Here is a 43,561-nt window from a genome sequence, read left to right as displayed (position 1 = left end):
GGTCTGGAAAGGCCCGCCAAAGAAGGTAACAGCCCTGTAACTGAAATGTTGTTCTCTCCAGAGTGGATCCTGAGTACGGCGGAACACGTGAAATTCCGTCGGAATCCGGGAGGACCATCTCCCAAGGCTAAATACTCCCTAGTGACCGATAGTGAACCAGTACCGTGAGGGAAAGGTGAAAAGCACCCCGGAAGGGGAGTGAAATAGATCCTGAAACCGTGTGCCTACAAGTAGTCAGAGCCCGTTAACGGGTGATGGCGTGCCTTTTGTAGAATGAACCGGCGAGTTACGATCCCGTGCAAGGTTAAGCAGAAGATGCGGAGCCGCAGCGAAAGCGAGTCTGAATAGGGCGCATGAGTACGTGGTCGTAGACCCGAAACCAGGTGATCTACCCATGTCCAGGGTGAAGTTCAGGTAACACTGAATGGAGGCCCGAACCCACGCACGTTGAAAAGTGCGGGGATGAGGTGTGGGTAGGGGTGAAATGCCAATCGAACCTGGAGATAGCTGGTTCTCTCCGAAATAGCTTTAGGGCTAGCCTCAAGGTAAGAGTCTCGGAGGTAGAGCACTGATTGGACTAGGGGCCCCTACCGGGTTACCGAATTCAGTCAAACTCCGAATGCCGATGACTTATCCTTGGGAGTCAGACTGCGAGTGATAAGATCCGTAGTCGAAAGGGAAACAGCCCAGACCGCCAGCTAAGGTCCCAAAGTATACGTTAAGTGGAAAAGGATGTGGAGTTGCTTAGACAACCAGGATGTTGGCTTAGAAGCAGCCACCATTTAAAGAGTGCGTAATAGCTCACTGGTCGAGTGACTCTGCGCCGAAAATGTACCGGGGCTAAACGTATCACCGAAGCTGCGGACTGTTCTTACGAACAGTGGTAGGAGAGCGTTCTAAGTGCAGTGAAGTCAGACCGGAAGGACTGGTGGAGCGCTTAGAAGTGAGAATGCCGGTATGAGTAGCGAAAGACGGGTGAGAATCCCGTCCACCGAATGCCTAAGGTTTCCTGAGGAAGGCTCGTCCGCTCAGGGTTAGTCGGGACCTAAGCCGAGGCCGAAAGGCGTAGGCGATGGACAACAGGTTGATATTCCTGTACCACCTCCTCACCATTTGAGCAATGGGGGGACGCAGGAGGATAGGGTAAGCGCGGTATTGGATATCCGCGTCCAAGCAGTTAGGCTGGGAAATAGGCAAATCCGTTTCCCGTGAAGGCTGAGCTGTGATGGCGAGCGAAATTTAGTAGCGAAGTTCCTGATTCCACACTGCCAAGAAAAGCCTCTAGCGAGGTGAGAGGTGCCCGTACCGCAAACCGACACAGGTAGGCGAGGAGAGAATCCTAAGGTGATCGAGAGAACTCTCGTTAAGGAACTCGGCAAAATGACCCCGTAACTTCGGGAGAAGGGGTGCTTCTTAGGGTGTTAAAGCCCCGAGAAGCCGCAGTGAATAGGCCCAGGCGACTGTTTAGCAAAAACACAGGTCTCTGCGAAGCCGTAAGGCGAAGTATAGGGGCTGACGCCTGCCCGGTGCTGGAAGGTTAAGAGGAGCGCTTAGCGTAAGCGAAGGTGCGAATTGAAGCCCCAGTAAACGGCGGCCGTAACTATAACGGTCCTAAGGTAGCGAAATTCCTTGTCGGGTAAGTTCCGACCCGCACGAAAGGCGCAACGATCTGGGCACTGTCTCAACGAGAGACTCGGTGAAATTATAGTACCTGTGAAGATGCAGGTTACCCGCGACAGGACGGAAAGACCCCGTGGAGCTTTACTGCAGCCTGATATTGAATGTTGGTACAGCTTGTACAGGATAGGTAGGAGCCTTAGAAACCGGAGCGCTAGCTTCGGTGGAGGCATCGGTGGGATACTACCCTGGCTGTATTGACCTTCTAACCCGCTGCCCTTATCGGGCAGGGAGACAGTGTCAGGTGGGCAGTTTGACTGGGGCGGTCGCCTCCTAAAATGTAACGGAGGCGCCCAAAGGTTCCCTCAGAATGGTTGGAAATCATTCGCAGAGTGTAAAGGCACAAGGGAGCTTGACTGCGAGACCTACAAGTCGAGCAGGGACGAAAGTCGGGCTTAGTGATCCGGTGGTTCCGCATGGAAGGGCCATCGCTCAACGGATAAAAGCTACCCCGGGGATAACAGGCTTATCTCCCCCAAGAGTCCACATCGACGGGGAGGTTTGGCACCTCGATGTCGGCTCATCGCATCCTGGGGCTGTAGTCGGTCCCAAGGGTTGGGCTGTTCGCCCATTAAAGCGGTACGCGAGCTGGGTTCAGAACGTCGTGAGACAGTTCGGTCCCTATCCGTCGCGGGCGCAGGAAATTTGAGAGGAGCTGTCCTTAGTACGAGAGGACCGGGATGGACGCACCGCTGGTGTACCAGTTGTTCTGCCAAGGGCATCGCTGGGTAGCTATGTGCGGACGGGATAAGTGCTGAAAGCATCTAAGCATGAAGCCCCCCTCAAGATGAGATTTCCCATTCCGCAAGGAAGTAAGATCCCTGAAAGATGATCAGGTTGATAGGTCTGAGGTGGAAGCGTGGTGACACGTGGAGCTGACAGATACTAATAGATCGAGGACTTAACCTATATTCTAATGTGAAAAATGAACATTGTTATCTAGTTTTGAGAGAACATTCTCTCCATCAGGTTTGGTGGCGATAGCGAAGAGGTCACACCCGTTCCCATACGAACTCAGTAGTGAAACGATGCATCGCCGATGGTAGTGTGGGGTTTCCCCATGTGAGAGTAGGTCATCGTCAAGCACCTATACCAAAACCCCCGATCAGGAAACTGGTCGGGGGTTTTACTTTGCGCCGTGAAAACAAACCAGGCGCAGGTGCGCCTCTGATAGGCAACTAAACGGCGCGTCGTTATTATGCGTGCCTTATTGCTAGGCGGGGCTCACATGCTTGCATTGTTAAGGCTTCTTCAGGACGGGCGCTTCCACTCCGGTGAGGCGCTCGGGGCTGCGCTGGGCGTCAGTCGCTCTGCTGTGTGGAAGCAACTGCAGGCTCTGCAGGCAGAGCTGTCGTTGCCGTTGCACAAGGTGCGCGGGCGAGGGTACCGACTGGCGACGCCACTGCAGTTGTTGGATGCGGATTGGCTGACTGCTCAAGTGGATGCGCCGCGCTGGCGTGCGTGTGTTATGCCCAGTGTGGACTCGACCAACGCAGAGGCGTTGCGGCTTTTGCCTGCGGCGCAATCGTTGCCGTACTACGTGCTTGCTGAGCGACAAACCAGTGGTCGGGGGCGGCGGGGGCGTAGCTGGGTAAGTCCTTTCGGCGAGAATCTGTATTACAGCCTGGTTGTTCGTGTTGAAGGCGGTATGCGTCAGCTTGAGGGCATGAGTCTTGCTGTCGGCTTGGCGCTGCTGCAGGTTATTCGCGGTTTTGGCGTGGTTGAAGCCGGGTTGAAGTGGCCTAATGATGTTCTGGTTGGCGAGCGCAAGTTGGCAGGCATCCTGTTAGAACTGTCTGGTGATCCCGCTGACGTGTGTCATGTGGTCATCGGGATTGGCTTGAATGTAAATATGCTCGCAGCAGAGCCTGGCGCTATCGGTCAGCCTTGGACTTCTATGCGTGCGGAGCTGGGTCGTCTGTTGAATCGCAATGAGCTGGCTGGTGAGTTGAACCGCCAGTTATCACGCTATCTGGATATACAGCTGCGTGAGGGGTTCGCTGCTTTGCAGGATGAGTGGCAGGCTTGTCACCTTTGGCAGGGGCGATCGGTTGCGTTAACGGCTGGCGGTGAGCCTATCGAGGGGGAGGTTTTAGGGGTGGATCATTCTGGCGCCATTCGTCTTCGTATGAATGGGCTTGAGCGAAGCTTTAGCGGTGGTGAGCTTAGTCTGAGGTTGCGTGATGATTCTTGAGCTCGACTGCGGTAATACCTTTATCAAGTGGCGTTTACTCAGTGATGACCAATCCTCCTCGAGCGTAGGTGGCGTCGTTGAATCGGATCAAGTGCTTATAGATGTTGTCCGCGAGCAAGCGGTGCAGTTGCGCGCCTGTCGGTTGGTGAGTGTGCGTAGTGATGATGAGACTGCGCAGCTGATTTCGCTGATTGAGCAGATGTTTGCTGTCCGGTGTCGTGTTGCTCGTCCTGCTGTGTCCTTGCTCGGCGTGCGTAACGGCTATGGGGAGTATGAGCGTCTTGGGCTTGATCGCTGGCTCGCAGTGGTGGCGGCTTACCAGCTATCGCGCAAGGCAGTGTTAGTTATCGACCTTGGCACTGCGGTAACTTCGGATTTCGTGATGGTGGATGGTGCGCATTTGGGCGGGTTTATCTGTCCTGGTGTGCCGTTGATGCGCACGCAGTTGCGAACCCATACGCGAAGAACGCGCTATGACCGGGATGAGGCGGCCAAGGCGTTGGAGAGCTTGGTGCCGGGGCGCGCTACTGCTGAGGCGGTTGAGCGGGGATGCTTGTTGATGCTGCGAGGGTTTGTCACCGCTCAGGTGGCCATGGCGGCTGAGCTGCTGGGGGGCGATATTGATGTTTTTCTCACGGGTGGGGATGCCCCTTTAGTGATGGATGTTATTCCGGGGGCGAGGGTTGTGCCGGATCTGGTATTCATCGGCTTGGCGATCGCTTGCCCCATAGATTGAGGTCATGCATGCGCTGGATGTTCTTGTGGTTGGTTGTGCTGAATCTGTTCTATTACGTCTGGCATCAGCAGCAGGCGCCGTTGCGGGTTACTGAAATTGCACCGCTGAATATGGCGCAAGATAGTAAGCGCGATATTCGCCTGCTCAGTGAGTCAAGTGCGCCGCCGCGGCGAGAGGCAGCAGAGGTTCAGTCTGTTGAAGCGGTTTGCCTGTTTCTTGGTAGTTTTGAGTTGAGGGCAGATGCGTCTGCCGTCGAGCAGCGTTTGCTGAGCCTGGATATTCAGTCGCGGGTGCAAAGTATGGACGCGGCGGCTGGGGTCGATTACTGGGTATACCTGCCGCCTTTGGCTTCTCGGCAAGCGTCGTTGCGCCAATTGCGTGAGCTGCAGGCGAGAAAAATTGATAGCTACATCATTACCCAGGGAGATTTGGCCAATGGGATTTCTTTGGGGATATTTCCGCGTAGTGATTCGGCGCAGAGTGTCATGCAGCGCTTGCGCGATGCTGGGTATGAGCCGTCTTTGCGTGAGCTAACGCGCGCACACCGCAGTTTCTGGGTGCGTATTTCGCCGCAAAGCCGACGTCTGGCAGATGATTCCTTGCTGCAGCGTTTGGCTTTTGACTTCAAAGGCTTACAACATCAATTAATGCCTTGTGAGGGGGTTGCAAGCCCTCAATAGAATGCATAGAATGGCGCCCGCTTCGCAGGCTGGCGCTAACAAGTGATCTGCGAAGTTGCTGTCAAAGTAGCTAACCTCAGGTTTTTTAATGAGAAATTGCTTGACAGTAGGTCGGCATAGAATGAGAATGCCGCCCCGTTTGGAGGGATTCCCGAGTGGCCAAAGGGATCAGACTGTAAATCTGACGTCATCGACTTCGAAGGTTCGAATCCTTCTCCCTCCACCAGATTTAGCGAGAGCTGCAGGCTCCGCGGGTATAGTTCAGTGGTAGAACCTCAGCCTTCCAAGCTGATGATGCGGGTTCGATTCCCGCTACCCGCTCCAGCATTGTTGTTCTTGCAGTGTGTTTCGCTCATGTAGCTCAGTTGGTAGAGCACACCCTTGGTAAGGGTGAGGTCAGCGGTTCAAGTCCGCTCATGAGCTCCATTTGATAAAGGCAGATATGCGAGTATCTGCCTTTGTTTTATGGCGGTGATACCTGGTCAATTCTTCTCTGGGAGGCAGTCAAAATGGCTAAAGAAAAGTTTGAGCGTAGCAAGCCGCACGTCAACGTAGGCACCATCGGTCACGTTGACCACGGTAAAACCACTCTGACCGCTGCTCTGACCCGCGTCTGCTCCGAAGTATTCGGTTCGGCCAAGGTTGACTTCGACAAGATCGACAGCGCCCCAGAAGAAAAAGCACGTGGTATCACCATCAACACCGCTCACGTTGAATACGATTCGTCCGTGCGTCACTACGCACACGTTGACTGCCCAGGTCACGCCGACTACGTAAAAAACATGATCACCGGTGCTGCGCAGATGGACGGCGCTATCCTGGTTTGCTCGGCCGCTGATGGTCCGATGCCGCAAACCCGTGAGCACATCCTGCTGTCCCGTCAGGTAGGTGTTCCGTACATCGTCGTGTTCCTGAACAAGGCTGACATGGTTGACGACGCCGAGCTGCTGGAGCTGGTGGAAATGGAAGTGCGTGACCTGCTCAGCACTTACGATTTCCCAGGTGACGACACTCCGATCATCATCGGTTCCGCTCTGATGGCGCTGAACGGCCAAGACGACAACGAAATGGGCACTAGCGCTGTTAAGAAGCTGGTTGAAACTCTGGATAGCTATATCCCAGAGCCGGTTCGTGCGATCGACAAGCCGTTCCTGATGCCAATCGAAGACGTATTCTCGATCTCCGGTCGTGGCACCGTGGTAACTGGCCGTATCGAGCGCGGTATCGTCAAGATCCAGGAAGAAATCGAGATCGTTGGTCTGCGTGACACCACCAAGACCACTTGTACTGGTGTTGAAATGTTCCGCAAGCTGCTCGACGAAGGTCGCGCTGGCGAGAACTGCGGCGTTCTGCTGCGTGGCACCAAGCGTGACGACGTAGAGCGTGGCCAGGTTCTGGTCAAGCCGGGTTCGGTTAAGCCGCACACTACTTTCACTGCAGAAGTGTACGTGCTGAGCAAAGAAGAAGGCGGTCGTCACACTCCGTTCTTCAAGGGCTACCGTCCTCAGTTCTACTTCCGTACGACTGACGTAACTGGTAACTGCGAACTGCCGGAAGGCGTTGAGATGGTAATGCCAGGTGACAACATCCAGATGACTGTCACTCTGATCAAGACCATTGCAATGGAGGAAGGCCTGCGTTTCGCCATTCGTGAAGGCGGTCGTACCGTCGGTGCCGGCGTCGTAGCCAAGATCATCGCGTAATCGATTGATCTGTTTTAATCGGGCCGGCATAATGGTCGGCCTGATTCTGTTTTTAGGTCAGTAGCTCAATTGGCAGAGCGACGGTCTCCAAAACCGTAGGTTGGGGGTTCGATTCCCTCCTGACCTGCCATTTTCCCTAGAATTTGGCGCGTCTTTTTACAGGATACTAGTAGATGAATGTTAAGGCTGAAGCCAAAGACTCTCGCTTCGATCTGCTTAAGTGGCTCGTAGTTGCTGCTCTGGTAATCGCAGGCGTAGTCGGTAATCAGTATTTCTCTGCTGAGCCTATTCTGTATCGCGTTCTGGCTTTGCTGGTTGTTGCAGCATTGGCAGGTGCGGTTGCCCTGCAAACCTCAAAAGGTCAGGCCTTTTGGGTGTTGGCAAAAGAAGCTCGCGTTGAAATTCGCAAGGTCGTTTGGCCAACTCGCCAGGAAACCACGCAGACAACGCTGATCGTTGTGGCTGTTGTTCTGGTTATGGCGCTGTTGTTGTGGGGTTTAGATTCCCTGCTTGGTTGGCTTGTTTCGTTGATTGTCGGCTAAGGGTGTCCCGTGGCTAAGCGTTGGTACGTTGTGCATGCTTACTCGGGTTACGAGAAGCATGTTATGCGCTCGTTGATAGAGCGCGTAAAGCTCGCAGGTATGGAAGATGTTTTTGGTGAGATTCTGGTTCCTACTGAAGAAGTAGTAGAGATGCGGAATGGCCAGAAGCGCAAGAGCGAGCGCAAGTTCTTCCCTGGCTATGTGCTGGTGCAGATGGAGATGAGCGAGGCGACTTGGCACTTGATCAAGAATACCCCGCGTGTCATGGGTTTCATTGGTGGTACTGCAGATAAGCCTGCGCCGATCACCGAGAAAGAAGCTGATGCCATTCTGCGTCGCGTTGCCGATAGTGGCGACAAGCCTAAGCCGAAGACATTGTTTGAGCCGGGCGAGATGGTGCGCGTGATCGATGGTCCGTTTGCCGATTTCAGCGGTGTTGTTGAAGAAGTGAATTACGAAAAGAGCCGCATTCAGGTTGCAGTGACTATCTTTGGTCGCTCTACACCGGTCGAGCTGGAGTTCAGTCAGGTCGAAAAGGCATAACTGACATAAGCATCCCTTACCCCGCAGCCTTGGGCTGCGGGGTTTTGTCGTCACTGGGATAAATAGGCAATAACTGGGGAGCCGCAAGGCGCTAGAACCCAAAACTGGAGTAGCTCATGGCTAAGAAAATTACGGCTTATATCAAGCTGCAAGTAAAGGCTGCACAAGCCAACCCGTCGCCACCCGTCGGCCCTGCTCTGGGTCAGCACGGCGTGAATATCATGGAATTCTGCAAGGCGTTCAACGCCAAGACTCAGGGCATGGAACCTGGTCTGCCGACTCCAGTGATCATCACTGTTTACAGCGACCGTAGCTTCACCTTCGAAACCAAAAGCACCCCTGCCTCGGTTCTGCTGAAGAAGGCTGCTGGCCTGACCAGCGGTTCGGCTCGTCCGAACACCGTTAAGGTCGGTACTGTGACTCGCGCTCAGCTTGAAGAGATCGCCAAAACCAAACAGGCTGATCTGACTGCCGCTGATCTGGATGCCGCTGTGCGCACCATCGCCGGCTCTGCTCGTAGCATGGGCCTCAACGTGGAGGGTGTGTAATGGCTAAGTTGACTAAGCGTCAAAAGGCAATCGCTGAGAAAGTTGAGGCTGGTAAGGCTTACAACTTTGTTGAAGCGGCCGCTCTGCTGGCTGAGCTGTCGGCAGTTAAGTTCTCTGAGTCGGTAGATATCGCCGTCAACCTCGGTGTTGATCCGCGTAAATCCGACCAGGTTGTACGTGGCGCCACCGTTCTGCCGAACGGCTCGGGCAAAAGCGTTCGCGTTGCCGTGTTCACTCAGGGGCCAGCTGCTGAAGCTGCTCTGGCTGCCGGCGCTGATCGCGTAGGTATGGACGATCTGGCTGCCGAAATGAAAGGCGGCGACCTGAACTATGACGTAGTTATTGCCTCCCCGGATGCAATGCGCGTTGTCGGTCAGCTGGGTCAAGTGCTCGGCCCGCGTGGCCTGATGCCTAACCCGAAAGTCGGTACCGTTACCCCTGACGTGGCTACTGCGGTGAAGAATGCCAAAGCTGGTCAGGTGCGTTTCCGTACTGACAAGAACGGCATCATCCACGGTTCTGTTGGCAAGGTTGGTTTTGACGCCGAGAAGCTGAAGCAGAACGTTGAAGCGCTGATTTCTGACCTAAAGCGTCTGAAGCCATCGACTTCGAAAGGTATCTACGTCAAGCGCGTAACCCTGAGCACCACTATGGGCCCAGGTCTGGTCATCGATCAAAGCTCGCTCGACGCGTAATACATAGAGGCAGCGCAAGCGATTGCGTTGTCTCGATACTTTGGGGTCCCTGCTTTGCGGGGGCTATCCAAGACCGTAGGTGGTGCAAGCCTTAAACCAACAGCCTACGCAGATGGTGCTCCCGGTTCCTTACCGAATCAGACACCAAAACGACATCCGGCTTCGGCCAGATGAAACGGTAACAAGCAGGAGTTAAACCCGTGGCAATTAAACTCGAAGACAAGAAGGCCATCGTCGCTGAAGTCAACGAGGCTGCCAAAGTCGCCCTGTCCGCTGTTGTGGCTGATGCCCGTGGCGTGACTGTAGGCGCTATGACCGGACTCCGTAAAGAGGCCCGCGAAGCTGGCGTATACGTACGTGTTGTACGTAATACCCTGCTCAAGCGCGCCGTTGAAGGCACCGAGTACTCGGTCCTCAATGACGTGTTCAAAGGCCCGACCCTGATTGCATTCTCCAAGGAACATCCGGGCGCTGCTGCTCGTATTTTCAAAGAGTTCGCCAAGGGTCAGGACAAGTTCGAGATCAAGGCAGCTGCGTTCGAGGGCAAGTTCCTCGCAGCAAACGAGATCGACGTGTTGGCTTCGCTGCCAACTCGCGACGAAGCCATTGCGAAACTGATGAGCGTGATCCAAGGCGCTACCAGCAAGCTGGCTCGTACTCTGGCGGCCATTCGCGACCAGAAAGAAGCTTCCGCTGCCTAAGGCATCGAAAACTCTTTCAAAATCATATGTTTAATTTGATGGCTGCGTAGGCTGTCACCCCAATACAGGATTTAAAGTCATGTCTCTGACTAACGAACAAATCATCGAAGCAATCGGCCAGAAAACTGTTCTGGAAGTTGTTGAACTGATCAAAGCAATGGAAGAAACCTTCGGCGTTACCGCTGCTGTTGCCGCTGCTGGCCCAGCTGCTGCTGCCGCTGTTGTTGAAGAGCAAACTGAATTCAACGTCATGCTGACCGACGCTGGCGAGAAGAAAGTTAACGTGATCAAGGCAGTTCGTGAACTGACCGGTCTGGGCCTGAAAGAAGCCAAGGCTGTGGTTGACGGCGCTCCTGCCATGGTTCTGGAAGCTGTTGCGAAAGACGCAGCTGACAAAGCCAAAGCTGCTTTGGAAGAAGCTGGCGCCAAAGTCGAGCTCAAGTAAGCGACGACCTTGCGTCTACAGCCGAAGCGACTCGCGTAAGGCTGATGGCTGGTGGCTTTTGCCACCGGCCTTTTTCCGTTCTAGGTCGGCGAATCATTCGTTGGCCTGGGGCGCGAAATACCCGCCCGATGTGGCGGCGCAAACCTAGGGTTTGCAAGAGTTTCTGGCAACTCCCGTCGGAGGGGCCAAATAAGCAGGTGACCAAGCTGGGGAACGCTGATGGCTTACTCATATACTGAGAAAAAACGTATCCGCAAGGACTTTAGCAAGTTGCCGGATGTCATGGATGTGCCTTATCTCCTGGCCATCCAGCTGGATTCGTATCGCGAATTCCTGCAGGCAGGGGCGACCAAGGACCAGTTCCGCGACATTGGCCTGCATGCGGCCTTCAAGTCTGTTTTCCCGATTATCAGCTATTCCGGCAATGCTGCTCTGGAGTATGTCGGTTATCGCCTGGGCGAGCCGGCTTTTGATGTCAAAGAATGCGTACTGCGCGGCGTGACCTTCGCCGTACCGCTGCGGGTAAAAGTCCGTCTGATCATTTTCGACAAAGAGTCGTCGAACAAAGCGATCAAGGACATCAAAGAGCAAGAAGTGTACATGGGCGAAATTCCGCTCATGACCGAGAACGGTACCTTCGTTATCAATGGTACCGAGCGCGTTATCGTTTCCCAGCTGCACCGTTCTCCGGGTGTGTTCTTCGACCACGACCGTGGCAAGACACACAGCTCGGGCAAGCTGCTGTACTCGGCGAGGATCATTCCTTACCGTGGTTCCTGGCTGGACTTCGAGTTCGATCCGAAGGACGCTGTGTTCGTGCGTATCGACCGTCGTCGCAAGCTGCCGGCGTCCGTACTGCTGCGCGCACTGGGTTACAGCACTGAAGAGGTGCTGGAGGCGTTCTATGCGACCAACGTTTTCCACGTTAAGGGCGAATCCCTCAACCTGGAACTGGTTCCGCAGCGTCTGCGTGGTGAAATTGCCGTCCTCGACATCAAGGACGACAAGGGCAAGGTCATCGTTGAGCAGGGCCGCCGTATCACTGCGCGCCACATCAACCAGCTGGACAAGGCCGGTATCAAAGAGCTGGAAGTGCCGATCGACTACCTGATTGGTCGCACCTCGGCCAAGGCCATCGTGCACCCGGCTACCGGCGAAATCATCGCTGAGTGCAACACTGAGCTGAACGTCGAGATCCTGGCCAAAGTGGTCAAGGCTCAGGTCGTACGCATCGAGACGCTGTACACCAACGACATCGATTGCGGTCCGTTCATCTCCGACACTCTGAAGATCGACAGCACCACCAATCAGTTGGAAGCGCTGGTCGAGATCTACCGCATGATGCGTCCTGGCGAGCCGCCAACCAAGGATGCCGCCGAGACCCTGTTCAACAACCTGTTCTTCAGCGCCGAGCGTTATGACCTGTCGGCCGTTGGTCGCATGAAGTTCAACCGTCGTATCGGTCGCACCGAAATCGAAGGTTCGGGCGTGCTGAGCAAGGAAGATATCGTCGAGGTGCTCAAGACTCTCGTTGATATCCGTAACGGCAAAGGCATCGTCGACGACATCGACCACCTGGGTAACCGTCGTGTTCGCTGCGTAGGCGAAATGGCCGAGAACCAGTTCCGCGTTGGCCTGGTACGTGTTGAGCGTGCGGTTAAAGAGCGTCTGTCGATGGCCGAAAGCGAAGGCCTGATGCCACAGGACCTGATCAACGCCAAGCCGGTAGCGGCGGCGGTGAAAGAGTTCTTCGGTTCCAGCCAGCTTTCGCAGTTTATGGACCAGAACAACCCGCTCTCCGAGATCACTCACAAGCGCCGTGTTTCGGCTCTTGGCCCGGGCGGTCTGACCCGTGAGCGTGCAGGCTTCGAAGTCCGTGACGTACACCCGACCCACTACGGCCGCGTGTGCCCGATCGAGACCCCTGAAGGTCCGAACATCGGTCTGATCAACTCGCTGGCAGCCTATGCGCGCACCAACCAGTACGGTTTTCTGGAAAGCCCGTACCGTGTGGTGAAAGACACTCTGGTTACCGACGAGATCGTGTTCCTGTCCGCCATCGAAGAGGCCGATCACGTAATCGCCCAGGCTTCGGCGACCATGAACGACAAAGGTCAGCTGGTCGACGAGCTGGTAGCCGTACGTCACCTGAACGAATTCACCGTTAAAGCGCCTGAAGACGTCACCCTGATGGACGTATCGCCGAAGCAGGTAGTTTCGGTTGCCGCTTCGTTGATTCCGTTCCTCGAGCACGACGACGCCAACCGCGCGTTGATGGGTTCGAACATGCAGCGTCAGGCTGTACCAACTCTGCGCGCTGACAAGCCGCTGGTCGGTACCGGTATGGAGCGCAACGTCGCCCGTGACTCCGGTGTCTGCGTCGTGGCTCGCCGCGGTGGTGTGATCGATTCCGTCGATGCCAGCCGTATCGTGGTTCGCGTCAATGATGACGAAGTAGAAACTGGCGAAGCCGGTGTCGACATCTACAACCTGACCAAGTACACCCGCTCCAACCAGAACACCTGCATCAACCAGCGTCCGCTGGTCAGCAAGGGTGACAAGGTTGAGCGCAGCGACATCCTGGCCGATGGTCCGTCCACCGATATGGGTGAGCTGGCTCTGGGTCAGAACATGCGCGTGGCGTTCATGCCGTGGAACGGTTTCAACTTCGAAGACTCCATCTGCCTCTCCGAGCGCGTGGTGCAAGAAGACCGCTTCACTACTATCCACATTCAGGAACTGACCTGTGTGGCCCGTGACACCAAGCTCGGCTCGGAAGAAATCACTTCCGACATCCCGAACGTCGGTGAATCGGCACTGAACAAGCTGGATGAAGCAGGTATCGTGTATGTCGGCGCTGAAGTCGGCCCTGGCGACATTCTGGTTGGCAAGGTCACGCCGAAAGGCGAAACCCAGCTGACTCCGGAAGAGAAGCTGCTGCGTGCGATCTTCGGTGAGAAGGCGTCTGACGTTAAAGACACCTCCCTGCGTGTGCCGACTGGCACCAAAGGTACCGTTATCGACGTGCAGGTCTTCACCCGTGACGGCGTAGAGCGCGATGCGCGTGCCCTGTCGATCGAGAAGAGCCAGCTCGACGAGATCCGCAAGGATCTCAACGAAGAGTTCCGCATCGTTGAAGGCGCAACCTTTGAGCGTCTGCGTTCCGCCCTGGTCGGCAAGAAAGCCGAAGGCGGCGCTGGCCTGAAGAAGGGCGCGGAAGTTACCGATGAGTTCCTCGACGGCCTCGAGCGCGGCCAGTGGTTCAAGCTGCGCATGGCTGACGATGCGCTGAACGAGCAGTTGGAGAAGGCTCAGGCCTATATCTCCGATCGCCGTCAGCTGCTCGACGACAAGTTCGAAGACAAGAAGCGCAAACTGCAGCAGGGCGATGACCTGGCTCCAGGCGTGCTGAAGATCGTCAAGGTCTACCTGGCAATCCGTCGCCGCATCCAGCCGGGCGACAAGATGGCCGGTCGTCACGGTAACAAGGGTGTGGTCTCGGTGATCATGCCGGTCGAAGACATGCCGCACGACATCCACGGCACGCCGGTGGACATCGTATTGAACCCGCTGGGCGTACCATCGCGTATGAACGTCGGGCAGATCCTCGAAACCCACCTGGGCCTCGCGGCCAAAGGTCTGGGCGAGAAGATCAACCGCATGCTCGAAGAGCAGCGCAAGGTCGCCGAACTGCGCAAGTTTATGCAGCAGATCTACAACGAGATCGGCGGTCGTCAGGAAAGCCTGGATGAGCTGAGCGATCAGGAAATCCTCAAGCTGGCGAACAACCTCAAAGGCGGTGTGCCGATGGCCACTCCGGTGTTCGACGGTGCCAAGGAAAGCGAGATCAAGGCCATGCTGAAACTGGCAGACCTGCCAGAAAGCGGCCAGATGCGCCTGATCGACGGTCGTACGGGTAACCAGTTCGAGCGTCCGACCACCGTTGGCTACATGTACATGCTGAAACTGAACCACCTGGTGGACGACAAGATGCACGCGCGTTCCACGGGTTCCTACAGCCTGGTTACCCAGCAGCCGCTGGGTGGTAAGGCGCAGTTCGGTGGTCAGCGCTTCGGTGAGATGGAGGTCTGGGCACTGGAAGCCTACGGCGCCGCCTACACCCTGCAGGAAATGCTGACCGTGAAGTCGGACGACGTGAACGGCCGTACCAAGATGTACAAAAACATCGTGGACGGTGATCACCGTATGGAGCCGGGCATGCCCGAGTCCTTCAACGTACTGATCAAAGAGATCCGTTCGCTGGGTATCGACATCGATCTGGAAACCGAATAACACGTGACGCGAATCGAGAGCGGGGCTGCCTAGCCCGCTCTCTGCTCCGCCAGGAGGAAAGGCCTTGAAAGACCTACTGAATTTGCTGAAAAACCAGGGTCAAGTTGAAGAGTTCGATGCCATTCGCATCGGTCTTGCTTCGCCTGAGATGATCCGTTCGTGGTCGTTCGGTGAAGTTAAAAAGCCGGAAACCATCAACTACCGTACGTTCAAACCTGAGCGTGACGGCCTGTTCTGCGCCAAGATCTTTGGCCCGGTAAAGGATTACGAGTGCCTGTGCGGTAAGTACAAGCGCTTGAAGCATCGCGGCGTGATCTGCGAGAAGTGTGGCGTTGAAGTTGCACTGGCCAAGGTTCGTCGTGAGCGCATGGCGCACATCGAACTGGCTTCGCCGGTTGCCCACATCTGGTTCCTCAAGTCGCTGCCAAGCCGTATCGGTTTGCTGATGGACATGACCCTGCGTGATATCGAGCGCGTTCTCTACTTCGAGAGCTATGTCGTTATCGACCCGGGCATGACCACGCTTGAAAAAGGCCAGCTGCTGAACGACGAGCAGTACTTCGAAGCCCTCGAAGAGTTTGGTGATGACTTCGACGCCCGCATGGGTGCTGAAGCCGTTCGCGAGTTGCTGCACGCGATCGACCTAGAGCACGAGATTGGCCGTCTGCGCGAAGAAATTCCGCAAACCAACTCGGAAACCAAGATCAAGAAGCTGTCCAAGCGTCTGAAGCTGATGGAAGCCTTCCTCGGTTCGGGCAACCTGCCTGAGTGGATGGTGTTGACCGTTCTGCCGGTTCTGCCGCCAGATCTGCGTCCGCTGGTTCCGCTCGACGGCGGCCGCTTCGCGACTTCGGATCTCAACGATCTGTATCGCCGCGTGATCAACCGTAACAACCGCCTCAAGCGCCTGCTCGATCTGTCGGCGCCGGACATCATCGTGCGCAACGAAAAGCGCATGTTGCAGGAAGCGGTCGATGCTCTGCTCGACAACGGTCGTCGCGGTCGCGCCATCACCGGCTCGAACAAGCGTCCGCTGAAATCCTTGGCTGACATGATCAAGGGTAAGCAAGGTCGTTTCCGTCAGAACCTGCTCGGTAAGCGCGTGGACTACTCCGGTCGTTCCGTTATTACCGTGGGCCCGACTCTGCGTCTGCACCAGTGCGGTCTGCCGAAGAAGATGGCTCTCGAGCTGTTCAAGCCGTTCATTTTCGGCAAGCTGGAAATGCGTGGTCTGGCGACCACCATCAAGGCCGCGAAGAAGATGGTCGAGCGCGAGCTGCCTGAGGTTTGGGACGTTCTCGCCGAAGTGATTCGCGAACACCCCGTGCTGCTCAACCGTGCACCAACCCTGCACCGTCTGGGCATCCAGGCGTTCGAGCCGGTACTGATCGAAGGTAAGGCGATTCAGCTGCACCCGCTGGTCTGCGCCGCGTATAACGCCGACTTCGACGGTGACCAGATGGCCGTGCACGTACCGCTGACGCTGGAAGCCCAGCTGGAAGCGCGCGCACTGATGATGTCGACCAACAACATCCTGTCGCCTGCCAACGGTGAGCCGATCATCGTTCCTTCGCAGGACGTGGTATTGGGTCTGTACTACATGACCCGTGAGGCCGTTAACGCCAAAGGTGAAGGCCGCGTATTCGCTGACCTGCAGGAAGTTGACCGGGTTTTCCGTGGTGGCGAAGCCTCGCTGCATGCTCGTGTAAAAGTGCGCATCAACGAAGTGATCAAAGACCGCGACGGTAGCATCACCAAGAACACTCGTATCGTCGACACCACTGTCGGCCGTGCGCTGCTGTTCCAGATCGTACCGGATGGCCTGTCGTACGACGTGGTCAACCAGTCGATGAAGAAGAAGGCGATCTCCAAGCTGATCAACCAGTGCTACCGCACCGTTGGTCTGAAGGACACCGTGATCTTCGCTGACCAGCTGATGTACACCGGTTTCGCCTATTCGACCATCTCCGGTGTGTCGATCGGTGTGAACGACTTTGTTATCCCGGATGAGAAGGCGCGCATCATTGACGCCGCCACCGAGGAAGTTAAAGAGATCGAATCGCAGTACGCCTCCGGCCTGGTAACCCAGGGCGAGAAGTACAACAAGGTGATCGACCTCTGGTCCAAGGCCAACGACGAAGTGTCCAAGGCGATGATGGCCAACCTCTCGAAAGAGAAAGTGGTCGATCGCGAAGGCAAGACCGTTGACCAAGAGTCCTTCAACTCGATGTACATGATGGCCGACTCCGGCGCGCGGGGTTCTGCTGCACAGATCCGTCAGCTGGCCGGTATGCGTGGTCTGATGGCCAAGCCGGACGGCTCGATCATTGAAACGCCGATCACTGCGAACTTCCGCGAAGGTCTGTCGGTTCTGCAGTACTTCATCTCGACGCACGGTGCTCGTAAGGGTCTTGCGGATACCGCGTTGAAAACTGCTAACTCCGGTTACCTGACTCGTCGTCTGGTCGACGTGGCGCAGGATCTAGTGGTTACCGCCATCGATTGCGGCACCGAACACGGCTTGCTGATGACGCCGCACATTGAAGGTGGTGACGTGGTTGAGCCGCTGGGTGAGCGCGTACTGGGTCGAGTCATCGCCCGTGACGTGTTCAAGCCAGGCACTGAAGAAGTCATCGTGCCTGCCGGTACGCTGGTTGACGAGCAGTGGGTTGAATTCATCGAGCTGAACAGCATCGACGAAGTGATCGTGCGTTCGCCGATCACTTGTGAAACCCGCTACGGCATCTGCGCCAAGTGCTACGGTCGCGACCTGGCCCGCGGTCACCAGATCAACATCGGTGAAGCGGTTGGTGTTATCGCAGCCCAGTCGATCGGTGAGCCGGGTACCCAGCTGACCATGCGTACGTTCCACATCGGTGGTGCGGCTAGCCGGACTTCGGCTGCTGACAGCGTGCAAGTGAAGAACGGCGGTGCGGTACGTTTGCACAACCTGAAGCACGTTGAACGTCTGGACGGCAACCTGATCGCGGTATCGCGTTCCGGTGAGCTGGCGATTGCCGACGAGTTCGGTCGTGAGCGTGAGCGCTACAAGCTGCCTTACGGTGCGGTAATTTCGGTGAAGGAAGGCGACAAGGTCGACGCTGGCGCCATCGTCGCCAAGTGGGATCCGCACACCCACCCGATCGTTACCGAAATGAAAGGTACCGTGACCTACGTGGGCATGGAAGAAGGCATCACCATCAAGCGTCAGACCGACGAGTTGACCGGTTTGACCAACATCGAAGTCCTCGATCCGAAGGATCGTCCGGCTGCCGGCAAGGACATCCGTCCTGCGGTGAAGATGGTTGGGGAAGATGGCAAGGATCTGCTGCTGCCAGGTACCGACGTACCGGCTCAGTACTTCCTGCCGGCTAACGCCCTGGTAGGCGTGGCGAACGGTGCTCAGGTGGGCGTGGGTGATGTTATCGCTCGTATCCCACAAGAGACCTCGAAGACCCGTGACATCACCGGTGGTCTGCCGCGCGTTGCTGACCTCTTCGAAGCGCGTCGCCCGAAAGAAGCGTCGATCCTCGCGGAAATCAGCGGCACCATCTCGTTCGGCAAGGAAACCAAAGGCAAGCGCCGCTTGGTTATCACTCCGACCGATGGCAGCGATCCGTACGAAGAGCTGATTCCGAAGTGGCGTCACCTGAACGTGTTCGAGGGTGAGCAGGTCAACAAGGGTGAAGTTATTTCCGACGGTCCGAGCGATCCGCACGACATCCTGCGTCTGCTGGGCGTCAGTGCGCTGGCTAAGTACATCGTCAACGAGATTCAGGACGTGTACCGCCTGCAGGGTGTGAAAATCAACGACAAGCACATCGAAACCATCCTGCGCCAGATGCTGCGCAAGGTTGAAGTGGCTGAGTCGGGCGACTCCAGCTTCATCAAGGGCGACCAGATGGAGCTGACCGCGGTACTGGGTGAAAACGAGCGTCTGGCTGCAGAAGACAAGTTCGTTGCCAAGTACACCCGTGTGTTGCTGGGTATCACCAAGGCGTCGTTGTCCACCGAGTCGTTTATCTCGGCGGCCTCCTTCCAGGAAACCACTCGCGTTCTCACCGAGGCGGCGGTTACTGGCAAGCGCGACTACCTGCGTGGCTTGAAAGAAAACGTGGTCGTGGGTCGTCTGATCCCGGCCGGTACCGGTCTGGCCTATCACAGCGAGCGCAAGCGCAAGCGTGATGCGGCTCAGCCAGTACGTGTCAGCGCCAGTGAAGTGGAAGCCGCACTGACCGAAGCGCTGAACTCCAGCAGCAATTGAGTACAAAGCCCCGCTAGCTTGCTAACGGGGCTTTGTCTTGACTGGGGCAGTGAGTCTCTTTAGACTCATGCACCCCTAAATTTGGCAGGGCATGTGCTCTGCCATTTTGTTTGTAGGGCAATAGCGTCGCAAGACAACAGTGGAGCTTAAGATGGCAACTATCAACCAGCTGGTACGTCAGCCGCGTAAGCGTATCGTCGAGAAATCCGACGTACCTGCGCTGCAGAACTGCCCGCAGCGTCGTGGTGTGTGCACTCGCGTGTATACCACTACGCCGAAAAAACCTAACTCGGCACTGCGTAAAGTATGCCGTGTACGCCTGACCAACGGTTTCGAGGTTTCCTCGTACATCGGTGGTGAAGGCCACAACCTGCAAGAGCACAGCGTCGTTCTGATTCGCGGCGGCCGTGTAAAAGACTTGCCAGGTGTGCGTTACCACACCGTGCGCGGCTCGCTGGATACCTCCGGCGTTAAAGACCGTAAGCAGGGTCGTTCGAAGTACGGTACCAAGCGTCCGAAGTAATCGGCGCTCTGTACTGAATTGCGAGTTTCTATTTTTCTGAGTCGATAAGAGTAAGGTCGGGCATCCATCTCACGATGTAGTCCCGGGCTAACCTGAAGACCGTTTGAGGGCTTATCAAATGCCAAGACGTCGTGTAGCAGCCAAGCGCGAAGTGCTTGACGATCCAAAATACGGAAGCCAAATCCTGGCCAAGTTCATGAACCACGTGATGGAGAGCGGCAAGAAAGCCGTTGCCGAGCGTATCGTTTATGGCGCCCTGGACAAGGTTAAAGAGCGTAAGAACAGCGATCCCCTGGAAATCTTCGAGAAAGCTCTCGACGCCATCGCTCCGCTGGTCGAAGTGAAGTCGCGCCGTGTAGGCGGTGCTACTTACCAGGTTCCGGTCGAAGTTCGTCCGTCCCGCCGTAATGCTCTTGCCATGCGCTGGCTGGTAGATTTCGCCCGTAAGCGTGGCGAGAAGTCTATGGCTCTGCGTTTGGCTGGTGAACTGCTGGATGCCGCTGAAGGCAAAGGTGCTGCAGTTAAGAAGCGTGAAGACGTGCACCGTATGGCTGAAGCCAACAAGGCTTTCTCGCACTACCGCTTCTAATTATCGCGCTTCTAAATTTGCGAGGGCTTTATGGCTCGTACTACACCGATTAACCGTTACCGTAACATCGGTATCGTGGCTCACGTGGACGCGGGTAAAACCACGACCACCGAGCGTGTGCTTTTCTATACTGGTAAAAGCCACAAGATGGGCGAGGTGCATGATGGCGCCGCGACCACGGACTGGATGGTGCAGGAGCAGGAGCGTGGTATTACCATTACTTCCGCTGCTATCACCGCCTTCTGGAAAGGTTCCGAGAAGCAGTACAAAGATGAGCATCGCTTCAACGTAATCGATACCCCCGGCCACGTTGACTTCACCATTGAAGTAGAGCGTTCGCTGCGTGTGCTCGATGGCGCGGTTGTTGTGTTCTGCGGTACTTCGGGCGTTGAGCCTCAGTCGGAAACCGTATGGCGTCAGGCCAACAAGTACGGTGTTCCGCGTCTTGTTTACGTCAACAAGATGGACCGTGCCGGTGCGGACTTCCTGCGCGTGATCGGTCAGATCAAGCAGCGTCTGGGTCACACTCCGGTGCCGATTCAGTTGGCTATCGGTTCTGAAGACAACTTCCAGGGTCAGATCGATCTGATCAACATGCAGGCTGTCTATTGGAACGATGCTGACAAAGGCATGGTCCCTGTGCGCAAGGACATTCCAGCTGAATTGCTGGAAGAGGCCGAGAAGTGGCGCAGCAACATGGTTGAGGCTGCGGCTGAAGCCAACGAAGAGCTGATGAACAAGTACCTGGAAGGCGAAGAGCTGACCATTGCTGAAATCAAGTCGGCCCTGCGTCAGCGTACTATTGCTGGCGAAATCGTTCTGGCTGTGTGCGGTTCTTCCTTCAAGAACAAGGGTGTTCCCCTGGTTCTCGACGCCGTTATCGACTTCCTGCCTGCTCCTACCGACATTCCTGCTATCAAGGGTTCCAACCCGGATAACGAGGAAGAGGAAATGGAGCGTCATGCAAGTGATGACGAGCCGTTCTCGGCGCTGGCGTTCAAGATCGCTACCGACCCATTCGTGGGTACCTTGACCTTTGTCCGCGTTTACTCGGGCGTGTTGGCCTCCGGCGACGGCGTGATCAACTCGGTTAAAGGTAAGAAAGAGCGCGTGGGTCGTATGGTGCAAATGCATGCAAACGCCCGCGAAGAGATCAAGGAAGTGCGCGCTGGCGACATCGCGGCCCTGATCGGCATGAAGGACGTCACCACTGGTGAGACTCTGTGCAACGCTGACAAGCCAATCATCCTTGTTCGCATGGACTTCCCGGAGCCGGTTATCTCGGTTGCCGTAGAGCCTAAGACCAAGGACGACCAGGAAAAAATGGGTATCGCGCTGGGCAAGCTTGCTCAGGAAGACCCGTCTTTCCGCGTCAAAACTGATGAAGAGACAGGTCAGACGATCATCTCCGGTATGGGCGAGTTGCACCTGGACATCCTGGTCGACCGCATGCGCCGCGAGTTCAACGTCGAAGCCAACATCGGTAAGCCTCAGGTTTCTTATCGTGAGCGCATCACGAAGAGCTGTGAAATCGAAGGCAAGTTCGTTCGTCAGTCCGGTGGTCGTGGTCAGTTCGGTCACTGCTGGGTTCGCTTTGCACCTGCTGACGAAGGTCAGGAGGGTCTGCAGTTCCTGAACGAAGTCGTGGGTGGTGTGATTCCGAAGGAGTACATCCCGGCGATCCAGAAAGGTATCGAAGAGCAGATGAAGAACGGCGTTGTTGCCGGTTATCCGCTGATCGGCCTGAAGGCTACCGTGTTTGATGGTTCCTACCACGACGTCGACTCCAACGAGATGGCGTTCAAGGTGGCTGCTTCCATGGCGACCAAGCAACTGGCCCAGAAGGGCGGTGGTGAGTTGCTCGAGCCGATCATGGCGGTAGAGGTTGTTACCCCAGAAGACTACATGGGTGATGTGATGGGCGACCTTAACCGTCGTCGTGGCATGATCCTGGGTATGGAAGACACGATCTCCGGCAAGGTGATTCGTGCTGAAGTTCCGCTGGGTGAGATGTTCGGTTATGCGACCGACGTCCGTTCCATGTCTCAGGGTCGCGCAAGCTACTCCATGGAATTCAAAAAATACAATACGGCTCCGTCGCACATCGTCGAGTCGGTAACCAAAAAGCAAGGCTGATTCAGCCCCTTTAAGCTAGGAGTTAATTGTCGTGGCTAAAGAAAAATTTGAACGTAGCAAACCGCACGTCAACGTAGGCACCATCGGTCACGTTGACCACGGTAAAACCACTCTGACCGCTGCTCTGACCCGCGTCTGCTCCGAAGTATTCGGTTCGGCCAAGGTTGACTTCGACAAGATCGACAGCGCCCCAGAAGAAAAAGCACGTGGTATCACCATCAACACCGCTCACGTTGAATACGATTCGTCCGTGCGTCACTACGCACACGTTGACTGCCCAGGTCACGCCGACTACGTAAAAAACATGATCACCGGTGCTGCGCAGATGGACGGCGCTATCCTGGTTTGCTCGGCCGCTGATGGTCCGATGCCGCAAACCCGTGAGCACATCCTGCTGTCCCGTCAGGTAGGTGTTCCGTACATCGTCGTGTTCCTGAACAAGGCTGACATGGTTGACGACGCCGAGCTGCTGGAGCTGGTGGAAATGGAAGTGCGTGACCTGCTCAGCACTTACGATTTCCCAGGTGACGACACTCCGATCATCATCGGTTCCGCTCTGATGGCGCTGAACGGCCAAGACGACAACGAAATGGGCACTAGCGCTGTTAAGAAGCTGGTTGAAACTCTGGATAGCTATATCCCAGAGCCGGTTCGTGCGATCGACAAGCCGTTCCTGATGCCAATCGAAGACGTATTCTCGATCTCCGGTCGTGGCACCGTGGTAACTGGCCGTATCGAGCGCGGTATCGTCAAGATCCAGGAAGAAATCGAGATCGTTGGTCTGCGTGATACCACCAAGACCACCTGTACTGGTGTTGAAATGTTCCGCAAGCTGCTCGACGAAGGTCGCGCTGGCGAGAACTGCGGCGTTCTGCTGCGTGGCACCAAGCGTGACGACGTAGAGCGTGGCCAGGTTCTGGTCAAGCCAGGTTCGGTTAAGCCGCACACCACCTTCACTGCAGAAGTGTACGTGCTGAGCAAAGAAGAAGGCGGTCGTCACACTCCGTTCTTCAAAGGCTACCGTCCTCAGTTCTACTTCCGTACTACTGACGTAACTGGTAACTGCGAACTGCCGGAAGGCGTTGAGATGGTAATGCCAGGTGACAACATCCAGATGACTGTCACTCTGATCAAGACCATCGCAATGGAAGAAGGTCTGCGTTTCGCCATTCGTGAAGGCGGTCGTACCGTCGGCGCCGGCGTCGTAGCCAAAATCATCGCGTAAGTGATGATTTGAGAAAAGCCCCCGCTTGCGGGGGCTTTTTTATTGGGTTGACACCTGCTAGGGGCGTCTATAGAATCACGCCTCCTTTTAACGGGCGTATTGCGTCCGTTGGGAATAGCAGCTTGGAATCTGAGGTCAAAATGCAAAACCAACAAATCCGTATTCGGTTGAAGGCTTTTGACCATCGCCTGATCGATCAATCAACCCAGGAAATCGTGGAAACCGCGAAACGTACTGGTGCTCAGGTGCGTGGTCCTATTCCTCTGCCTACCCGCAAAGAGCGGTTCACCGTGCTGACCTCGCCACACGTCAATAAAGACGCGCGTGATCAGTTCGAGATCCGTACTCATAAGCGTGTTCTGGACATCGTCCAGCCAACGGATAAAACCGTTGACGCGCTGATGAAGCTTGATCTTGCGGCTGGTGTGGAAGTGCAGATCAGCCTCGGCTAAGACCGTTTAGGTTTTAGTCGTGTAACGCTCTGAAATGGGCGGCCATAGCGGGTGAAAGCCCCGTACACTCATGAGGTTACAACATGACTATTGGTGTAGTCGGTCGTAAGTGCGGTATGACCCGCATTTTCACCGAAGAAGGTGTCTCCATTCCGGTCACGGTCATTGAGATCGAGCCGAATCGCGTCACTCAATTCAAAACTGAAGAGTCCGATGGCTATCGTGCAGTGCAAGTCACTGTCGGCGAGCGTCGTGCTTCACGTGTCAGCAAGGCGCAAGCCGGTCACTTCGCTAAGGCGAATGTCGCGGCAGGTCGCACTGTAATGGAGTTCCGTCTTGAAGAAGGCGAGTACCAGGCAGGTGATCTGATCAACGCTGAAATATTCCAAGCTGGTCAACTGGTGGATGTCACTGGTCAGTCCAAAGGTAAAGGCTTTGCCGGTACCATCAAGCGTTGGAACTTCCGCGGCCAAGACAACACTCACGGTAACTCCGTGTCCCACCGTGTTCCGGGTTCGATTGGCCAGTGCCAGACTCCGGGTCGCGTATTCAAGGGCAAAAAAATGTCCGGTCATATGGGCGCTGAGCGCGTGACCGTGCAGTCCCTGGAAGTAGTGCGGGTTGACGCTGAACGCAATCTGTTGCTGGTCAAGGGTGCTGTTCCTGGCGCTACTGGCGGCAACCTGGTTGTACGTCCAGCGGCCAAGGCTCGCGGTTAAGGGGAAGCTGACATGCAATTAAATGTAAATGGCGCTCAAGCAATCGAAGTATCCGAAGCCACTTTTGGCGGCGCATACAACGAGACCCTGGTTCACCAAGCAGTTGTGGCCTACATGGCCGGCGGCCGTCAGGGCAGCAAACAGCAGAAGACTCGTTCCGACGTGTCCGGTGGCGGTAAGCGCCCGTGGCGTCAGAAGGGTACCGGTCGTGCTCGTGCAGGTACCAGTCGTGGTCCGATCTGGCGTGGCGGTGGTGTGACCTTCGCGGCTCGCCCGCAGAATCACGATCAAAAGCTGAACAAGAAGATGTATCGCGCGGCCATCCGCTCGATTCTTGCTGAGCTGGTTCGTACTGATCGTCTGATCGTCGTCGAAGACTTCAGTGTTGAAGCTCCGAAGACCAAAGAACTGTTGGGCAAGTTGAATGGCATGGGTCTGACCGATGTGCTGATCGTGTCCGATGCTATTGATGAGAATCTGTACCTGGCTGCGCGTAACCTGCCACACGTTGATGTTCGTGACGTGCAGGGTTCCGATCCGGTCAGTCTGATCGCGTACGAAAAGGTGCTGGTCACCGTTTCTGCCGTGAAGAAATTCGAGGAGCTGCTGGGATGAACCAGGAACGCGTATTTAAAGTGCTGCTTGGCCCGCACATCTCCGAGAAGGCCACGGTTCTCGCTGACAAGAAAAGTCAGTTCGTTTTCAAGGTTGCAAGCGATGCAACCAAGCTGGAAATCAAGAAGGCTGTCGAAAGCCTGTTCGGCGTGAATGTTGCTGCTGTGAATACCGTGAATGTTCTCGGTAAGACCAAGCGCAACGCTCGCGGTCTGGGCAAGCGTAACGACTGGAAGAAAGCGATCATTTCGCTTCAGCCAGGCCAAGATCTCGATTTCGCCAGCAGTGCTGAGTAAGGAAGGGGTGCATCATGGCAATCGTTAAATGCAAGCCGACTTCCGCTGGCCGCCGTTTTGTGGTCAAGGTGGTCAATCAGGAGCTGCATAAAGGCGCTCCTTACGCTCCGCTGCTTGAGAAGAAGTCGAAGACTGGCGGTCGTAACAACAATGGTCGTATCACCACCCGTCATATCGGTGGTGGCCACAAGCAGCATTACCGTCTGGTCGATTTCCGTCGCAACGACAAAGATGGCATTCCAGCCACTGTCGAGCGTATTGAATACGATCCGAACCGTACCGCACACATCGCTCTGCTGATGTATGCAGACGGCGAGCGTCGCTACATCATCGCCCCTAAAGGCGTGAGTGCTGGCGATCAGCTGGTAGCTGGCATCATGGCTCCGATCAAGCCGGGCAACAGTCTGCAACTGCGCAACATTCCAGTTGGTAGCACTGTTCACGGTATCGAACTGAAGCCGGGCAAAGGTGCTCAGATCGCTCGTTCCGCTGGTGCTTCGGCCCAGCTGATTGCGCGTGAAGGCGTCTACGTGACCCTGCGTCTGCGTTCCGGTGAAATGCGTAAAGTTCTGGCTGAGTGCCGTGCGACCCTGGGTGAAGTCTCGAACTCCGAGCACAGCCTGCGTTCGCTGGGTAAAGCTGGTGCCAAGCGCTGGCGTGGCGTTCGCCCAACCGTTCGTGGTGTTGCCATGAACCCGGTTGACCACCCACACGGTGGTGGTGAAGGTCGTACCTCTGGTGGTCGTCATCCGGTGTCTCCATGGGGCTTCCCGACGAAGGGCGCGAAGACTCGTGGTAACAAACGCACCGACAACATGATCGTCCGTCGTCGCAAGTAAATAGAGGGATACGACAGTGCCACGTTCTCTGAAAAAAGGTCCTTTTATTGATCTTCACCTACTGAAGAAGATCGAAGTGGCGGTGGAAAAGAACGATCGCAAGCCGGTGAAAACCTGGTCGCGTCGTTCGATGATCCTGCCACAAATGGTCGGTCTGACCATCGCTGTACACAACGGTCGTCAACATGTCCCAGTTCTCGTGAACGAAGACATGGTCGGTCACAAACTGGGCGAATTTGCCGGCACTCGTACCTATCGTGGGCACGTGGCTGACAAGAAAGCCAAGCGTTAAGGGGTAAGGAAATGGAAGTAGCCGCTAAGTTGTCGGGCGCTCGCATCTCCGCCCAGAAAGCCCGCTTGGTCGCCGACCAGATCCGCGGGAAGAAGGTGGGCGAAGCGCTCAACCTCCTGGCTTTCAGCAGTAAGAAAGCCGCCGAGATCATCAAGAAAGTGCTGGAGTCGGCTGTAGCCAACGCCGAGCACAACGAAGGCGCAGACGTTGATGACTTGAAGGTCAGCACCGTTTTCGTCAACGAAGGGCGTTCGCTGAAGCGCATCATGCCGCGTGCCAAAGGCCGCGCTGATCGCATCGTCAAGCGGTCTTGCCATATCACTGTCAAGGTTGCGGACAAGTAACGGAGTCGATCAGATGGGTCAGAAAGTACATCCCATTGGCATTCGCCTGGGAATCGTCAAGGAGCACACCTCCGTCTGGTACGCCAGCGGTCGGACTTATGCGGACTATTTGTTCGCTGATCTGAAGGTGCGTGAGTATCTCCAAGACAAACTAAAAAGCGCGTCCGTAAGCCGTATCGACATTGCTCGTCCGGCTCAAACTGCACGTATCACCATCCACACCGCTCGTCCCGGTATCGTTATCGGTAAGAAAGGTGAAGATGTTGAGAAACTGCGTCAGGACCTGACCAAGCAAATGGGTGTGCCTGTGCACATCAATATCGAAGAGATCCGTAAGCCGGAGCTCGACGGTATGCTGGTTGCGCAGAGCGTAGCTCAGCAGCTGGAGCGTCGTGTGATGTTCCGTCGCGCCATGAAGCGCGCTGTACAGAACGCCATGCGTATTGGTGCCAAGGGCATCAAAATCCAAGTGAGCGGTCGTCTCGGCGGTGCTGAAATTGCACGTACCGAATGGTATCGCGAAGGTCGTGTGCCGTTGCACACCCTGCGTGCCGATATCGACTATGCCACGTACGAAGCGCACACCACCTACGGTGTGATCGGTGTCAAGGTTTGGATCTTCAAAGGCGAAGTAATCGGTGGCCTTAAAGAAGAACTGAAACCTCAAGCGCCTGCGCCTCGTAAAAAAGCTGCTAAGTAAGGAGTACGCAAAATGTTGCAACCAAAGCGTACGAAGTTCCGTAAGCAGATGACCGGCCACAACCGTGGTCTGGCTCAGCGCGGTAGCAAAGTCAGCTTCGGCGAGTTTGCGCTGAAGTCTGTTGCCCGTGGTCGTCTCACCGCCCGTCAGATTGAGTCCGCTCGTCGTGCTCTGACTCGTCACGTTAAGCGTGGCGGGAAAATCTGGATTCGCGTTTTCCCGGACAAGCCGATCTCCAAGAAGCCCCTTGAAGTGCGGATGGGTAAAGGGAAGGGTAGCGTTGAATATTGGGTAGCCCAGATCCAGCCAGGCAAAGTCCTGTATGAGATCGAAGGCGTTTCCGAAGAGTTGGCGCGTGAGGCTTTTGCCCTGGCTGCTGCAAAGCTGCCGCTCGCCACCACTTTTGTTAAGCGGACGGTGATGTGATGAAGGCGAATGAACTTCGTGAAAAATCAGCACAGCAGCTGAACGAGCAACTGCTCGGCCTGCTGCGCGACCAGTTCAATCTGCGTATGCAGAAAGCAACTGGCCAGTTGGGGCAGTCTCACCTGCTCTCGCAAGTTAAGCGCGACATCGCTCGTGTGAAAACTGTGCTCAACCAGCAGGCAGGTAAGTGATCATGGCTGAAGCCGAAAAAACAGTCCGTACGCTGACCGGCCGTGTCGTCAGCGACAAGATGGACAAGACCATCACCGTATTGATCGAGCGTCGCGTTAAGCACCCTATCTACGGCAAATATGTCAAGCGTTCGACCAAGCTGCACGCACACGACGAAACCAACCAGAGCAAGATCGGTGACAAAGTTTCCATTCGCGAAACTCGTCCTGTTGCCAAGACCAAGTCTTGGGCGCTGGTTGAGATCCTCGAACGCGCAGTGGACGTCTAAGGGCTAAGGGTCGGAGAAATTATATGATTCAGACTCAATCCATGCTCGACGTCGCTGACAACAGCGGTGCTCGTCGCGTTATGTGTATCAAGGTGCTGGGCGGTTCGCACCGCCGTTATGCTGGCATCGGCGACATCATCAAAGTCACCGTTAAGGAAGCAATTCCGCGCGGTAAAGTGAAGAAAGGCCAGGTGATGACTGCTGTTGTAGTCCGCACTCGTCACGGCGTTCGTCGTCCTGATGGCTCGATCATTCGCTTTGATGGCAACGCTGCTGTTCTGCTGAACAACAAGCAAGAGCCAATTGGCACTCGTATTTTTGGGCCAGTGACTCGTGAACTTCGTACTGAGAAGTTCATGAAGATCGTCTCGCTCGCCCCTGAAGTGCTCTAAGGAGATCCGACATGCAAAAGATTCGTCGTGACGACGAGATCATCGTGATCGCCGGTAAAGACAAAGGTAAGCGTGGCAAGGTGCTCAAGGTTCTCGCTGACGACCGTTTGGTCGTTGGTGGGATCAACCTGGTAAAGCGCCATACCAAGCCGAACCCGATGTCGGGCGTTCAGGGCGGTATCGTCGAGAAAGAAGCGCCATTGCACGCTTCTAACGTGGCCATCTTCAATGGCGAAACCAACAAGGCTGACCGTGTTGGTTTCAAAGTAGAAGACGGTAAAAAAATTCGTGTCTTCAAGTCGACCCAAAAAGCGGTTGATGCTTGAACACTGCTAGGTAGAAGACCATGGCACGACTAAAAGAGATTTACCGGAAAGAAATCGCTCCCAAGCTTAAGGAAGAACTTAAGCTTGCTAACGTGATGGAAGTTCCGCGCATCACCAAGATCACCCTGAACATGGGCCTGGGCGAAGCAATCGGTGACAAGAAAATCATCGAGCACGCTGTTGCCGACCTGGAAAAGATTACCGGTCAGAAAGTCGTTGTGACTCATGCCCGTAAGTCGATTGCAGGCTTCAAGGTTCGTGAGGGCTGGCCGATCGGCGTTAAAGTAACTCTGCGCCGTGAGCGTATGTACGAGTTCCTGGATCGTCTGCTGTCCATCTCCCTGCCGCGCGTGCGTGACTTCCGCGGCCTGAACGCCAAGTCCTTCGATGGTCGCGGCAACTACAGCATGGGCGTTAAAGAGCAGATCATCTTCCCGGAAATCGACTACGACAAGATCGATGCTCTGCGTGGTCTGGACATTACCCTGACCACCACTGCCCGTACGGATGATGAAGGTCGCGCCTTGCTGCGTGCTTTCAAATTCCCGTTCCGCAACTGATTGGAGTTGGATCATGGCCAAAACCAGCATGAAAAACCGCGAGCTGAAGCGTCAGCAAACGGTAGCCAAGTACGCTAAGAAGCGTGCTGAGCTGAAAGCTACCATCGCCGATCTGAACGCCAGTCCAGAAGCGCGTTGGGCAGCTCAAGTTGCACTGCAGAAGCAGCCGCGTGACGCTAGCGCCTCGCGCCTGCGTAACCGCTGCCGCGTTACCGGTCGTCCGCACGGCGTTTATCGCAAGTTCGGTCTGTCGCGTATCAAGCTGCGTGAAGCTGCAATGCGTGGTGATGTACCAGGTCTGGTTAAAGCCAGCTGGTAAAAACAAAGCCGGCCTAGTGCCGGCTTTGTCTTATCTGTGAATCAGGCCCCTTTGGGGCTTGATTCATTTTTGATCAGTCTCTAGAATGCTCGGCTCGCCTGAGCCTGGGTTCAATTTTTCTCAGAATTCTCAGCGACTGTAGCCGCAAGGCTAATTCTTTTTGTATCAGGAGCGTCTAGCCCATGAGTATGCAGGACCCGTTAGCGGACATGCTAACTCGTATCCGTAATGCCCAGATGGCTGAAAAGTCCGTCGTAAGCATGCCGTCTTCCACGTTGAAGGTGGCTGTAGCCAAAGTTCTGAAAGACGAAGGTTATATTGCGGGTTATCAGATCAGCGGTGAAGTTAAGCCGCAGCTGTCCATCGAGCTGAAATACTTCGAAGGCCGTCCGGTTATCGAAGAAGTTAAGCGCGTGAGCCGTCCAGGCCTTCGCCAATACAAATCCGTCGATGATCTGCCGAAAGTTCGTGGCGGTCTCGGTGTATCCATCGTCTCCACCAACAAGGGTGTGATGACGGACCGCGCTGCGCGCGCTGCCGGTGTCGGCGGCGAAGTGCTTTGCACAGTGTTCTAAGGGGGGATAAGCATGTCTCGCGTTGCTAAGAACCCCGTAAAGCTGCCCGCTGGTGTTGAGATCAAACTCGCCGGCCAACAGCTTTCGGTAAAGGGTGCCAAGGGCACTCTCGAACTGAACGTTCACTCGTCCGTTGAAGTCCTGCAAGAAGCTGGTGAGCTGCGTTTCGCTGCTCGCAATGGCGATCAGCAGACTCGTGCAATGGCCGGTACCACTCGCGCCCTGGTCAACAATATGGTGATCGGTGTTAGCGCTGGCTTCGAGCGCAAGCTGCAGCTGGTTGGTGTTGGTTACAAAGCGCAAGCCAAAGGTCAGGTGCTGAACCTCGCTCTCGGCTTCTCCCATCCGATCGACTATGAGTTGCCGGACGGTGTAGTTGCTGAAACCCCGAACCAGACCGAGATCCTGATCAAGGGTGTCGACAAACAACTGGTTGGTCAGGTCGCTGCGGAGATTCGTGACTTCCGTCGTCCTGAACCTTACAAGGGCAAAGGTGTTCGTTACGCTGACGAAGTCGTCCGCCGTAAAGAAGCCAAGAAGAAGTAGGGCATAGCAAATGACCGACAAAAAAGTTACTCGACTGCGTCGCGCTCGCAAAGCACGCCTGAAAATGCACGAGCTCGAAGCCGTGCGTCTCTGCGTGTATCGCTCTTCGCAGCACATCTATGCCCAGGTCATTTCGGCCGACGGCAGCAAGGTTCTGGCCAGCGCCTCTACCTTGGACAAAGCACTGCGTGACGGCGCCACTGGCAACGTCGACGCGGCCAAGAAAGTTGGTGAGCTGGTTGCCGAGCGTGCGAAAGCCGCTGGTGTAACTCAGGTTGCATTCGACCGTTCTGGCTTCAAGTACCACGGCCGCGTCAAGGCGCTGGCTGATGCTGCTCGTGAAGGCGGGCTGGAGTTCTAAGTTATGGCAAATAACGACCAAAAGCGCGACGAAGGCTATATCGAGAAGCTGGTACAGGTTAACCGCGTTGCCAAGACCGTTAAGGGTGGCCGTATCTTCACTTTCACCGCGTTGACCGTGGTGGGTGATGGTAAGGGTCGCGTCGGTTTCGGCCGTGGCAAGTCCCGTGAAGTGCCTGCTGCCATCCAGAAAGCGATGGAAGCTGCTCGTCGCAACATGATCCAGGTTGATCTGAACGGCACCACTCTGCAGTACGCAATGAAGTCTGCTCATGGCGCCTCCAAGGTGTACATGCAGCCTGCTTCTGAAGGTACCGGCATCATCGCTGGCGGCGCTATGCGTGCCGTTCTGGAAGTGGCTGGCGTGCAGAACGTTCTGGCTAAGTGCTACGGCTCGACTAACCCAGTGAACGTGGTGTACGCCACTTTCAAAGGTTTGAAAGCTATGCAGTCGCCAGGTTCTGTTGCGGCTAAGCGTGGCAAGAGCGTCGAGGAGATTCTCTAATCATGGCTAATACCGTAAAAGTCACGCTGATCAAAAGCATGACCGGCCGTATCCCCAACCATAAGCTCTGCGTTAAGGGTCTGGGTCTGCGTCGCATCGGTCACACCGTAGAAGTGCTGGATACTCCCGAGAATCGCGGGATGATCAACAAGGCTTACTACATGCTGCGAGTCGAGGGTTAATTCATGTACCTGAACGATTTGAGTCCTGCGCCGGGTTCCCGTCGCGAGAAGCACCGTCCGGGCCGTGGTATCGGTAGCGGTTTGGGTAAGACTGGTGGCCGTGGCCACAAAGGTCAGACCTCCCGTTCCGGTGGCACTATTGCTCCGGGTTTCGAAGGCGGCCAGCAGCCTCTGCACCGCCGTCTGCCTAAGTTCGGTTTCGTTTCTTTGAAGGCTATGGATCGCGCTGAAGTGCGTACTTCCGAGCTGAATAAAATCGAAGGCGGCATTGTTACTCTGCAGTCGCTGAAGGATGCCAACCTGATCAACCAAAACGTACAGCGTGTGAAAGTCATGCTGTCCGGTGAAGTTACTCAGGCAGTCACCCTTAAAGGTATCGCCGCCACCAAAGGTGCGCGCGCGGCTATCGAAGCAGCTGGCGGTAAGTTCGAGGAATAAATGGCTAAGCAAGGTGCTCTCTCAGCGCTCAGCAATGGCGGGTTATCCGAGCTCTGGGCTCGTTTGCGCTTTCTGTTCATGGCGATCATCGTCTATCGGATAGGTGCACACATCCCGGTTCCTGGTATCAACCCTGATCGGCTGGCGGACCTGTTTCGACAGAATGAGGGGACCATTCTTAGCTTGTTCAACATGTTTTCCGGCGGCGCGCTGGAGCGTATGAGTATTTTTGCGCTGGGGATCATGCCGTACATTTCGGCGTCGATCATCATGCAGCTCATGACCGCTGTCAGCCCGCAGCTGGAGCAGTTGAAGAAGGAAGGTGAGGCTGGCCGTCGCAAGATTAGCCAGTACACCCGCTACGGCACCCTCGTCCTGGCTATTGTCCAAGCAGTCGGCATGTCCGTCGGCCTGGCTAGTCAGGGCGTAGCGTTTACAGTTGATTTCGGCTTCCACTTCGTTGCAGTCACCACCTTTGTGGCGGGTGCAATGTTCATGATGTGGCTGGGCGAGCAAATCACTGAGCGTGGTGTTGGCAACGGTATTTCGATGCTGATCTTTGCAGGCATCGTGGCCGGTCTGCCGTCGGCGATTGGGCAGTCTTTCGAGTCTGCTCGTCAGGGTGATATCAATATCTTTGCCCTGATTGCCATCGGTTTGCTGGCAGTAGCGATTATCGGTTTCGTGGTGTTCATTGAGCGTGGTCAGCGTCGCATTGCGGTGCACTACGCCAAGCGTCAGCAGGGTCGCAAGGTCTTTGCTGCGCAGACCAGCCACTTGCCGTTGAAGGTGAATATGGCGGGGGTTATCCCGGCTATTTTCGCCAGCAGCCTTCTGTTATTCCCGGCCTCGCTGGGTGCCTGGTTTGGTCAGTCTGAAGGTATGGGCTGGCTGCAGGATATTTCACAGGCTATCGCTCCTGGTCAGCCGTTGAACATTTTGCTGTTTAGTGCAGGGATCGTTTTCTTCTGCTTCTTCTATACAGCGCTGATGTTCAACCCGAAAGACGTAGCGGAGAACCTGAAGAAGTCCGGTGCCTTTATTCCGGGTATCCGTCCCGGTGAGCAATCGGCGCGCTATATCGATGGCGTGTTGACTCGCTTGACCATGTTCGGTGCTCTGTACATGACGGCCGTATGCTTGTTGCCCCAGTTCCTGGTGGTGGCTGCCAACGTACCGTTCTATCTTGGCGGGACCTCGTTGCTGATCGTGGTAGTGGTTGTGATGGACTTTATGTCGCAAGTACAATCGCACCTCGTTTCGCACCAGTACGAATCCCTGATGAAGAAAGCCAACCTGAAGGGCTACGGCAGCGGCATGCTGCGCTGAAGTCCATAAGGTTCGAGGAGTTGGTGATGAAAGTTCGTGCATCGGTGAAAAAGCTGTGCCGCAACTGCAAGATTATTCGTCGCGAAGGTGTTGTTCGCGTCATTTGCAGCGCGGAGCCGCGTCACAAACAGCGCCAAGGCTGAGTGTGAGTGAAGTGACAAGCCCGGCAGCTAGTGCGCTGCCGGGTTGATTATTTGTTTTTACAGCGTTAATATCTTGCGCCCTATTTCTTGGCTTCCGGGGCGTAGGTAGCTGTCAATTGGAGTTCCACTGAATGGCCCGTATTGCAGGCGTTAACATTCCGGATAACAAGCACACTGTTATCTCGTTGACCTACATCTATGGTGTTGGTCGCACAACTGCACAGAAAGTCTGTGCTGCCGCCGGCGTTAATCCGGCTGCAAAGATCAAAGATCTCTCTGACGAGCAGATCGAGCAGCTGCGTGGCGAAGTAGCCAAGGTGAATACCGAAGGCGACCTGCGTCGTGAAGTGAACATGAAAATCAAGCGCTTGATGGACCTGGGTTGCTACCGCGGCCTGCGTCATCGTCGTGGTCTGCCGGTTCGCGGTCAGCGTACCAAGACCAACGCGCGTACCCGTAAGGGCCCGCGTAAGCCGATCCGCAAGTAATCGCATTCGCGCATCGACAGGAATCTAGTCATGGCAAAACCTGCTGCTCGTACTCGTAAGAAAGTCAAAAAGACGGTGGTTGATGGCATCGCCCACATCCACGCCTCTTTCAACAACACAATCGTGACCATTACTGACCGTCAGGGCAATGCTCTGTCCTGGGCTACCTCTGGTGGTTCGGGTTTCCGCGGCTCGCGTAAAAGCACCCCGTTCGCTGCCCAGGTGGCTGCAGAACGTGCTGGTCAAGCTGCGCTGGAATATGGTCTGAAGAACCTCGACGTTAACGTTAAGGGTCCAGGTCCAGGTCGTGAGTCCGCTGTCCGTGCATTGAACGGCTGTGGCTATAAGATCGCCAGCATCACCGATGTGACGCCAATCCCGCATAACGGGTGCCGTCCTTCGAAGAAGCGTCGCGTGTAATCAGGAGACAGTGAGAAATGGCTCGTTACATTGGTCCCAAATGCAAACTGTCTCGTCGTGAAGGCACAGATCTTTTCCTGAAAAGCGGTGTACGCGCTCTGGAATCGAAGTGCAACATCGAAGCAGCCCCAGGTATTCACGGTCAGCGCCGTGGCCGTCAGTCCGACTACGGCACCCAGCTGCGTGAAAAGCAAAAAGTTCGTCGCATCTATGGTGTGCTTGAGCGTCAATTCAGCGGTTATTACAAAGAAGCTGCCGGCAAGAAAGGCGCTACTGGTGAGAATCTGCTGCAACTGCTCGAATGCCGCCTGGATAACGTGGTTTACCGCATGGGCTACGGCGCTACTCGCGCTGAATCCCGTCAGCTGGTATCGCACAAGTCGATCAGCGTAAACGGTAAAACTGTCAACGTACCGTCCTACCAGGTTAAAGCTGGTGACGTTGTTGCAGTTCGCGAGAAATCGAAGAATCAGCTGCGCATTGTTCAAGCTCTTGAGCTGTGTGCCCAGCGTGGCCGCGTTGAATGGGTAGAAGTAGACACTGAGAAGAAGTCTGGCGTGTTCAAAAACGTCCCGGCGCGCAGTGATCTCTCCGCTGACATCAACGAAAGCCTGATTGTCGAGCTCTACTCCAAGTAAGGGCTAGAAAATAGGTGCATCCATGCAGATTTCGGTAAATGAGTTCCTGACCCCCCGCCACATTGATGTGCAGGTGGTCAGTTCGACCCGCGCCAAGATCACTCTCGAGCCTCTCGAGCGTGGCTTTGGCCATACCCTGGGCAACGCGCTGCGTCGCATCCTGTTGTCCTCCATGCCTGGCTGTGCAGTAGTCGAGGCCGAGATTGACGGTGTACTCCATGAGTACAGCGCCATCGAAGGTGTTCAGGAAGACGTCATTGAAATCCTGCTCAACCTGAAAGGTCTGGCTGTCAAACTGCACGGTCGTGACGAAGTGACGTTGACTCTGGCGAAGAAGGGCTCGGGCGTAGTTACCGCTGCCGATATTCAGCTGGATCACGATGTCGAAATCGTCAATGGCGACCACGTAATTGCCAACCTGGCTTCCACTGGCGCGCTGAACATGAAGCTCACCATAGCTCGTGGTCGCGGCTATGAGCCGGCTGACGCGCGTCAGAGCGATGAAGATGAAAGCCGCAGCATTGGTCGCTTGCAGCTGGATGCTTCGTTTAGCCCGGTACGCCGTGTGTCGTACGTGGTGGAAAACGCTCGTGTTGAGCAGCGTACTAACCTGGATAAACTGGTTATCGACCTGGAGACCAACGGTACTCTGGATCCTGAAGAGGCTATTCGCCGCGCCGCGACCATTCTGCAACAGCAGTTGGCCGCGTTCGTCGACCTCAAGGGTGACAGTGAGCCTGTTGTTATCGAGCAGGAAGATGAGATCGATCCGATCCTCCTCCGTCCGGTTGATGACCTGGAGCTGACTGTACGTTCGGCCAACTGCCTCAAGGCAGAGAACATTTACTACATCGGCGATCTGATTCAGCGCACCGAAGTAGAACTGTTGAAAACGCCGAACCTGGGCAAGAAATCCCTGACTGAAATCAAGGATGTTCTGGCTTCTCGCGGTCTGTCCCTCGGTATGCGCCTCGACAACTGGCCGCCGGCAAGTCTGAAGAAAGACGATAAGGCGACTGCCTGATCGTCATCATCACCGAACGTGAGTTTGGTAAGGAATTGAACCATGCGTCATCGTAAAAGTGGCCGTCACCTCAGCCGCACCAGCGCACACCGCAAGGCCATGTTCCAGAACATGGCGGTATCGCTGTTCGAGCATGAGCTGATCAAAACTACTCTGCCGAAAGCCAAAGAGCTGCGTCGCGTTGCCGAGCCGCTGATTACTCTGGCTAAAGAAGACAGCGTTGCCAATCGTCGTCTGGCCTTCGACCGTACTCGTTCGAAAGCCATCGTCGGCAAGCTGTTCAACGACCTGGGCAAGCGCTACGCCACCCGTCAGGGCGGTTACCTGCGTATCCTCAAGTGCGGCTTCCGCACTGGCGACAATGCTCCAATGGCTTATGTTGAGCTGGTTGACCGTCCGGTCGCTGGTGCAGCTGTAGACGCTGAGTAAGTCGTAGGTTGTATAAAAAACCGGGCCTGGCCCGGTTTTTTTATGGCTGGAATAAGCCCCATTTTGACGTTGTCATGCGCCGTCTGTGCGCTGTGCTTGATCCGTCGGCTGTGGGCCGCCAGCATTGTTCATGTTTGCCGCTTGCTAAGGAAAATACCCATGAAAGGCCATATAGAAGTCATCGATTATCTGAAGGTGCTGCTCAAGGGCGAGCTTGCCGCCCGTGATCAGTACTTCGTGCATTCGCGCCTGTATGAGGATTGGGGTTTCAGCAAGCTGTACGAGCGGATCAACCATGAAATGGAAGAGGAAACCCAGCATGCCGATGCGATCCTCAAGCGCATTCTGTTTCTTGAGGGCTCGCCGGATATGGTTCCTGACAGCTTCCGCTTCGGCCAGAGCGTGCCGGAGATGCTCAAGCTTGACCTTGCGCTGGAGTATCACGTGCGTGCGGCCCTGAGCAAAGGCATCGCGCTGTGCGAGCAGCATCAGGATTACCAGACTCGCGACATCCTGCTGGTGCAGCTGAAGGACACCGAAGAGGATCATGCCTACTGGCTGGAGGTTCAGCTTGGGCTGATCGATAGGCTGGGCCTGGAGAACTACCTGCAGACGCAGATGTAAGTATTCTTCAGCCAAGAAAAAGCCCCGCTCATGCGGGGCTTTTTCTTGTGCGCGGTCTTAGTCGCGGTCACGTTCCAGCAGCGGCTTGAGGAAGTAGCCAGTGTGCGACTGCGGCATTTCGGCGACTTCCTCCGGCGTGCCGACGGCGATGATCTGCCCTCCTTTGGAGCCACCTTCCGGGCCGAGATCCACCAACCAGTCGGCCGTCTTGATCACGTCCAGATTATGCTCGATCACCACCACGGTGTTGCCATGGTCGCGCAGACGGTGCAGCACGTCGAGCAGCTGCTGGATATCGGCGAAGTGCAGGCCGGTGGTCGGTTCGTCGAGGATATACAGGGTCTTGCCGGTGTCGCGTTTGCTCAGCTCGCGGGAGAGCTTGACCCGCTGCGCCTCTCCGCCGGACAGCGTCGTCGCGCTTTGCCCCAGCTTGATATAGGACAGGCCGACATCCATCAGCGTCTGCAGCTTGCGCGCCAGAGCTGGCACAGCATCGAAGAACTCGCGGGCCTCTTCGATGGTCATGTCGAGGACTTCGGTGATGCTCTTGCCCTTGTACTTCACTTCCAGAGTTTCGCGGTTGTAGCGCTTGCTCTTGCACACGTCGCAGGGCACGTAGATATCCGGCAGAAAGTGCATTTCTACCTTGATCAAACCGTCGCCCTGGCAGGCTTCGCAGCGACCGCCCTTGACGTTGAAGCTGAAGCGCCCAGGGCCGTAACCGCGCGAGCGTGATTCCGGGACGCCGGCGAACAGTTCACGGATCGGTGTAAATAGCCCGGTGTAGGTTGCCGGGTTCGAGCGCGGTGTGCGGCCAATCGGGCTCTGGTCGATGTCCACCACCTTGTCCAGGTGCTGCAGGCCGTCGATGCTGTCGTGGGCTGCGGCTTCCAGGGTGGTGACACCATTCAGTGCGGTGGCGCTGAGCGGGAACAGGGTGTTGTTGATCAGCGTCGACTTGCCCGAACCGGACACACCGGTGACGCAGGTGAGCAGGCCGATCGGGATTTCCAGGTCGACATTGCGCAGGTTGTTGCCGCGCGCGCCCTTGATCTTCAGTGAGAGTTTCTTGTCTCGTGGCGTGCGCTTGGCTGGCACTTTGATCTTCACCCGGCCGGAGAGGTATTTGCCAGTCAGCGAATCGGGGTGGGCCATGACTTCGGCAGCGGTGCCCTGGGCGACAATCTGTCCGCCATGCACGCCGGCGCCTGGGCCTATATCCACCACGTAATCGGCCAGGCGGATGGCATCTTCGTCATGCTCGACCACGATCACCGTATTGCCGATGTCGCGCAGGTGTTTCAGGGTGCCGAGCAGGCGTTCGTTGTCGCGCTGATGCAGGCCGATACTCGGCTCGTCGAGGATATACATCACCCCGACCAGGCCTGCGCCGATCTGGCTGGCCAGGCGAATACGCTGCGCCTCGCCGCCGGACAGGGTGTCGGCGCTGCGATCCAGGGTCAGGTAGTCGAGGCCGACGTTGACCAGAAACTGCAGACGCTCACGGATTTCCTTGAGGATCTTCTCGGCGATTTCACCTCGGCGACCAGGTAGTGTCAGGCTGCCGAAATATTCGGTTGCGTCGCCAATCGGCAGGCCGCTGACCGCCGGCAGGGTCTTCTCGCCGACCCATACATGGCGTGCTTCGCGGCGCAGGCGGGTGCCGCGGCAATCCTGGCAGGCCTGAGTGCTGAGAAACTTGGCCAGCTCCTCACGCACGCTGGTGGATTCGGTCTCGCGGTAGCGTCGCTCCAGGTTGGGCACGATGCCTTCGAAGGGGTGTGAGCGTTTGACGATATCGCCACGGTCATTCAGGTACTTGAAGTCAACGTTCTGCGTGCCGCTGCCGAACAGGATGCACTTCTGGTGCTCGGCGCTGAGGTCGTCGAAAGGCACTTCCAGGCTGAAGCCGTAATGCGCGGCCAAAGAGCCGAGCATCTGGAAGTAATAGACATTGCGCCGGTCCCAGCCGCGAATCGCGCCCTCGGCCAGGGTCAGTTCGCCATTGACCAGGCGCTTGGTGTCGAAGAACTGCTTCACGCCCAGGCCGTCGCAGGTCGGGCAGGCGCCGGCCGGGTTGTTGAAGGAGAACAGCTTGGGCTCCAGCTCGCTGATCGAGTGGCCGCACACCGGGCAGGCGAAACGCGCGGAGAAGATGATTTCTTCACCTTCCTCGCCTTCCATTGGTGCGATCAGGGCCAGGCCGTCGGCCAGCTTCAGTGCGGTCTCGAACGATTCGGCCAGGCGCTGCTGTAGATCGCCGCGGGCTTTGAAGCGGTCGACCACGGCATCGATGCTGTGCTTTTTCTGCTTGTCGAGCTTCGGCAGTTCGTCCAGCTCGTAAATCTTGCCGTTGACCCGTACGCGAACGAAACCTTGGGCGCGCAGCTCGTCGAAGATCGCCAGATGCTCGCCTTTGCGTTCGCGAATCACCGGGGCCAGCAGCATCAGCTTGCTGCCTTCGGGCAGGGCCAGAACTTGGTCAACCATCTGGCTGACGGTCTGCGCTTCCAGCGGCAGATCGTGGTCTGGGCAGCGTGGAATACCAGCGCGGGCGTAGAGCAGGCGCAGGTAGTCGTAGATCTCGGTGATGGTACCGACAGTGGAGCGCGGATTGTGTGAGGTGGATTTCTGCTCGATGGAGATCGCCGGCGACAGGCCTTCGATGGTGTCGACATCGGGCTTTTCCATCATCGACAGGAACTGTCGGGCGTAGGCCGACAGGGATTCGACATAACGGCGCTGGCCCTCGGCGTAGAGAGTGTCGAAGGCCAGGGATGACTTGCCGGAACCGGACAGGCCTGTGATCACGATCAGCTTGTCGCGCGGCAGGGTCAGGTCGATGTTTTTCAGGTTATGGGTGCGTGCACCCCGGATCAGAATCTTGTCCACAAACAACGGCCTCGCATGGCGGGCGGAAAACCACCGAGTATACGGCTCGGGAGGCGGGCGCGGCAAAGCGTCACTGCTGTGCCGCATGGTTTGAGTGCTGCTAGAATCGCCGCCTATTTCGACAGGGCCTTTTCCATGCATGATCTGCACAGCGAGCGCATGAGCGGCAGCGAAACCCGTGCGGCCGGTGGCCTGGCGCTGGTGTTCGCGTTCCGCATGCTCGGTATGTTTATGGTGCTGCCGGTGCTGGCCACCTATGGCATGGAGTTGCAGGGCAGCACGCCGGCGTTGATCGGCCTGGCGATAGGCGCCTACGGTTTGACCCAGGCGTTTCTGCAGATTCCATTTGGCATGCTCAGTGACCGCATCGGCCGACGGCCGGTGATCTATGTCGGTCTGTTGATCTTCGCTGCCGGCAGCCTGCTGGCGGCCAATGCCGACTCGATCTACGGGGTAATTGCCGGACGCATTCTTCAGGGCGCCGGGGCGATTTCCGCCGCGGTAATGGCGCTGCTCTCCGACCTGACCCGCGAACAGCATCGCACCAAGGCCATGGCCATGATCGGCATGAGCATCGGTCTGTCGTTTGCCGTAGCCATGGTGGTTGGCCCGTTGTTGACACGTGCTTTTGGCCTTTCTGGTCTGTTTCTCGCTACTGCGGCTATGGCGCTGCTGGGCGTCGTTATCGTCGCCGGTCTGGTGCCGAGCTCTGCCGGGCCGTTGCAGCATCGTGAGTCCGGGGTGAACCAACAGGCATTGCTGCCGACCCTCAAGCATGCGGACCTGCTGCGTCTGGATTTCGGCATTCTGGTGTTGCACGCGATCCTCATGGCCAGCTTTATTGCCTTGCCGTTGGCGCTGGTGGAGCAGGGCGGCCTGGCCAAGGAGGAGCACTGGTGGGTCTATCTCACTGCACTGCTGGTGGGCTTCTTCGGCATGGTGCCATTCATTATTTATGGCGAGAAAAAACGCAGGATGAAGCAGATGCTGCTTGGCGCGGTCAGTGTGCTGCTGCTGTGTGAGCTGTTCTTCTGGTGGTTCGGCAGCAGCCTGCGTGCGCTGGTGCTTGGCACTGTGGTGTTCTTTACCGCATTCAACTTGCTGGAGGCCTCGCTGCCGTCGCTGATCAGCAAGGTGGCTCCGGCTGGTGGCAAAGGCACGGCGATGGGCGTGTATTCAACCAGCCAATTCCTCGGTGCGGCCATCGGCGGCATCTTGGGTGGCTGGTTGTATCAGCACTACAGCCTGTCGGGTGTGTTTGCGGGCTGTGCCTTGCTGGCGCTTTTTTGGCTGGCCTTTGCTGTTACTATGCGCGAACCGCCGTATGTCACCAGCCTGCGTCTGCCGCTTTCAGCTGCGGCATTGCAAGAGGCGGGATTGGCCGAGCGTTTACAGGCTGTGCCCGGAGTGGCGGATGCCGTAGTGGTGCGCGACGAAGCGGCCATCTATATCAAAGTGGATACCCAACAATTGGACCGCACGTCCCTTGAGCGCCTCATAGAGCCGGCGCCGGTGGCGTGCTGAAAGCCTAGGAGAACGTTATGGCCCGTGGGGTTAACAAAGTCATTCTGGTCGGTACCTGCGGACAGGACCCGGAAACCCGTTACCTGCCGAGCGGCAACGCGGTCACCAACCTGAGCCTGGCGACCAGCGAGCAGTGGACCGACAAGCAGACCGGTCAGAAGGTCGAGAAAACCGAATGGCACCGTGTGTCGCTGTTCGGCAAGGTGGCCGAGATTGCCGGCGAATACCTGCGCAAAGGTTCGCAGGTGTACATCGAAGGCAAGCTGCAGACCCGTGAGTGGGAAAAAGACGGCATCAAGCGCTACACCACCGAGATCATCGTCGACATGCAGGGCACCATGCAGCTGCTTGGCGGTCGTCCGGATAACGCCGGTGGCGGCGACTCCGCTCCGCGTCAGCAGCGTCCTGCGCCGCAGCGCGAGCCACAGCAGTCAGCTCCGCGCCCGGCACCGCAACAAGCACCTCAGCCTGCTGCGGATTTCGACAGCTTCGATGATGACATCCCGTTCTAGGGCAGACATATTTGAGATCTGTTAGCTTAATGAACGTAATGCTCTGAGGCTAAAAGAGTTTTCAAAAATACAACCCCAGAAAGTGTAAAGCTTTCTGGGGTTTTTTTTGCGTGCGACTTTGCTTTTCTGGGGTGGTTAATATTAATTAATATATATTGACAAGTTGTGAGAAGTGTAAAAATAGTTGCTCTTCGTGTTGACGTAGTTGTTGTGGGTGGCTACACCTTTACTCATTGATGGTTAACGATGGGTCATCAACTATGAACATTGTAAAGGTTCAACTTAAAAATGGTGAAAGATTGCCAATGCTCTTGGATAGTCAAGGTTTGCCTGTCGTGGCGGTTAATGAGTGGATTTTGACCAGAAGAAATAGGTCTTTAAATACCTTAAATAATTATGTGCAAGAACTGACCCCGCTATATGTTTGGTTGGAGAGTAGAGGGGAGGATTTGTTTGAGTTGATTCGGTCAGGCCGTTTTTGGACAGAGGCTTTCACGAGTAGTCTGATAGAGTATTTGCGTCGCGGTCAGCGTAAAGGCAAGAAGATTGTTAAGTTGGCAGTTAGGCCGGACACTTTCAACAAGCGTCTTTCAACGGTGCTGCGCTTCCTCAACTGGTGTTTTTATGCGGTGCTAAGTGATCAAGAGTTGGGGGAGGCACGAAGGGAAGCAATCAGTAAAGTGCAGGAAAAGGTGAGT

49 protein-coding genes, 4 tRNA genes and 2 rRNA genes (1 of these 55 running past the window's edge) are annotated in these 43,561 nt (G+C 56.1%); 54 read left to right on the top strand and 1 reads right to left on the bottom strand.

Features of this window, described 5'->3' with window-relative positions:
* The 51 genes from ACIN8IBEIGE_RS20530 to bfr all read left to right on the top strand — a co-directional run.
* Window positions 1–2,586: ribosomal RNA gene (locus tag ACIN8IBEIGE_RS20530) — 23S ribosomal RNA — on the top strand; the annotation flags it as partial.
* 61 nt (window positions 2,587–2,647) lie between these two features.
* Window positions 2,648–2,762, top strand: a 5S ribosomal RNA gene (gene rrf, locus ACIN8IBEIGE_RS20525).
* A 143-nt stretch (window positions 2,763–2,905) separates the two neighbouring features.
* Window positions 2,906–3,871 carry a bifunctional biotin--[acetyl-CoA-carboxylase] ligase/biotin operon repressor BirA gene (gene birA, locus ACIN8IBEIGE_RS20520; protein ID WP_160016262.1) on the top strand — a complete coding sequence of 322 codons (966 nt, stop codon included), beginning with the start codon at window positions 2,906–2,908 and terminating at the stop codon, window positions 3,869–3,871.
* Window positions 3,861–4,607 (top strand): pantothenate kinase, encoded by a 747-nt coding sequence (locus ACIN8IBEIGE_RS20515; RefSeq protein WP_160016261.1) that lies wholly within the window; start codon window positions 3,861–3,863, stop codon window positions 4,605–4,607. Before birA ends, ACIN8IBEIGE_RS20515 begins: the two co-directional genes overlap by 11 nt.
* A gap of 8 nt (window positions 4,608–4,615) precedes the next feature.
* Window positions 4,616–5,287, top strand: coding sequence for an SPOR domain-containing protein (locus tag ACIN8IBEIGE_RS20510; RefSeq protein WP_160016260.1), 672 nt, complete (start codon window positions 4,616–4,618; stop codon window positions 5,285–5,287).
* Window positions 5,288–5,428: 141 nt separating this feature from the next.
* Window positions 5,429–5,513, top strand: a tRNA-Tyr gene (locus ACIN8IBEIGE_RS20505).
* A 24-nt stretch (window positions 5,514–5,537) separates the two neighbouring features.
* A tRNA-Gly gene (locus ACIN8IBEIGE_RS20500) sits at window positions 5,538–5,611 on the top strand.
* A 26-nt stretch (window positions 5,612–5,637) separates the two neighbouring features.
* Window positions 5,638–5,713 (top strand) — tRNA-Thr (locus tag ACIN8IBEIGE_RS20495).
* A gap of 83 nt (window positions 5,714–5,796) precedes the next feature.
* Window positions 5,797–6,990, top strand: coding sequence for an elongation factor Tu (tuf, locus tag ACIN8IBEIGE_RS20490; RefSeq protein WP_160016251.1), 1,194 nt, complete (start codon window positions 5,797–5,799; stop codon window positions 6,988–6,990).
* Window positions 6,991–7,044: 54 nt separating this feature from the next.
* Window positions 7,045–7,120: transfer RNA gene (locus tag ACIN8IBEIGE_RS20485), tRNA-Trp, on the top strand.
* A 43-nt stretch (window positions 7,121–7,163) separates the two neighbouring features.
* Window positions 7,164–7,532 carry a preprotein translocase subunit SecE gene (secE, locus tag ACIN8IBEIGE_RS20480; protein WP_160016259.1) on the top strand — a complete coding sequence of 123 codons (369 nt, stop codon included), beginning with the start codon at window positions 7,164–7,166 and terminating at the stop codon, window positions 7,530–7,532.
* A 9-nt stretch (window positions 7,533–7,541) separates the two neighbouring features.
* A complete protein-coding gene (gene nusG / locus ACIN8IBEIGE_RS20475; RefSeq protein ID WP_160016258.1) occupies window positions 7,542–8,075 on the top strand; it encodes a transcription termination/antitermination protein NusG in 534 nt (177 codons plus the stop codon).
* Between the two features lie 116 nt (window positions 8,076–8,191).
* Window positions 8,192–8,623, top strand: a complete 432-nt coding sequence (gene rplK / locus ACIN8IBEIGE_RS20470; RefSeq protein ID WP_084307133.1) for a 50S ribosomal protein L11 — start codon at window positions 8,192–8,194, stop codon at window positions 8,621–8,623.
* Complete coding sequence (gene rplA / locus ACIN8IBEIGE_RS20465; protein ID WP_160016257.1) at window positions 8,623–9,318, top strand: 50S ribosomal protein L1; 696 nt, start codon at window positions 8,623–8,625, stop codon at window positions 9,316–9,318. The genes rplK and rplA overlap by 1 nt, the downstream gene beginning before the upstream one ends.
* Window positions 9,319–9,518: 200 nt before the next feature.
* Complete coding sequence (rplJ, locus tag ACIN8IBEIGE_RS20460; RefSeq protein ID WP_160016256.1) at window positions 9,519–10,019, top strand: 50S ribosomal protein L10; 501 nt, start codon at window positions 9,519–9,521, stop codon at window positions 10,017–10,019.
* Window positions 10,020–10,098: 79 nt separating this feature from the next.
* Complete coding sequence (gene rplL, locus ACIN8IBEIGE_RS20455) at window positions 10,099–10,464, top strand: 50S ribosomal protein L7/L12 (RefSeq protein WP_160016255.1); 366 nt, start codon at window positions 10,099–10,101, stop codon at window positions 10,462–10,464.
* A gap of 219 nt (window positions 10,465–10,683) precedes the next feature.
* A complete protein-coding gene (gene rpoB, locus ACIN8IBEIGE_RS20450; RefSeq protein ID WP_160016254.1) occupies window positions 10,684–14,757 on the top strand; it encodes a DNA-directed RNA polymerase subunit beta in 4,074 nt (1,357 codons plus the stop codon).
* A gap of 64 nt (window positions 14,758–14,821) precedes the next feature.
* Window positions 14,822–19,021, top strand: coding sequence for a DNA-directed RNA polymerase subunit beta' (gene rpoC, locus ACIN8IBEIGE_RS20445; RefSeq protein WP_160016253.1), 4,200 nt, complete (start codon window positions 14,822–14,824; stop codon window positions 19,019–19,021).
* Between the two features lie 151 nt (window positions 19,022–19,172).
* Window positions 19,173–19,544 (top strand): 30S ribosomal protein S12, encoded by a 372-nt coding sequence (gene rpsL / locus ACIN8IBEIGE_RS20440; protein ID WP_003463319.1) that lies wholly within the window; start codon window positions 19,173–19,175, stop codon window positions 19,542–19,544.
* A gap of 118 nt (window positions 19,545–19,662) precedes the next feature.
* Window positions 19,663–20,133 (top strand): 30S ribosomal protein S7, encoded by a 471-nt coding sequence (gene rpsG / locus ACIN8IBEIGE_RS20435; RefSeq protein ID WP_010490886.1) that lies wholly within the window; start codon window positions 19,663–19,665, stop codon window positions 20,131–20,133.
* Between the two features lie 30 nt (window positions 20,134–20,163).
* Window positions 20,164–22,269: an elongation factor G gene (gene fusA / locus ACIN8IBEIGE_RS20430; RefSeq protein ID WP_160016252.1), complete on the top strand. Its 2,106-nt coding sequence runs from the start codon at window positions 20,164–20,166 to the stop codon at window positions 22,267–22,269.
* Window positions 22,270–22,300: 31 nt separating this feature from the next.
* On the top strand, window positions 22,301–23,494 hold the full coding sequence (gene tuf, locus ACIN8IBEIGE_RS20425) for an elongation factor Tu (RefSeq protein ID WP_160016251.1): 1,194 nt from the start codon (window positions 22,301–22,303) through the stop codon (window positions 23,492–23,494).
* Window positions 23,495–23,634: 140 nt separating this feature from the next.
* Entirely contained in the window at window positions 23,635–23,946 is a 312-nt protein-coding gene (rpsJ, locus tag ACIN8IBEIGE_RS20420; protein ID WP_010486970.1) for a 30S ribosomal protein S10, read from the top strand.
* A gap of 83 nt (window positions 23,947–24,029) precedes the next feature.
* Window positions 24,030–24,665 carry a 50S ribosomal protein L3 gene (rplC, locus tag ACIN8IBEIGE_RS20415; protein WP_090505796.1) on the top strand — a complete coding sequence of 212 codons (636 nt, stop codon included), beginning with the start codon at window positions 24,030–24,032 and terminating at the stop codon, window positions 24,663–24,665.
* Window positions 24,666–24,677: 12 nt separating this feature from the next.
* Window positions 24,678–25,280 carry a 50S ribosomal protein L4 gene (gene rplD, locus ACIN8IBEIGE_RS20410; protein ID WP_160016250.1) on the top strand — a complete coding sequence of 201 codons (603 nt, stop codon included), beginning with the start codon at window positions 24,678–24,680 and terminating at the stop codon, window positions 25,278–25,280.
* On the top strand, window positions 25,277–25,576 hold the full coding sequence (gene rplW / locus ACIN8IBEIGE_RS20405; RefSeq protein WP_160016249.1) for a 50S ribosomal protein L23: 300 nt from the start codon (window positions 25,277–25,279) through the stop codon (window positions 25,574–25,576). The genes rplD and rplW overlap by 4 nt, the downstream gene beginning before the upstream one ends.
* Window positions 25,577–25,590: 14 nt before the next feature.
* Window positions 25,591–26,415, top strand: coding sequence for a 50S ribosomal protein L2 (gene rplB / locus ACIN8IBEIGE_RS20400; RefSeq protein WP_069519908.1), 825 nt, complete (start codon window positions 25,591–25,593; stop codon window positions 26,413–26,415).
* A gap of 16 nt (window positions 26,416–26,431) precedes the next feature.
* Window positions 26,432–26,707, top strand: coding sequence for a 30S ribosomal protein S19 (gene rpsS, locus ACIN8IBEIGE_RS20395; RefSeq protein WP_010486981.1), 276 nt, complete (start codon window positions 26,432–26,434; stop codon window positions 26,705–26,707).
* 11 nt (window positions 26,708–26,718) lie between these two features.
* Complete coding sequence (gene rplV / locus ACIN8IBEIGE_RS20390) at window positions 26,719–27,051, top strand: 50S ribosomal protein L22 (RefSeq protein ID WP_003210077.1); 333 nt, start codon at window positions 26,719–26,721, stop codon at window positions 27,049–27,051.
* Between the two features lie 13 nt (window positions 27,052–27,064).
* Entirely contained in the window at window positions 27,065–27,751 is a 687-nt protein-coding gene (gene rpsC, locus ACIN8IBEIGE_RS20385) for a 30S ribosomal protein S3 (RefSeq protein ID WP_069519907.1), read from the top strand.
* 12 nt (window positions 27,752–27,763) lie between these two features.
* Window positions 27,764–28,177 (top strand): 50S ribosomal protein L16, encoded by a 414-nt coding sequence (gene rplP, locus ACIN8IBEIGE_RS20380; RefSeq protein ID WP_090255798.1) that lies wholly within the window; start codon window positions 27,764–27,766, stop codon window positions 28,175–28,177.
* Complete coding sequence (gene rpmC, locus ACIN8IBEIGE_RS20375) at window positions 28,177–28,368, top strand: 50S ribosomal protein L29 (RefSeq protein ID WP_002555481.1); 192 nt, start codon at window positions 28,177–28,179, stop codon at window positions 28,366–28,368. The genes rplP and rpmC overlap by 1 nt, the downstream gene beginning before the upstream one ends.
* 2 nt (window positions 28,369–28,370) lie before the next feature.
* Window positions 28,371–28,637 carry a 30S ribosomal protein S17 gene (rpsQ, locus tag ACIN8IBEIGE_RS20370; RefSeq protein WP_090255823.1) on the top strand — a complete coding sequence of 89 codons (267 nt, stop codon included), beginning with the start codon at window positions 28,371–28,373 and terminating at the stop codon, window positions 28,635–28,637.
* Between the two features lie 23 nt (window positions 28,638–28,660).
* Window positions 28,661–29,029 carry a 50S ribosomal protein L14 gene (rplN, locus tag ACIN8IBEIGE_RS20365; RefSeq protein ID WP_003281831.1) on the top strand — a complete coding sequence of 123 codons (369 nt, stop codon included), beginning with the start codon at window positions 28,661–28,663 and terminating at the stop codon, window positions 29,027–29,029.
* 11 nt (window positions 29,030–29,040) lie between these two features.
* On the top strand, window positions 29,041–29,355 hold the full coding sequence (gene rplX, locus ACIN8IBEIGE_RS20360) for a 50S ribosomal protein L24 (RefSeq protein WP_009397501.1): 315 nt from the start codon (window positions 29,041–29,043) through the stop codon (window positions 29,353–29,355).
* 20 nt (window positions 29,356–29,375) lie between these two features.
* Window positions 29,376–29,915: a 50S ribosomal protein L5 gene (rplE, locus tag ACIN8IBEIGE_RS20355; RefSeq protein WP_090255796.1), complete on the top strand. Its 540-nt coding sequence runs from the start codon at window positions 29,376–29,378 to the stop codon at window positions 29,913–29,915.
* Between the two features lie 13 nt (window positions 29,916–29,928).
* A complete protein-coding gene (rpsN, locus tag ACIN8IBEIGE_RS20350) occupies window positions 29,929–30,234 on the top strand; it encodes a 30S ribosomal protein S14 (protein ID WP_160016248.1) in 306 nt (101 codons plus the stop codon).
* Window positions 30,235–30,416: 182 nt separating this feature from the next.
* Window positions 30,417–30,809 carry a 30S ribosomal protein S8 gene (gene rpsH, locus ACIN8IBEIGE_RS20345; protein ID WP_069519903.1) on the top strand — a complete coding sequence of 131 codons (393 nt, stop codon included), beginning with the start codon at window positions 30,417–30,419 and terminating at the stop codon, window positions 30,807–30,809.
* A 12-nt stretch (window positions 30,810–30,821) separates the two neighbouring features.
* Complete coding sequence (gene rplF, locus ACIN8IBEIGE_RS20340) at window positions 30,822–31,355, top strand: 50S ribosomal protein L6 (RefSeq protein ID WP_090255791.1); 534 nt, start codon at window positions 30,822–30,824, stop codon at window positions 31,353–31,355.
* Between the two features lie 10 nt (window positions 31,356–31,365).
* A complete protein-coding gene (gene rplR / locus ACIN8IBEIGE_RS20335) occupies window positions 31,366–31,716 on the top strand; it encodes a 50S ribosomal protein L18 (protein ID WP_003293038.1) in 351 nt (116 codons plus the stop codon).
* A gap of 3 nt (window positions 31,717–31,719) precedes the next feature.
* The gene (gene rpsE, locus ACIN8IBEIGE_RS20330) at window positions 31,720–32,220 is read left to right on the top strand and encodes a 30S ribosomal protein S5 (protein WP_090255789.1); all 501 of its coding nucleotides are present in this window, start codon (window positions 31,720–31,722) and stop codon (window positions 32,218–32,220) included.
* 2 nt (window positions 32,221–32,222) lie between these two features.
* Window positions 32,223–32,402 carry a 50S ribosomal protein L30 gene (gene rpmD / locus ACIN8IBEIGE_RS20325; protein ID WP_079204534.1) on the top strand — a complete coding sequence of 60 codons (180 nt, stop codon included), beginning with the start codon at window positions 32,223–32,225 and terminating at the stop codon, window positions 32,400–32,402.
* 3 nt (window positions 32,403–32,405) lie between these two features.
* Window positions 32,406–32,840 carry a 50S ribosomal protein L15 gene (gene rplO, locus ACIN8IBEIGE_RS20320; protein WP_160016247.1) on the top strand — a complete coding sequence of 145 codons (435 nt, stop codon included), beginning with the start codon at window positions 32,406–32,408 and terminating at the stop codon, window positions 32,838–32,840.
* Entirely contained in the window at window positions 32,841–34,169 is a 1,329-nt protein-coding gene (secY, locus tag ACIN8IBEIGE_RS20315) for a preprotein translocase subunit SecY (RefSeq protein ID WP_090255788.1), read from the top strand.
* Between the two features lie 26 nt (window positions 34,170–34,195).
* Window positions 34,196–34,312, top strand: a complete 117-nt coding sequence (rpmJ, locus tag ACIN8IBEIGE_RS20310) for a 50S ribosomal protein L36 (RefSeq protein ID WP_002555468.1) — start codon at window positions 34,196–34,198, stop codon at window positions 34,310–34,312.
* 131 nt (window positions 34,313–34,443) lie between these two features.
* A complete protein-coding gene (rpsM, locus tag ACIN8IBEIGE_RS20305) occupies window positions 34,444–34,800 on the top strand; it encodes a 30S ribosomal protein S13 (protein WP_090377333.1) in 357 nt (118 codons plus the stop codon).
* 30 nt (window positions 34,801–34,830) lie between these two features.
* A complete protein-coding gene (gene rpsK, locus ACIN8IBEIGE_RS20300) occupies window positions 34,831–35,220 on the top strand; it encodes a 30S ribosomal protein S11 (RefSeq protein ID WP_013789773.1) in 390 nt (129 codons plus the stop codon).
* Between the two features lie 17 nt (window positions 35,221–35,237).
* A complete protein-coding gene (rpsD, locus tag ACIN8IBEIGE_RS20295) occupies window positions 35,238–35,858 on the top strand; it encodes a 30S ribosomal protein S4 (RefSeq protein ID WP_160016246.1) in 621 nt (206 codons plus the stop codon).
* A 22-nt stretch (window positions 35,859–35,880) separates the two neighbouring features.
* Window positions 35,881–36,882, top strand: coding sequence for a DNA-directed RNA polymerase subunit alpha (gene rpoA, locus ACIN8IBEIGE_RS20290; protein WP_090255780.1), 1,002 nt, complete (start codon window positions 35,881–35,883; stop codon window positions 36,880–36,882).
* A 42-nt stretch (window positions 36,883–36,924) separates the two neighbouring features.
* Entirely contained in the window at window positions 36,925–37,311 is a 387-nt protein-coding gene (gene rplQ / locus ACIN8IBEIGE_RS20285; RefSeq protein WP_069519894.1) for a 50S ribosomal protein L17, read from the top strand.
* Between the two features lie 159 nt (window positions 37,312–37,470).
* Window positions 37,471–37,935 carry a bacterioferritin gene (gene bfr, locus ACIN8IBEIGE_RS20280; RefSeq protein ID WP_160016245.1) on the top strand — a complete coding sequence of 155 codons (465 nt, stop codon included), beginning with the start codon at window positions 37,471–37,473 and terminating at the stop codon, window positions 37,933–37,935.
* A 57-nt stretch (window positions 37,936–37,992) separates the two neighbouring features.
* On the opposite strand, the gene uvrA is transcribed toward bfr, so the two are convergent.
* Complete coding sequence (gene uvrA, locus ACIN8IBEIGE_RS20275) at window positions 37,993–40,827, bottom strand: excinuclease ABC subunit UvrA (RefSeq protein ID WP_160016244.1); 2,835 nt, start codon at window positions 40,825–40,827, stop codon at window positions 37,993–37,995.
* A 135-nt stretch (window positions 40,828–40,962) separates the two neighbouring features.
* Between uvrA and ACIN8IBEIGE_RS20270 the strand changes: the two genes are divergently transcribed.
* The 3 genes from ACIN8IBEIGE_RS20270 to ACIN8IBEIGE_RS20260 all read left to right on the top strand — a co-directional run.
* On the top strand, window positions 40,963–42,351 hold the full coding sequence (locus tag ACIN8IBEIGE_RS20270; protein WP_160016243.1) for an MFS transporter: 1,389 nt from the start codon (window positions 40,963–40,965) through the stop codon (window positions 42,349–42,351).
* A gap of 17 nt (window positions 42,352–42,368) precedes the next feature.
* The gene (locus ACIN8IBEIGE_RS20265; RefSeq protein WP_160016242.1) at window positions 42,369–42,863 is read left to right on the top strand and encodes a single-stranded DNA-binding protein; all 495 of its coding nucleotides are present in this window, start codon (window positions 42,369–42,371) and stop codon (window positions 42,861–42,863) included.
* A 260-nt stretch (window positions 42,864–43,123) separates the two neighbouring features.
* Window positions 43,124–43,561, top strand: the beginning of a protein-coding gene (locus tag ACIN8IBEIGE_RS20260; RefSeq protein WP_160016241.1) for a site-specific integrase. The gene runs 756 nt beyond the window's last position; 438 of the gene's 1,194 nt are visible here — the first part of the coding sequence; it begins with the start codon at window positions 43,124–43,126; the stop codon falls past the right edge of the window.

Origin of the sequence: Pseudomonas sp. 8BK, assembly GCF_902506475.1 — a bacterium.
GTDB lineage: Bacteria > Pseudomonadota > Gammaproteobacteria > Pseudomonadales > Pseudomonadaceae > Aquipseudomonas > Aquipseudomonas anguilliseptica.
This window is presented reverse-complemented; position numbering and strand designations above follow the sequence as displayed.

What these genes read in the sequence shown, in the direction of transcription:
- birA (WP_160016262.1), top strand. Translation starts at nt 2,906, where the DNA reads ATGCTTGCATTGTTAAGGCTTCTTCAGGACGGGCGCTTCCACTCCGGT.
- ACIN8IBEIGE_RS20515 (WP_160016261.1), top strand. Translation starts at nt 3,861, where the DNA reads ATGATTCTTGAGCTCGACTGCGGTAATACCTTTATCAAGTGGCGTTTA.
- ACIN8IBEIGE_RS20510 (WP_160016260.1), top strand. Translation starts at nt 4,616, where the DNA reads ATGCGCTGGATGTTCTTGTGGTTGGTTGTGCTGAATCTGTTCTATTAC.
- tuf (WP_160016251.1), top strand. Translation starts at nt 5,797, where the DNA reads ATGGCTAAAGAAAAGTTTGAGCGTAGCAAGCCGCACGTCAACGTAGGC.
- secE (WP_160016259.1), top strand. Translation starts at nt 7,164, where the DNA reads ATGAATGTTAAGGCTGAAGCCAAAGACTCTCGCTTCGATCTGCTTAAG.
- rplK (WP_084307133.1), top strand. Translation starts at nt 8,192, where the DNA reads ATGGCTAAGAAAATTACGGCTTATATCAAGCTGCAAGTAAAGGCTGCA.
- rplA (WP_160016257.1), top strand. Translation starts at nt 8,623, where the DNA reads ATGGCTAAGTTGACTAAGCGTCAAAAGGCAATCGCTGAGAAAGTTGAG.
- rplL (WP_160016255.1), top strand. Translation starts at nt 10,099, where the DNA reads ATGTCTCTGACTAACGAACAAATCATCGAAGCAATCGGCCAGAAAACT.
- rpoB (WP_160016254.1), top strand. Translation starts at nt 10,684, where the DNA reads ATGGCTTACTCATATACTGAGAAAAAACGTATCCGCAAGGACTTTAGC.
- rpsL (WP_003463319.1), top strand. Translation starts at nt 19,173, where the DNA reads ATGGCAACTATCAACCAGCTGGTACGTCAGCCGCGTAAGCGTATCGTC.
- rpsG (WP_010490886.1), top strand. Translation starts at nt 19,663, where the DNA reads ATGCCAAGACGTCGTGTAGCAGCCAAGCGCGAAGTGCTTGACGATCCA.
- fusA (WP_160016252.1), top strand. Translation starts at nt 20,164, where the DNA reads ATGGCTCGTACTACACCGATTAACCGTTACCGTAACATCGGTATCGTG.
- rpsJ (WP_010486970.1), top strand. Translation starts at nt 23,635, where the DNA reads ATGCAAAACCAACAAATCCGTATTCGGTTGAAGGCTTTTGACCATCGC.
- rplC (WP_090505796.1), top strand. Translation starts at nt 24,030, where the DNA reads ATGACTATTGGTGTAGTCGGTCGTAAGTGCGGTATGACCCGCATTTTC.
- rplD (WP_160016250.1), top strand. Translation starts at nt 24,678, where the DNA reads ATGCAATTAAATGTAAATGGCGCTCAAGCAATCGAAGTATCCGAAGCC.
- rplW (WP_160016249.1), top strand. Translation starts at nt 25,277, where the DNA reads ATGAACCAGGAACGCGTATTTAAAGTGCTGCTTGGCCCGCACATCTCC.
- rplB (WP_069519908.1), top strand. Translation starts at nt 25,591, where the DNA reads ATGGCAATCGTTAAATGCAAGCCGACTTCCGCTGGCCGCCGTTTTGTG.
- rplV (WP_003210077.1), top strand. Translation starts at nt 26,719, where the DNA reads ATGGAAGTAGCCGCTAAGTTGTCGGGCGCTCGCATCTCCGCCCAGAAA.
- rpsC (WP_069519907.1), top strand. Translation starts at nt 27,065, where the DNA reads ATGGGTCAGAAAGTACATCCCATTGGCATTCGCCTGGGAATCGTCAAG.
- rplP (WP_090255798.1), top strand. Translation starts at nt 27,764, where the DNA reads ATGTTGCAACCAAAGCGTACGAAGTTCCGTAAGCAGATGACCGGCCAC.
- rpmC (WP_002555481.1), top strand. Translation starts at nt 28,177, where the DNA reads ATGAAGGCGAATGAACTTCGTGAAAAATCAGCACAGCAGCTGAACGAG.
- rpsQ (WP_090255823.1), top strand. Translation starts at nt 28,371, where the DNA reads ATGGCTGAAGCCGAAAAAACAGTCCGTACGCTGACCGGCCGTGTCGTC.
- rplN (WP_003281831.1), top strand. Translation starts at nt 28,661, where the DNA reads ATGATTCAGACTCAATCCATGCTCGACGTCGCTGACAACAGCGGTGCT.
- rplX (WP_009397501.1), top strand. Translation starts at nt 29,041, where the DNA reads ATGCAAAAGATTCGTCGTGACGACGAGATCATCGTGATCGCCGGTAAA.
- rplE (WP_090255796.1), top strand. Translation starts at nt 29,376, where the DNA reads ATGGCACGACTAAAAGAGATTTACCGGAAAGAAATCGCTCCCAAGCTT.
- rpsN (WP_160016248.1), top strand. Translation starts at nt 29,929, where the DNA reads ATGGCCAAAACCAGCATGAAAAACCGCGAGCTGAAGCGTCAGCAAACG.
- rpsH (WP_069519903.1), top strand. Translation starts at nt 30,417, where the DNA reads ATGAGTATGCAGGACCCGTTAGCGGACATGCTAACTCGTATCCGTAAT.
- rplF (WP_090255791.1), top strand. Translation starts at nt 30,822, where the DNA reads ATGTCTCGCGTTGCTAAGAACCCCGTAAAGCTGCCCGCTGGTGTTGAG.
- rplR (WP_003293038.1), top strand. Translation starts at nt 31,366, where the DNA reads ATGACCGACAAAAAAGTTACTCGACTGCGTCGCGCTCGCAAAGCACGC.
- rpsE (WP_090255789.1), top strand. Translation starts at nt 31,720, where the DNA reads ATGGCAAATAACGACCAAAAGCGCGACGAAGGCTATATCGAGAAGCTG.
- rpmD (WP_079204534.1), top strand. Translation starts at nt 32,223, where the DNA reads ATGGCTAATACCGTAAAAGTCACGCTGATCAAAAGCATGACCGGCCGT.
- rplO (WP_160016247.1), top strand. Translation starts at nt 32,406, where the DNA reads ATGTACCTGAACGATTTGAGTCCTGCGCCGGGTTCCCGTCGCGAGAAG.
- secY (WP_090255788.1), top strand. Translation starts at nt 32,841, where the DNA reads ATGGCTAAGCAAGGTGCTCTCTCAGCGCTCAGCAATGGCGGGTTATCC.
- rpmJ (WP_002555468.1), top strand. Translation starts at nt 34,196, where the DNA reads ATGAAAGTTCGTGCATCGGTGAAAAAGCTGTGCCGCAACTGCAAGATT.
- rpsM (WP_090377333.1), top strand. Translation starts at nt 34,444, where the DNA reads ATGGCCCGTATTGCAGGCGTTAACATTCCGGATAACAAGCACACTGTT.
- rpsK (WP_013789773.1), top strand. Translation starts at nt 34,831, where the DNA reads ATGGCAAAACCTGCTGCTCGTACTCGTAAGAAAGTCAAAAAGACGGTG.
- rpsD (WP_160016246.1), top strand. Translation starts at nt 35,238, where the DNA reads ATGGCTCGTTACATTGGTCCCAAATGCAAACTGTCTCGTCGTGAAGGC.
- rpoA (WP_090255780.1), top strand. Translation starts at nt 35,881, where the DNA reads ATGCAGATTTCGGTAAATGAGTTCCTGACCCCCCGCCACATTGATGTG.
- rplQ (WP_069519894.1), top strand. Translation starts at nt 36,925, where the DNA reads ATGCGTCATCGTAAAAGTGGCCGTCACCTCAGCCGCACCAGCGCACAC.
- bfr (WP_160016245.1), top strand. Translation starts at nt 37,471, where the DNA reads ATGAAAGGCCATATAGAAGTCATCGATTATCTGAAGGTGCTGCTCAAG.
- ACIN8IBEIGE_RS20270 (WP_160016243.1), top strand. Translation starts at nt 40,963, where the DNA reads ATGCATGATCTGCACAGCGAGCGCATGAGCGGCAGCGAAACCCGTGCG.
- ACIN8IBEIGE_RS20265 (WP_160016242.1), top strand. Translation starts at nt 42,369, where the DNA reads ATGGCCCGTGGGGTTAACAAAGTCATTCTGGTCGGTACCTGCGGACAG.